This window comes from Faecalibacterium taiwanense, assembly GCF_036632915.2.
Lineage (GTDB): Bacteria > Bacillota > Clostridia > Oscillospirales > Ruminococcaceae > Faecalibacterium > Faecalibacterium taiwanense.
Genome location: NZ_CP155552.1, coordinates 1833866 through 1891536 on the forward strand (window position 1 = coordinate 1833866; position 57671 = coordinate 1891536).

General features: G+C 56.2%; 47 protein-coding genes, 3 rRNA genes, 1 pseudogene and 1 other annotated feature (2 of these 52 running past the window's edge). Of the genes and pseudogenes, 17 read left to right on the top strand and 34 right to left on the bottom strand.

Features of this window, described 5'->3' with window-relative positions:
* From PXT33_RS09165 to PXT33_RS09245, 17 genes and pseudogenes are all read right to left on the bottom strand, one after another.
* On the bottom strand, nt 1-530 hold the beginning of the coding sequence (locus tag PXT33_RS09165) for a U32 family peptidase (RefSeq protein WP_097782215.1). It extends 694 nt beyond the left edge of the window; only the first 530 of its 1224 coding nucleotides appear in the window; the start codon lies at nt 528-530; its stop codon lies beyond the left edge, outside the window.
* A gap of 14 nt (nt 531-544) precedes the next feature.
* A complete protein-coding gene (gene mltG, locus PXT33_RS09170) occupies nt 545-1684 on the bottom strand; it encodes an endolytic transglycosylase MltG (RefSeq protein WP_332376390.1) in 1140 nt (379 codons plus the stop codon).
* A gap of 18 nt (nt 1685-1702) precedes the next feature.
* Nucleotides 1703-2518, bottom strand: coding sequence for a hypothetical protein (locus PXT33_RS09175; protein ID WP_097775434.1), 816 nt, complete (start codon nt 2516-2518; stop codon nt 1703-1705).
* A 28-nt stretch (nt 2519-2546) separates the two neighbouring features.
* A complete protein-coding gene (locus PXT33_RS09180; RefSeq protein ID WP_332376392.1) occupies nt 2547-3218 on the bottom strand; it encodes a thymidylate kinase in 672 nt (223 codons plus the stop codon).
* Nucleotides 3215-3993: pseudogene (gene thyX / locus PXT33_RS09185) on the bottom strand (FAD-dependent thymidylate synthase). Before thyX ends, PXT33_RS09180 begins: the two are co-directional and overlap by 4 nt.
* 7 nt (nt 3994-4000) lie before the next feature.
* Nucleotides 4001-6679: a UvrD-helicase domain-containing protein gene (locus PXT33_RS09190; protein ID WP_332376394.1), complete on the bottom strand. Its 2679-nt coding sequence runs from the start codon at nt 6677-6679 to the stop codon at nt 4001-4003.
* Between the two features lie 403 nt (nt 6680-7082).
* Nucleotides 7083-8291, bottom strand: coding sequence for a sodium ion-translocating decarboxylase subunit beta (locus tag PXT33_RS09195; RefSeq protein WP_154256136.1), 1209 nt, complete (start codon nt 8289-8291; stop codon nt 7083-7085).
* A 15-nt stretch (nt 8292-8306) separates the two neighbouring features.
* Complete coding sequence (locus tag PXT33_RS09200; protein ID WP_332376395.1) at nt 8307-8666, bottom strand: OadG family transporter subunit; 360 nt, start codon at nt 8664-8666, stop codon at nt 8307-8309.
* A 163-nt stretch (nt 8667-8829) separates the two neighbouring features.
* Complete coding sequence (locus PXT33_RS09205) at nt 8830-9855, bottom strand: rod shape-determining protein (RefSeq protein ID WP_005941460.1); 1026 nt, start codon at nt 9853-9855, stop codon at nt 8830-8832.
* Between the two features lie 402 nt (nt 9856-10257).
* Entirely contained in the window at nt 10258-12480 is a 2223-nt protein-coding gene (locus tag PXT33_RS09210; RefSeq protein ID WP_332376398.1) for an ATP-dependent RecD-like DNA helicase, read from the bottom strand.
* A 499-nt stretch (nt 12481-12979) separates the two neighbouring features.
* Nucleotides 12980-14353, bottom strand: a complete 1374-nt coding sequence (locus tag PXT33_RS09215) for an MATE family efflux transporter (protein ID WP_097775428.1) — start codon at nt 14351-14353, stop codon at nt 12980-12982.
* A 192-nt stretch (nt 14354-14545) separates the two neighbouring features.
* The gene (locus tag PXT33_RS09220) at nt 14546-15328 is read right to left on the bottom strand and encodes an amino acid ABC transporter ATP-binding protein (RefSeq protein WP_005938624.1); all 783 of its coding nucleotides are present in this window, start codon (nt 15326-15328) and stop codon (nt 14546-14548) included.
* A gap of 21 nt (nt 15329-15349) precedes the next feature.
* Nucleotides 15350-15994, bottom strand: coding sequence for an amino acid ABC transporter permease (locus tag PXT33_RS09225; RefSeq protein ID WP_005938622.1), 645 nt, complete (start codon nt 15992-15994; stop codon nt 15350-15352).
* Between the two features lie 170 nt (nt 15995-16164).
* Nucleotides 16165-17004, bottom strand: a complete 840-nt coding sequence (locus PXT33_RS09230) for a transporter substrate-binding domain-containing protein (protein WP_332376400.1) — start codon at nt 17002-17004, stop codon at nt 16165-16167.
* A 230-nt stretch (nt 17005-17234) separates the two neighbouring features.
* Nucleotides 17235-18269 carry a hypothetical protein gene (locus PXT33_RS09235; protein ID WP_332376401.1) on the bottom strand — a complete coding sequence of 345 codons (1035 nt, stop codon included), beginning with the start codon at nt 18267-18269 and terminating at the stop codon, nt 17235-17237.
* Nucleotides 18270-18345: 76 nt separating this feature from the next.
* The gene (cls, locus tag PXT33_RS09240) at nt 18346-19887 is read right to left on the bottom strand and encodes a cardiolipin synthase (RefSeq protein ID WP_332376402.1); all 1542 of its coding nucleotides are present in this window, start codon (nt 19885-19887) and stop codon (nt 18346-18348) included.
* Between the two features lie 134 nt (nt 19888-20021).
* Nucleotides 20022-20864 (bottom strand): DegV family protein, encoded by an 843-nt coding sequence (locus tag PXT33_RS09245; protein WP_294648565.1) that lies wholly within the window; start codon nt 20862-20864, stop codon nt 20022-20024.
* Nucleotides 20865-21131: 267 nt separating this feature from the next.
* Here PXT33_RS09245 and PXT33_RS09250 point away from each other — a divergent pair, with 267 nt between their 5' ends.
* The gene (locus tag PXT33_RS09250; protein ID WP_005938962.1) at nt 21132-21680 is read left to right on the top strand and encodes a DUF1836 domain-containing protein; all 549 of its coding nucleotides are present in this window, start codon (nt 21132-21134) and stop codon (nt 21678-21680) included.
* A gap of 64 nt (nt 21681-21744) precedes the next feature.
* Here the strand turns inward: PXT33_RS09250 and prfB are convergent, their stop codons facing one another.
* The gene (gene prfB / locus PXT33_RS09255; RefSeq protein ID WP_097775423.1) at nt 21745-22866 is read right to left on the bottom strand and encodes a peptide chain release factor 2; all 1122 of its coding nucleotides are present in this window, start codon (nt 22864-22866) and stop codon (nt 21745-21747) included.
* A gap of 216 nt (nt 22867-23082) precedes the next feature.
* Between prfB and PXT33_RS09260 the strand changes: the two genes are divergently transcribed.
* Nucleotides 23083-24057, top strand: coding sequence for an RING finger protein (locus PXT33_RS09260; RefSeq protein WP_082210830.1), 975 nt, complete (start codon nt 23083-23085; stop codon nt 24055-24057).
* 68 nt (nt 24058-24125) lie between these two features.
* Nucleotides 24126-25001, top strand: a complete 876-nt coding sequence (locus tag PXT33_RS09265; RefSeq protein WP_044953362.1) for a UTP--glucose-1-phosphate uridylyltransferase — start codon at nt 24126-24128, stop codon at nt 24999-25001.
* Nucleotides 25002-25058: 57 nt separating this feature from the next.
* Here PXT33_RS09265 and PXT33_RS09270 read toward each other — a convergent pair whose 3' ends face one another.
* Nucleotides 25059-26255, bottom strand: coding sequence for a cation:proton antiporter (locus tag PXT33_RS09270; protein WP_291016428.1), 1197 nt, complete (start codon nt 26253-26255; stop codon nt 25059-25061).
* Nucleotides 26256-26584: 329 nt separating this feature from the next.
* Here PXT33_RS09270 and rpsF point away from each other — a divergent pair, with 329 nt between their 5' ends.
* The 11 genes from rpsF (at nt 26585) to PXT33_RS09325 (ending at nt 35893) form a co-directional block, all read left to right on the top strand.
* Nucleotides 26585-26869, top strand: a complete 285-nt coding sequence (gene rpsF, locus PXT33_RS09275) for a 30S ribosomal protein S6 (RefSeq protein ID WP_005938979.1) — start codon at nt 26585-26587, stop codon at nt 26867-26869.
* Nucleotides 26870-26899: 30 nt separating this feature from the next.
* Nucleotides 26900-27382 carry a single-stranded DNA-binding protein gene (locus PXT33_RS09280; protein WP_120081442.1) on the top strand — a complete coding sequence of 161 codons (483 nt, stop codon included), beginning with the start codon at nt 26900-26902 and terminating at the stop codon, nt 27380-27382.
* Between the two features lie 46 nt (nt 27383-27428).
* Nucleotides 27429-27686 (top strand): 30S ribosomal protein S18, encoded by a 258-nt coding sequence (rpsR, locus tag PXT33_RS09285; protein ID WP_015538096.1) that lies wholly within the window; start codon nt 27429-27431, stop codon nt 27684-27686.
* A 154-nt stretch (nt 27687-27840) separates the two neighbouring features.
* Complete coding sequence (locus tag PXT33_RS09290) at nt 27841-28557, top strand: hypothetical protein (protein ID WP_145945650.1); 717 nt, start codon at nt 27841-27843, stop codon at nt 28555-28557.
* A 354-nt stretch (nt 28558-28911) separates the two neighbouring features.
* Nucleotides 28912-29919, top strand: coding sequence for a LacI family DNA-binding transcriptional regulator (locus PXT33_RS09295; RefSeq protein ID WP_154261037.1), 1008 nt, complete (start codon nt 28912-28914; stop codon nt 29917-29919).
* A gap of 210 nt (nt 29920-30129) precedes the next feature.
* Nucleotides 30130-31470: an ABC transporter substrate-binding protein gene (locus tag PXT33_RS09300; RefSeq protein WP_097775421.1), complete on the top strand. Its 1341-nt coding sequence runs from the start codon at nt 30130-30132 to the stop codon at nt 31468-31470.
* A 103-nt stretch (nt 31471-31573) separates the two neighbouring features.
* On the top strand, nt 31574-32425 hold the full coding sequence (locus PXT33_RS09305) for a carbohydrate ABC transporter permease (RefSeq protein WP_005938991.1): 852 nt from the start codon (nt 31574-31576) through the stop codon (nt 32423-32425).
* On the top strand, nt 32425-33267 hold the full coding sequence (locus tag PXT33_RS09310) for a carbohydrate ABC transporter permease (protein WP_332376405.1): 843 nt from the start codon (nt 32425-32427) through the stop codon (nt 33265-33267). Before PXT33_RS09305 ends, PXT33_RS09310 begins: the two co-directional genes overlap by 1 nt.
* Before the next feature lie 15 nt (nt 33268-33282).
* The gene (gene malQ, locus PXT33_RS09315; RefSeq protein WP_347070300.1) at nt 33283-34746 is read left to right on the top strand and encodes a 4-alpha-glucanotransferase; all 1464 of its coding nucleotides are present in this window, start codon (nt 33283-33285) and stop codon (nt 34744-34746) included.
* A 281-nt stretch (nt 34747-35027) separates the two neighbouring features.
* Nucleotides 35028-35486 carry a hypothetical protein gene (locus PXT33_RS09320; protein WP_097777666.1) on the top strand — a complete coding sequence of 153 codons (459 nt, stop codon included), beginning with the start codon at nt 35028-35030 and terminating at the stop codon, nt 35484-35486.
* A gap of 47 nt (nt 35487-35533) precedes the next feature.
* Complete coding sequence (locus PXT33_RS09325) at nt 35534-35893, top strand: hypothetical protein (RefSeq protein WP_332376406.1); 360 nt, start codon at nt 35534-35536, stop codon at nt 35891-35893.
* 67 nt (nt 35894-35960) lie between these two features.
* Here PXT33_RS09325 and PXT33_RS09330 read toward each other — a convergent pair whose 3' ends face one another.
* The gene (locus PXT33_RS09330) at nt 35961-37253 is read right to left on the bottom strand and encodes a galactokinase family protein (RefSeq protein ID WP_332376408.1); all 1293 of its coding nucleotides are present in this window, start codon (nt 37251-37253) and stop codon (nt 35961-35963) included.
* 230 nt (nt 37254-37483) lie between these two features.
* Here PXT33_RS09330 and PXT33_RS09335 point away from each other — a divergent pair, with 230 nt between their 5' ends.
* From PXT33_RS09335 to PXT33_RS09345, 3 genes are read left to right on the top strand one after another with little or no spacing between them, the layout of a single operon-like run.
* A complete protein-coding gene (locus PXT33_RS09335) occupies nt 37484-38344 on the top strand; it encodes an AraC family transcriptional regulator (protein ID WP_005939008.1) in 861 nt (286 codons plus the stop codon).
* A 12-nt stretch (nt 38345-38356) separates the two neighbouring features.
* On the top strand, nt 38357-39727 hold the full coding sequence (gene rlmD / locus PXT33_RS09340; protein WP_154256148.1) for a 23S rRNA (uracil(1939)-C(5))-methyltransferase RlmD: 1371 nt from the start codon (nt 38357-38359) through the stop codon (nt 39725-39727).
* An 11-nt stretch (nt 39728-39738) separates the two neighbouring features.
* Nucleotides 39739-39876: a hypothetical protein gene (locus PXT33_RS09345; protein WP_154261047.1), complete on the top strand. Its 138-nt coding sequence runs from the start codon at nt 39739-39741 to the stop codon at nt 39874-39876.
* A gap of 68 nt (nt 39877-39944) precedes the next feature.
* Here PXT33_RS09345 and PXT33_RS09350 read toward each other — a convergent pair whose 3' ends face one another.
* From PXT33_RS09350 to PXT33_RS09415, 14 genes are all read right to left on the bottom strand, one after another.
* The gene (locus PXT33_RS09350; protein ID WP_005939014.1) at nt 39945-40739 is read right to left on the bottom strand and encodes an ABC transporter ATP-binding protein; all 795 of its coding nucleotides are present in this window, start codon (nt 40737-40739) and stop codon (nt 39945-39947) included.
* Complete coding sequence (locus PXT33_RS09355; RefSeq protein ID WP_097775413.1) at nt 40732-41673, bottom strand: ABC transporter permease; 942 nt, start codon at nt 41671-41673, stop codon at nt 40732-40734. The genes PXT33_RS09350 and PXT33_RS09355 overlap by 8 nt, the downstream gene beginning before the upstream one ends.
* A 112-nt stretch (nt 41674-41785) precedes the next feature.
* On the bottom strand, nt 41786-42817 hold the full coding sequence (locus PXT33_RS09360) for an ABC transporter substrate-binding protein (protein WP_097775412.1): 1032 nt from the start codon (nt 42815-42817) through the stop codon (nt 41786-41788).
* Nucleotides 42818-43006: 189 nt separating this feature from the next.
* Complete coding sequence (locus PXT33_RS09365) at nt 43007-43732, bottom strand: YkgJ family cysteine cluster protein (protein ID WP_332376409.1); 726 nt, start codon at nt 43730-43732, stop codon at nt 43007-43009.
* A 98-nt stretch (nt 43733-43830) separates the two neighbouring features.
* Nucleotides 43831-44598 carry a helix-turn-helix domain-containing protein gene (locus PXT33_RS09370; protein WP_332376410.1) on the bottom strand — a complete coding sequence of 256 codons (768 nt, stop codon included), beginning with the start codon at nt 44596-44598 and terminating at the stop codon, nt 43831-43833.
* Nucleotides 44599-44700: 102 nt separating this feature from the next.
* Nucleotides 44701-45354 carry an MATE family efflux transporter gene (locus PXT33_RS09375; RefSeq protein WP_097775409.1) on the bottom strand — a complete coding sequence of 218 codons (654 nt, stop codon included), beginning with the start codon at nt 45352-45354 and terminating at the stop codon, nt 44701-44703.
* 395 nt (nt 45355-45749) lie between these two features.
* Nucleotides 45750-45866, bottom strand: a 5S ribosomal RNA gene (gene rrf / locus PXT33_RS09380).
* 127 nt (nt 45867-45993) lie between these two features.
* A 23S ribosomal RNA gene (locus PXT33_RS09385) occupies nt 45994-48828 on the bottom strand.
* A gap of 265 nt (nt 48829-49093) precedes the next feature.
* Nucleotides 49094-50604, bottom strand: a 16S ribosomal RNA gene (locus PXT33_RS09390).
* Together the 16S, 23S and 5S rRNA genes form the textbook arrangement of a ribosomal RNA operon.
* Before the next feature lie 543 nt (nt 50605-51147).
* Nucleotides 51148-53559 (bottom strand): phenylalanine--tRNA ligase subunit beta, encoded by a 2412-nt coding sequence (pheT, locus tag PXT33_RS09395; protein ID WP_332376411.1) that lies wholly within the window; start codon nt 53557-53559, stop codon nt 51148-51150.
* An 18-nt stretch (nt 53560-53577) separates the two neighbouring features.
* Complete coding sequence (gene pheS / locus PXT33_RS09400) at nt 53578-54600, bottom strand: phenylalanine--tRNA ligase subunit alpha (RefSeq protein WP_097775388.1); 1023 nt, start codon at nt 54598-54600, stop codon at nt 53578-53580.
* Nucleotides 54601-54679: 79 nt separating this feature from the next.
* Nucleotides 54680-54918 (bottom strand) — a binding site (T-box leader).
* 122 nt (nt 54919-55040) lie between these two features.
* The gene (locus tag PXT33_RS09405) at nt 55041-56711 is read right to left on the bottom strand and encodes a glucosyltransferase domain-containing protein (protein ID WP_332376412.1); all 1671 of its coding nucleotides are present in this window, start codon (nt 56709-56711) and stop codon (nt 55041-55043) included.
* A 46-nt stretch (nt 56712-56757) separates the two neighbouring features.
* Complete coding sequence (locus PXT33_RS09410; protein ID WP_347070301.1) at nt 56758-57189, bottom strand: hypothetical protein; 432 nt, start codon at nt 57187-57189, stop codon at nt 56758-56760.
* 41 nt (nt 57190-57230) lie between these two features.
* Nucleotides 57231-57671: the 3' portion of a glucosyltransferase domain-containing protein gene (locus tag PXT33_RS09415; protein WP_347070302.1), read on the bottom strand. 726 nt of this gene lie beyond the right edge of the window; only the last 441 of its 1167 coding nucleotides appear in the window; its start codon lies off the right edge, out of view — the gene reads right to left on this strand; the stop codon is at nt 57231-57233.

Consider the following 57671-nt stretch of genomic DNA (forward strand, 5'->3'; position numbering starts at 1 on the left):
CCCGAAACGCTCATGCACATAGCACCGTGCACAAAGGCTTCAATCTCCAGCTCCGGCGGTGTTTTATCGCGCAGGATCGCAATATCCTGCAGGGACATCTCACGGGCCAGCACCACGCGCTTTGCGCCCATGTTGTAGGCGGCGCGGGCCGCAGCCCAGTTGGTGATGCCTGTCTGGGTGGACATGTGCACATCGATGTCCGGTGCAAAGGTCTTGCAGGCATCCAGCACACCAAGGTCTGCCACGATAAAGGCATCCACACCGGCCTTGGCTGCTTCCTTGATGGCCTCGGGCAGGCGGTCGGCTTCCTCGTTGGTGGGCAGGGTGTTCATGGTCAGGTAGACCTTGCGGCCGCGGGCGTGAGCGTAGATGACACCCTCGGCCAGCTGTTCCGGCGTAAAGTTGGCCGGAGCAGACCGCATTCCAAATTCAGGCAGGCCGCAGTAAACGGCATCGGCACCGTAGTTGATGGCATAGCGCAGGCGTTCCAGATCGCCTGCCGGGGCCAGCAGTTCCGGGATTTGCAGCATAGTTCAAATTCCTCTCATTTTTCCGTATTCACAGTTTTGTTCACTTGTGCTGCCTTCTGGCAGTTTGCGCTGTGTTCGCTCAGGGTGCGGGCATAATAATAGCTGCCCTTGAGGTCGGTCACAAAGAAATAGGCATCCTTGGCCTCCTCATTGGGCTGGGGGGCCAGCGCTGCCTTGATAGCCGCAATGCCGGGGTTCGAGATCGGCCCGGCAGGCAGGCCCTTGCAGCTGTAGGTATCATACGCAGCCACGATATTTTCCGGGATATTATCCCAGCCGCCATAGTAGGGTGCCACCCAGTTCCAGAGGTAATTGTTGTCACTGTCGCTCTGGATATAGCTGGAGGTGTTGCTCTGCAGGCGCGGGTAGGGTGAATCCGCAGCCAGACGGTTGCGGAACACCTGTGCCACGTTCGAGTCCTGACTGTTGCCTGCTTCCTCCTGCACAAAGGATGCCAATGTGATCAGCTGGGGCAGGGTCATATCCTGCTTTTTAAGTTCTGCATACATCTCATCGGTGATCTGTGCATCGAACTGGGCATAGAAGGTGGCTACATAGTTGTGCACGGTGTCGTCCTTTAAGAATTCGTAGGTCTCCGGGAAGAGATAGCCCTCGCACTTCATAAAGCGATCCGGCGCGTCGGCATCGTCCGGCACGTACTGCCAGAAGGTGTATTCGCTGAAATCGCCCTCGTTGGCTTCCTTCAGGAAATCCTCGGCGCTGCACAGCCCGGCGGCTTCCATCTTCTGGGCAATGGCAATGGCCGTGGTTCCCTCTGGGATGGTCACGCGCACCGTTTCGGCCTTGGCGTAGGTGGACAGGACCGCAATAATGGCATCGTAAGAACAGGCGCTCTTCTGCAGGGTAAAATCGCCATACTGCAGCTTTGATGCCGCACCCTTTTGCCCCACATACCAGCGGAACAGATAGGCCGAGCGGATCACACCTGCATCCTTGAGCTTTTGCGCAATGACGGAAACGCCGCTGCCCTGCGGGATGCTCACCGTTACCTCCGTGCCGGGTCTGCCATTGCCGCTGATCTCGTTGTGCGCAAACAGCAGCGCCCCGCCAACGGCCAGCGCCAGCAGTGCCACCAGCACCAGCAGGATCTTCCCTACACCGCCTTTTTTGCGGGTGTTTTTTTCGTGTGCCATAAGCACCTTCCTTTTATCTTAGTTTTCCAGCATCAGGCGCATGTAGCTTTCGGCTACATCAAAGGGTTCGGCATCAAAGCGGATCATGCCGTAGTCCTGCCGGGTGCCCTCGCCGAGGAACAGCGGCTGGGATGCGCCCACGGTAATGACCGCCTTTTCCACGATGACTTCCTTTTCGCGGGCGGCTTCCATCAGTACTTCGGCGGCGCGGTCATTGTCGGCCTGCAGCTCCACAAAGTAAAGCGTATCCTCCTTGCGGAAATAAATACCATAGCCGTGGGCGCTGGAAACGATGGTGGCACCGGAGGAGTACAGATCTCCCAGCACCACGGCCATGCGCTCCGGGGTCAGCTGCACGGTATCGGGCCAGAAGCGCTCCCGCAGCTCACACAGCTTTTTGGCGGTGACGGAATCAAACTCCGCCTGGCTCCACAGGTTGCGCTCCACCTCGCGGGGAAGACAGCGCAGGGCGAAGGCCCATGCAAAGCCCTTATCCTGCAGCAGTGCGGCCTGCTCCGGGCTGGTGGGCACCGCCACCGTAAAGCCCGCGCCGCGCAGCTTCTGCTGGGCACACAGATAGTCCACAAGGCCCGCCAGGATCAGGCTGCCCTCGCCGCACAGACCGTACAGGTAGGTGCCGCTGCGGCCCTGCAGCGTGACCGGCACAGCCAGCGCCACCGCAGCGATCTCATCATTTTCCTCGGCCACATAGACGTTCTGCTCGCCTGCAAACTGCTCAATGGCCTTTTTGGCAAATTCTTCTGATTCATTACGCTGGCTCTGCCACAAAGCCAGCACTGCCGGTTTATCTTCCGGCTGCATCAAACGATACATCTGTCAGGATGCCCCCTCTTATCGAAAATTATGTCAGCTGCTTCAACACGATCTCCTGCACTTCGGCCTGAATGTCTTCGATGCTGCGCATGTTGTCCCCGCTGGTGCAATGCACGACGGCCCAGCCAAGGTGCGCGGCACAATACTCGGCGGCGCAGCGGCTGCGGGCAAGATACTCGGTATCCTTCTCGTGCACATCCTTCCTGCTCTCATCGCCGTGGTAACGCTGGGTCATAAGCTTCTGGCTCACGGCGGGGTCCACCTGTAAGTAGATCACCTCATCCGGCGCAGGCAGGCCCAGCAGATGGAACTCAAAATCAAACAGCCAGCCGAGAAAACTCTCCCACTGCTCCGGCGGAAGCTTGGAGCACTGGTGCACCGCGTTGGAGGTGGTGTAGCGGTCGGCAATGATGATGCCGCCATTCTCGTAAAAACTGCCCCAGTCCTTTTTGTAGCTGGCATAGCGGTCCACCGCATAAAAGCTGGAGGCTGCATAGGCGTTTACATCGTCCGGGTGCTGGCCGAACTGCCCGGCCAGATACATTTTTACAAGGGCGCTGGAGTCACTGCCGTAGTCCGGGAAGCTCACCTCGCGCACCGCAAGGCCCTGTGCAACCAGATACCCGGCCAGCAGCTTTGCCTGCGTGGCCTTGCCGCTGCCGTCCAGTCCTTCAATGGCGATCAGTTTTCCCTTGCTCATACGCCTGCAGCCTCCTTGATGGATGCATATTTTGCGCGCACCTCAGCGGTTTTGCCGCAGCACATTTTCCCTCCGGGCAGGGGCCGCTCACACAGGCCGGGCCGGACTTTGCAAAGATATGCGGTGCCACCGGGTACACCAGCTCAAACATTTTTTCGGCCAGCTCCCGGATCTCCCACTGGGCGCGGTTGCAGCAGCGCAGGTGGAAAAAGTTCTGCAGGCTGCGGGCATTCATGGTGACCACCATCTTGGTCTCGCAGGCGTTGGGCAGTACAAAGCGGGCATCCTCGTTGGCCTGCTTGCTGGCCTTGGCGCGGGCCTGCTTTTCCGGCATTCCTTCAGCCATCAGGCGGGCGGTGTGGCCTTCTTCCAGCTTGTGGGCAAGGTCGAGGTAGCGCTTTGCGTCCTCTTCCATGCTGGCAAGGAAAGCTTCCTTTGCTTCCGGGATGGCTTCGATCTCAGGCGGTACCACATAGCGGAAATCGTCCAGCCGCACATAGCGCTGGCTCTGCACACTGAAGGATGCAATGCGGTGGCGGGTGATCTGCGCCAGCAAAGTGCGGCTGACCCCCTCGATGCCAAAGGTGAAGCTGGCATGTTCAATGGGGCTGGCATGGCCCAGATCGCTGAGCATGGTCAGGAACTTCGCGGTCTTTTCCTCGGTCAGGCCGTCCAGCAGGTCGGTGATGTGCGCATCGGAATAGCAGAGCTTTGCCGCTGCAGCCACCACCTTTTCCGGTTCCGGGGTATGTGCAATCAAACGAACAGTCATCATAAGTGTGTTATTCCTCCGCAGTGATTTTGGTCAGGGGCGCAAAATTGGCCATGGTCTTTTTGATGCCCACCTTTTCAAAGTTGATCTCCACGATCTGATCTCCGGCGGCAGGCTTCACAGCCACTACCTGACCGCGTCCGAACACCTTGTGCTCCACAAGATCGCCCGGCTCATAGTGTTTTGCGCCTTTTGCATCGGTTTTTGCTGCCGGTGTGCCTGTAAAGGAGATTTGCTTTTCAGGTTTTTTCTGCGTTGTTCCGTCAGAATATGCAGGACTGTAGCCAGAACCATATCCAGTACCTGCGCCGCTGCGGCCATAGCCGGAACCATATCCGCTCTGGCTCTGGCCCCGGTTTGCATAGGCCGAGCCAAAGCCGCGGCCCTCGCCCGCGTTGTATTCGCGGTTCAGGTAGCCGCTGCGATTGCTATAGCCGCTTCCGTAACCGCCCGAACCGTACCCACTGGCGCTGCGGCCCCATCCGGACGGCCCGGAGTAACCGGACGCACCACCGGGCACCGTATCACGATAGCTGTCGCCCCAGCCGCCAAAGCGGGAGCGCTGTTCCAGTACCGGGCTGCGGGTCTCCTCGATATACTCCGGCTCGATCTCCCGCAAAAAGCGGCTCGGCTCGTTGCGCTGGGTGCGGCCATACAGCATCCGGGAAACGCTGTTGGAGATGTACAGCTCCTTCTTGGCGCGGGTGATGCCCACGTAGGCAAGGCGGCGCTCCTCTTCCAGATCGGCCTCGGAATACTTGCTCATCTCGCTGGGGAACACGCCCTCCTCCATGCCAATCAGGAACACATACGGAAACTCCAGACCCTTGGCGGAGTGGATGGTCATGAGCACCACCTGATCGGCGCTCTCGTTATAGCTGTCGATATCGCTGATGAGGGCGATATCTTCCAGATAGCCTTCCAGCGTGGCTTCCTCACCGTGCTGGTCGCAGTAGTTCTTGACGTTGTTCACCAGCTGACCAAGGTTCTGCAGGCGGTCAGCCGCATCCTCGTGGCCCTTGGCTGCATCGGCTTCCAGCATGGCCTTATAGCCGGTCAGCTCGATCACATCGGCTGCAAACTCGTCCAGCGTGCGGGTCTCCAGAGAGTCCTGTAGGCGCTGATAGATCTGCCAGAACTTGAGCAGCGGCATTACGGCGCGGCTGAGCTTTGCATATTGGTCGGCATGGCCGATGATGTCCAGCATGCTCACGCCCTCCTGCGCGGCCAGATCGGCAATGACCTCCACGGTGGTGGCACCGATCTTGCGGGCAGGCTCGTTGATGATGCGGCGCAGGCGCACATCATCGCGGGGGTTCGCCACGATGGACATGTAGGAATGGATATCCTTGACCTCTTTGCGGTCGTTGAAGCGCTGGCCGCCCACGATCTTGTGGGGGATGCCTGCACGGGTAAAGTAGCTTTCGATGGGGGCCGATTGGGCGTTCATGCGGTAGAGGATGGCGTGGTCGGCCAGATGTCCGCCCTCTTTCAGGTGCTGGCCGATCACATCCGCGATGTGGCTGGCCTCGTCCTGCTCGTTCTCGGCGGTGTACACCTGCACCTTGTCGCCCTCGCCATTGCTGGTCCACAGGGTTTTGCCCTTGCGCTCGGTGTTGTGCTGAATGACACAGTTCGCAGCGTTCAGGATATTGGACGTAGAGCGGTAGTTTTGTTCCAGACGGATGGTCTTGGTGCCCGGGTAAATACGCTCGAAATTAAGGATGTTCTCAATGGTAGCGCCGCGGAAGCGGTAGATGCTCTGGTCATCATCGCCCACCACGCAGATGTTCTTTTCCGGGCCGGTGAGGAGGCTCACCAGACGGAACTGCGCCACACTGGTGTCCTGATACTCGTCCACCAGCAGATAGCGGTATTTGTTCTGGTAAAAATCCCGCACATCCTTGTGCTCGGCCAGCAGCTGCACAGTCTGGTAGATCAGGTCGTCAAAGTCGAATGCTCCGGCTTCCTTCAGGCGCTTTTCGTAGGCCGCGTAGATGCGGGCCGTCAGCGCGCCTTTGGTATCTTTTGCGGGGTTGGCAAGGGCCTGTTCCGGGCTGACAAGCTGATCCTTCCATCGGCTCATCTGGTTGATCGCAGCCTTGATGGGCAGGAACTTATCGTCCACATTCAGGTCTTTGTAGACAGCCTTCATCACGCGCTGGGAATCATCGGTATCGTAGATGGTAAAGCTGCGCGGATAGCCGATCTCCTCCGCCCAGCGGCGCAGGATGCGCACACAGGCCGAGTGGAAGGTGGAAGCGAACACTTCGTCGCCCTCCTCGCCGCCCAGCATCCGGCGCAGACGTTCCTTCAGCTCCCCTGCTGCCTTGTTGGTAAAGGTGATGGCCATCACGTTCCAGCTGCGCACAGCGTTCTGGCGCAGCATCCCGTCCAGCCAGCTGGGGGCGGCAGTGCCGGTCATGATGGCGTTGCGCAGAGCCTTGATATCGTCCTCCGTGGCCGGGCGCGGTGTCTGTTTGGAGCCGTGGGCCGAGCCGAACCGGATGAGGTTTGCAATGCGGTTTACCAGCACGGTGGTCTTGCCGCTGCCTGCACCAGCAAGGATGAGCAGCGGGCCATCGGTGGTAAACACTGCCTGCCGCTGCATATCGTTCAGGCGACCAAACTGTTTTTCGATATAGGTATCGCGCAGAGCGCAGAATTCCTGTGTGAGATCTGTTGCCATGGTTTCCCCTGTTCCTTTTATGTTTATACTATCAAAATACAGTATACCACATTTCAAAACGATTGAGAATAGCCGCCGCGTTCGCTCTGGCTATTTTCAGCGGAAAAAATATTTTTATAATTTATAACTCCGAAAAGCCTGCGGGCTTTTCGGAGTTACTTTTTCACGAAAGAGGTCGTAGAGAAAAATTGCATCTGATAAAACAGCAGCCGTTTTTCGTTACGGCCTTTTTGTGAAAATGTGTTTGGAGCAGCCCGCAGGCTGCGACAAACACGAAATAAATAATATAATTTCCTTATTTTATGCCCAAAGCAAACGCGGCGGGCATTTCAAATCGTAAAACAAAAACCGCCCGGCAGCTCTTGCGAACCGACGGGCGGAAAAAATGCTTTTCAGAAAGCGCTTAGCTGAAAATGTTGATCAGGATACCAGCAGCAACGGCAGAGCCGATAACACCGGCCACGTTGGGGCCCATTGCGTGCATCAGCAGGAAGTTGGAGGGATTCTCGCTCTGGCCAACCTTCTGGGAAACGCGAGCGGCCATAGGCACAGCGGAAACGCCTGCGGAACCGATCAGCGGGTTCACCTGACCGCCGGTCAGCACATACATCAGCTTGCCGAACAGCACACCTGCGGCAGTGCCGAAGGAGAATGCGATCAGGCCCAGCACGATGATGAACAGGGTGCGGGTGTTCAGGAAGGTGTTTGCAGAGGTGGTGCAGCCAACGGACAGTGCCAGGAAGATGGTGATGATGTTCATCAGCTCATTGCCGGCAGTCTTCTGGATGCGATCCACCACGCCGCACTCCTTCATCAGGTTGCCCAGCATCAGCATACCCACCAGAACGGCGGCATCCGGAACGATCAGGGAAACGATGATGGTGACCATGATGGGGAAGATGACCCTCTCGGTCTTGGAGACGGTGCGCAGCTGCTTCATCACGACGGTACGTTCCTTCTTGGTGGTCAGTGCCTTCATGATGGGCGGCTGGATCACGGGCACCAGCGCCATGTAACTGTAGGCCGCCACAGCGATGGAGCCCAGCAGCTCAGGTGCCAGACGGGAGGTAACGAAGATAGCGGTAGGACCGTCTGCACCGCCGATGATGGCGATAGCAGCGGACTGCTTCTGGGTGAAGTCCACCAGACCGGTAGCGGTCAGCAGACGAGCGCCCATGTAAGTACCGAAGATGCCGAACTGAGCGGCAGCGCCCAGCAGCAGGCTCTTGGGGTTGGAGATCAGGGGTGCGAAGTCGGTCATGGTGCCGATGCCCAGGAAGATCAGCGGCGGGTAGATGCCCAGCTTAACGCCCATGTAGAGCATATCGGCCAGACCACCGTTGTTCAGGATCTCCACCCACATGGGGTGTTCCAGACCGTCACCGACGAAATATTGCATGTGGATAACGCCGCTGCCGGGCAGGTTTGCCAGGATCATGCCGAATGCCATGGGCAGCAGGATCAGCGGCTCAAACTCTTTGACGATGGCCAGGTACAGCAAAAAGCAGCCCACGCAGATCATAACTGCGTACAGGTAGCCGCCCGGCTCGCCAAACTTCGCAAAGCCGGAGCTTTGGAAAATACCGACCAGAGTATCAATAAACTGTGTCATGCTCTTCCTCCTCTGTTAAAACGGTGCGGTGGTGTCGTTTACACCCGCATTGCCCCAGCCGTTCTTGCTGCGGCGCACAGCCTTGAGGGTGTACTTGCCGTTGCCCATTGCATGGATTGCTGCCATAATGGCGGCGATCACATCACCGCGAATGCCCTCTTCCACCTGAGGAGCGGGAGCAGCTGCGGCCTGCTGCACGGGTGCAGCGGGCTGTACAGCGGGAGCCTTGGCGGCTTCCTTGGCAGCCTTCTTCTTTGCGTTCATCGAATCGAAGATCTTGCCTTCCAGCGTGATAATCGCCATCAGCAGGATAAGGATCAAGAACACCAGTACGATGCCGGTAATGGTAACGACCACGTCAAAACCTAAATCCATGGTTTTCCTCCTGTTTCTTGTATACTGCGTCCGATACAAGATCGTCAGCAGAAAATCAATTTGGGTACATTATACCTTATTTTCCAATTTATTTCAACAAAAATAGATATTTTTTCTTTTTGGCGCTTTTGTTCAGATTCATGGATAAATGGTGCAGCTTTGGTCATCTGCGGCCAATGCGGGGCGTTGCATCCAAAAAGCCGGTTTCCAGCTTGTCGTTCAGGCCAAGGCTCATGGCAGTGCCCAGTGCCACACAGTTGACGGGATCGGGCGAAACCGTCACCTCCACCTTCAGCTCTTCGCTCAGGTATTCGGTAAGGCCGTGCAGCTGTGCACCGCCGCCGGTCAGCATGACACCATTGCGGAAGATATCGCCTGCCAGTTCCGGAGGGGTCTTTTCCAGCACCTGATGGGCTGCGGTGCCGATCTGCTCGCTGAGCATCATGACCGGGTCGTACAGGTCGTCAGTGGAAACATTCACACGCACCGGCAGGCCGGTGAGCAGGCTGCGGCCCTTGATCTCCATGGTCTCGTGGAAATCAGTCTTCTGGGGGCAGCAGGCCACGTTCTTTTTCAGCTCTTCGGCGGTGCGCTGGCCAATGGCAACGCTGTACTTGTTGCGCACGAACTTGAGGATCTCTTCGTCGTAGTGGTTGCCGGCCACGCGCACGCTGGTGGCCTTGACCTTGCCGCCCAGAGAAAGCACTGCAATATCGGTGGTGCCGCCGCCGATATCAATGATCATGCGGCCCTCCGGCTGGGTGATGTCGATGCCGGAGCCAAGGGCAGCGGCAATGGGTTCGTCGATCAGGTACACCTGACGGGCACCGGCGGCCACCACAGCCTCCACCACGGCATCGCTTTCAATGCCGGTAATGGCGGCGGGCACACAGACGGCCACACGGGGCTTGACCATGTGGGAGCTGTACACCTGCTTGACAAAACGGCAGATCAGCTCACGGGTCATGGTATGGTCACTGATCACACCGTCCTTCAGCGGGAAGATGGCAGAAATATAGTTCGGGGTGCGGCCCACCATAGCAAGGGCCTTATCGCCTGCTTCCAGCACGGTCTTCTTGCGGGTATCCATTGCCACAACGCTGGGCTGGTTGAGCACAACGCCCTTGCCCTCCTGCGCAATGATAATGGTAGTGGTACCAAGATCGATACCGATATCGTTCTGTGCCATAAGTTCTCTTTTTCCTTTCTTTGGTTCCTCTATCGAAACAACGGCCTGTTGATGCAGGCCGGAAATCATACCAGTCTACAGTATAGCATAGTTGCCGTAAAAAGTATACCGGTTTTGACGCAATGCAGCATTGGCACCGTTCACTCCGTCCCGCCTGCGCTCGCCAGACCACCAGCGTGAGAAGTCCTCGCACTTCCCGTCGGGCTTTTCTGTCGATTTTAGTCGCAGCCTACACTTTAGACATGGCTTCGCGCATCTTGCCGGAGCGAACGGTGCCGATGCCATCAGGACGGCAGATAGTTTCTCCAGCGAATGACCGGGAAGTGGGGCCCCGATACGAAGTATTGGGGCGGAACCGTGGGTTCCGGGCTGTTCGCGGAGAAAGCTATCTGCTGGCCTGCCCTATTCTGCTTCCGTCTGTTCCGGCGGCAGCTCTGCCTGCAAAAGATAGGCAAGGCCGCTGTAGCGCAGGTTCTGGCGGATGTTGCCCATCATGCGGTTCACAACGTCCCTGCGGCCCGCCACGATGCACAGCTTCCGTGCACGGGTAACGCCGGTGTAGAACAGGTTGCGGTAGCACAGCCGCGGCGGCACCTGCGCCACCGGCAGGATCACCGCCGGGAACTCGCTGCCCTGACTTTTGTGTACCGTGATGGCATAGGCGATCTCCAGCTCGCCCAGGTTCTCTGCCGGGTAGACCAGCCGCTTGTCATCCATGCGCACCACCATGGAGCGATCCCGCGTGTTGATGCTCTCCACAATGCCGATGTCGCCATTGTAGGCACCCACGCCCTGCTCCCCGCCAATGCGGTTCCAGATGATCTCGTAATTATTGCGCACCTGCATCACCTTATCGCCCACGCGGAACACCCGGGCGGCGCTTTGCAGCTGGGGCTTGCCCGTCTGTTCCGGATTCAGCAGGTTCTGCAGTTCCACATTCAGTGCCTGTGTGCCGGTAGGGCCAAGCTTGGTGGGGCACAGCACCTGAATGTCCCGGATCGGATCGAAGCCGTAGCTGCGCGGCAGGCGGGTGGTGACCAGATCACACACCAACCGCTGGGCCGCATCGCCGTCCGATTCCAAAAAGAAGAAGTCGTCGGTCTTACCGCCCTTCTGCAGCGGTTCACCTGAGATGATGTGGTGGGCGTTCTCCACGATCAGGCTGCGCTTTGCCTGCCGGAAGATCTCGTTCAGGCACACGGTGGGCACCAGCCCGGAGCGGATGATCTCGCCCAGAATATTGCCGGGGCCGACGCTGGGCAGCTGGTCGGCATCACCTACCATGATAATGCGGCAGCTGTAGCGCAGCGCTGCGATCAGGGCCTGAAACAGCTTCACATCCACCATGCTCATTTCGTCCAGAATGACCACATCGCACTTGAGCAGGTTCTTGTCGTTGTGGATAAAGCTGACCACGCCGCCGGTGTAGTCCACCTCCAAAAGACGGTGGATGGTGCTGGCCTTGCGGCCGGTCAGCTCACTCAGCCGTTTAGCCGCGCGGCCGGTGGGCGCACACAGGGCCACCCGTTCCGCCTGATCTTCCAGCAGCTGCAGAATGGCGTTGACGGTGGTGGTCTTGCCGGTGCCGGGGCCGCCGGTGAGCACAAGGCAGTTCTCGGTCATGGCTTTGCGGATGGCTTCCTTCTGCAGGGGCGCATAGGCAAAGCCCTGCGTCAGTTCCAGAATTTGAATGTTTTTATCCAGCCCGTGGGCGGTATTCTTGCCCCGTTTTGTCAGCATGGCAAGCCGGGCAGCAATGTCCTCCTCGGCTTCCAGCAGGTCGGGCAGATAAATATACGGTGTGCCGTCAAACAGCTTCACCCGCAGTTCTTCGGTGCGGATGCACTCGTCCAGCGCAGCAGCCAGCTTTTCCGGCGGCTGATGGATAAAATTGGATGCCGTTTCCAGCAGCTGGGTGCGCGGCAGGCAGGTGTGGCCGTTGCCCGCGTTGTGGCGCAGGGTGCGCAGCAGGGCCGCTTCCAGCCGCTGGGCGCAGTCGCCTTCCATGTGGTAATACTGGGCAATGCTGTCCGCGTGGCGGAAATCCAGCTGCAGCGGTTCGCCGCAGAGCAGATAGGGATTTGCCGCAATGGCCTGCATGGCCCCTGGGCCGAAGGTGCGGAACACCTCCATCGCGCGGCGCGGGCTGATCTCGAACTGCGCCAGATAGGCGATCAGCTCCCGCATCCCAAACATCCGCTTGAACTCCTGCTGGATGCGGTCGGCCTTGTCCGCCGAGATGCCGGGCACCTGCGTGAGCCGGGCCGGGTCGTTGGCGATCACCTCAAGCGCCTGGGCACCGAACAGGTCGATGATCTTATCCGCCGTCTTGGCCCCGATGTACGGCAGTGACCGGCTGGCAAGGAAGGCGTACACCGCTTCCAGATCCTTGGGCATGTCGGTCTCGCACTCCTGTGCGTGGAACTGGCGGCCATAGGTGGCGTGGTTCTCGTAGCGGCCGCGGCAGACCACGCTTTCGCCCGCGTGCAGTTCACCCACAATGCCGCACACCACTGTGACCACACCGCCGCCGGACACCTCGAACACCATATAGCCGTTGTCGGTGTTCTCGTAGATGATGTCCTCCACGGTGCCCTCGATCTGTTCCAGCTGCTGCTCTGCCATGCGCTCACCTCCTGCCAAATTACACAATCATAAGTAGTATAACGCTTTTGGCGGGATTTGTAAATCATCCGGGCAGACTGCAGTGCAGCCCTACCGTGGAGAAATATGTGCGCAAGTTTAAAATTATAAGCATACATACGTTCTATTTTGATTGTTTATCAGGTTGCGCAAGTTCCTCTTCGTGCGCAAGTTCAAACTTATGCAGCCTTTGGAACTTACGCAGCTTGATAAAGTTCGTTTTCAATCGATGGTTCGTTTAAAAGTTTAAACTTGCTCAGATAACGCTCCTACAGTAGCACCTGATAAAGTTCCCTGAAACCAAGGGCTGTGGGCTGGGAGTTTCTCCAGCGAATGTCCGGGAAGTGGGGCCCCGTGCGTAAGCACAGGGGCGGAACCGTGGGTTCCGGGCTGTTCGCGGAGAAAGCTCCCAGCACGCGGCCTACTCTACAGCCCGAACAGCAAAAAAGCTCCCCTTTGCAGGAGAGCTTGCGAACATTCTTTAAGCGTTTGCGGTGCGGGCATCGTGTTCCTTCTCGACGTCCTTTTCCTTCTGCAGGCGTTTGCGCACCACAAAGTAGGCCGGAATGAGGAAGAAGCAGGCAAAGAACCATGCCACCGGGCTTGCGATGCAGGCCGCAAAGTAGCCCCACAGCGGCACGAACCAGAAGCCCACCATGGCGCGGGCGATCATCTCGGCCACACCGGCAAACATGGCAAGGCCGGAGAAGCCCAGACCCTGAATGGTGTAGCGGTAGATAATGAGCACCGCCAGCGGGATGTAGAATACGCTGTTCCAGAAGATAAAGCTCTGGGCATTGGCCATGATGGCGGTCTCGCTGGCATCCAGGAACAGGCCGATGAGCAGCTTATCCGTCACGCGCAGGATGAGGAAGGACGCAATGCTGTATACGCAGCCGATGCCGAGGGCGGTGTACACACCCCGGTCCACACGGTCCAGGTCCTTTGCGCCCATATTCTGGCTGGCATAGGTGGTCATCGCTGTGCCGATACTCTCCAGCGGCACGCAGAGGAACTGCGCAGCCTTGCCGCCGGCGGTCTGCGCGGCCACGATGTCGCTGCCCAGACCGTTCACCGCACCCTGCAGCACCACGCTGCCAATGGCCGTAATGCTGCACTGCAGGCCCATGGGAATGCCCATGCTGCACAGCTTTGCGCAGTGGGTCAGGCTGAAACAGCCCTCTTCCCTGCTCCAGCGCAGCTCCGGGTAGTGGCGCAGGATGTACAAAAGACTGCCCAGACCCGCCACAGCCTGACTGACCACAGTGGCAAATGCCGCACCGAATGCCCCCATCTGGAACACGATGATGCACACCAGATCCAGCCCGATGTTCAAAAAGCTTGCCACCAGCAGGAAATACAGCGGGCGCTTGCTGTCGCCCAGTGCACGCATCAGGGCGCTGGTCACATTATAAAGCAGAGTGAAGGGGATGCCTGCAAAAATGGTGCGGATGTAGATATCCGCAAGGTCGATGATGTTTTCCGGGGTGTTCGTCCACACCAGCACCGAGCGGGTCAGCGCCACAGTGACAATGGTCAGCACCACCGCAAAGAAGATGGACAGCCACACGGTATTGGCGGTGTAGCGGCGCATCTCCTTGTAGTCCTTTGCGCCGAAAGTCCACGAGATGGGGATGGAAAAGCCGCAGGCGATGCCGTTCACAAAGCCCAGCACCAGATAGTTCAAACCGCCCACGCTGCCCACAGCGGCCAGCGCTTCCACGCCCACAAAGCGGCCCACGATGATGGTATCGGCCAGATTGTAGAACTGCTGGAACAGGCTGCCCAGCATCAGCGGCACCGCAAACGCAAGGATCAGCTTGAGCGGACTGCCTTGGGTCATATCCTTTGTCATAGTATAAAATCCTCCTGCCACACTGGGAACCGGCTTGATGTCGTGATTTTTGCCGTGAAAAACGCCCTGCCGGAAAGGGGCAGGACGTCGTGTACATTCATGAATGATATTATAGTGGAGTGACGCAGGATTTACAAGATTTGCATTGCATCAACATTTACGAATTTTTGCCGCAAGAATTGGTGATTTTGCTTATTCCGAGTAATGCGCAAGGAACTGTTTGGTGCGCTCCTCCTGTGGGTGCTCAATGAGCTGCTTGGCAGGGCCTTCCTCCACCACCACGCCGCCATCCATGAACATGATGCGGTCGGCCACGTCACGGGCAAAGTGCATCTCGTGGGTGACGATGATCATGGTGGTCTTGCGGTCGGCAAGGTCGCGCAGGACGCGCAGCACCTCGCCGGTCAGCTCCGGGTCGAGGGCCGAGGTCGGCTCGTCGAAGCAGAGAATGTCCGGGTGCAGAGCCAGTGCGCGGGCAATGGCCACGCGCTGCTGCTGACCGCCGGAAAGCTGGTGCGGGTAGTGGCCTGCCCGGGCAGAAAGGCCCATCTGGGCCAGAAGTTCCTGTGCCTGCTGTTCCAGCTCGGCATGGATGGCCTTTTTGTTGGCCTTGTAGTCCGGGCGCTCCTTCGCCAGCAGTTCACCCGCCAGCATTACGTTCTGCAGGGCGGTGTACTGCGGGAAGAGGTTGAAGTTCTGGAATACCAGACCAAAGTGAAGCCGCTTTTTGCGGATCTCGCTCTCGCGCTGGGTGGCGGGGTCGGCAGCGTCCCACATGGTCTCGCCGTTCACCTTGATGATGCCGGTGTCCGGCCGTTCCAGAAAGTTCAGGCAGCGCAGCAGGGTGGTCTTACCGGAGCCGGACGAGCCGATGATCGCCAGCGCTTCGCCCTGTTCCAGCGTGAGTGAGATATCCTTGAGTACTTTGGTATCGCCAAAGTTTTTGCCAATGCCGGAGGCTTCAAGCAGTGCCATGATCCAATTTCCTCCCTTTCATCAGCGGAAATAATCCAGTTTCTTTTCGGCCCAGCCAAACAGCAGGGTGAGTGCGCCCACGAACACCAGGAAGAAGATGGCAGTGGAGAACAGCGGCCAGATCAAGCCCTTTGCACTGTACTCCTTGGCCATCATGATGATTTCCTTGTTGGCAATGGTGTTTGCCAGCGAGGTATCCTTGACGAGGGTGATCACCTCATTGCCCATGGGGGCCAGAATGCGCTTGACCACCTGCAGCAGCGTCACCTTGAAGAAGATCTGGGTCTTGGTCATGCCCAGCACCTGACCGGCCTCGGTCTGGCCCTTGGGAACGGCTTCGATGCCGCCGCGGTAGATCTCGGAGAAGTAGCAGGCGTAATTGATGGCAAAAGCCACCACCGCCGCCACCATGCGTCCGCCGGAGCCGGAGGGCCACGGGTTATTCATGCCCAGCAGGCCGGGGCCAAGGTAGATCACGATGATCTGCAGCATCAGCGGCGTGCCGCGGATGACCCATACAAAGGTCTTTACCGCGCCGGAAAGCGGCTTGCACCGGCTCATGGAGCCGAAAGCCACCACCAGACCCAGCGGCAGCGCAAACAGCAGGGTCAGAGCGAACAGCTCACAGTTGAGCAGAAACGCGCCGGAAAGGCGACTCAGAATCACAGACACAAGAACACACCCATCAATCCGTTTTTTGAACTCCTCCCGTCACCTTCGGTGACAGCTCCCTCAATGAGGGAGCCTCACGCATATCGGCAACAAAAAGCCTCCCTCACCGAGGGAGGTGGCATCGCGCAGCGATGCCGGAAGGAGTAATTACATTCTTATAGAACTCAGTCGGCCAGAGCCAGATCGTACTTGTCGGCCAGAGCCTGCATGGTGCCGTCAGCCTTCAGCTCGTCAAAGGCGGCATCCACAGCTGCGGCGGCATCGCTGCCCTTGCGGAAGGCCACGCCGTACTCTTCAGCGTTCAGCTCGTCCACGATCTTCAGGCTTGCATAGTCGGTGCCCTCACCGATCATGGCGTTGGCCAGAGTCAGATCCAGCACAGCGGCATCAGCAGTGCCTGCGGCAACTTCCATCAGGCAGTCGGTCTGCACGCTCTTGGAGACGTAATCGGCCTGTGCAAGGTTCTCGTCGCCCTCAATGGCGGCTTCACCGGCAGAACCAGCCTCGGCAACCACGGTCTTGCCCGCCAGATCCGCAGTGGAGCTGTAGTCGGTGCCGTCCTTCACGACCACGACCTGTGCGTTCTTGGCGTAGGCCTTGGTGGTTGCGGCGTTGGCCATGATGTCATCGGTCAGGGTCATACCGTTCCAGATGCAGTCGATGCTCTTGGCATCCAGCTCCACCACCTTGGTATCCCAGTTGATCTCCACGAACTCCGGCTCGACCCCCAGCTTTTCGCACACGGCAGTTGCCAGCTCGGTATCAAAACCGGTAAAGTTGCCGTCGGCATCGGTGTAGTTCATCGGCTCATAGACGGTGTAGCCAATGACCATCTTGCCCTTTTCCTTGATGTAGTCCAGATCGCTGGCTGCGGTCTCGGAGGCGGCTGCGCTCCCGGATGCAGAGGCAGAAGATGCCACGGTGGAAGTGGATGCGGCACCGCCGCAGGCGGCAAGGCTCAGTGCCATGGCACCAGCCAGAAAAGCAGAGACAAGACGTTTCATAAAAGGTTCCTCCCTTTTTGTTTCCCCAATGTGTTCCCTCTCGGTTTAGTATTTTATCATGCTAAAGTGTTAAACTGTGACTATAGAATAGCGCGTTTGCAGCCATTTGGCAAGAGGAAATGCAAAAGTTAGTGCAGTTCGTCTTTTTCAAGGCTTTTCTGCGCCAATTCTTTGGTCTGGTTGCACAAAGAAAAGAGGAAAAGCTTTGCGCCTTTCCTCTTTTCTCCGCTTTACTCTTCCGCAAACGCCGCCAGCGCAGCCTTCTGCAGCTCCGTCACCGAGATGGTGCACAGTGCCGCAAGGTCGGCATCCGAACCATCGTCCGGGATGCCTGCGATCTCAGTACGGGTCTTGCCCTTCAGGTAATCGCACCAGCCCTCGCTGTGCTCGTACCATTCCTTGTCCAGACTGGATGCCCCGCGCATCCCGTAGCTGTCGCCCAGTTCCACCTTGGTTTTGACCATTTCCGGTGCCGACACCGTACCATCCGCGCCCACGGTAAGGGCAGGCTCTGCCACATCCGCCACTGCACCGGTCACACGGCCGTCAGCATCCAGCGTCAGGGCTGCCACTGTGATGTCCACCTGCGCGGTCACATCGTGGTCATCGTCGGCGGTCAGTTCCTTGGTGTCATTGCGCACTGACACGCCCAGCACAGCGCGGTCGCCGCGGGCCGAGCCGACTGCCTTTGCATTCTCGCAGGCGCGCACCACAGCATCCCGATAGCCGTCCACCGCAATGGTGCAGGTGGAGAGCAGGTCAGCATCCTTCGGCTTGCCGTCATCGTCGGTGGCAAGCTTCTTCACCTCATCCGGGGTTTTGCCGGTAAGATAATTGCCAAAGGCATCCGCCTGCTCTGCCCAGCCCTTTTTCAGCGAGGACACCGCCGCCAGCGGGTAATCGTCGCCCTTCTGGCGCTTGGTGCGATTGTCGGTGGGCATCGTCACCTTGCCGGTGCTGTCCCCCGTGACCGAGATCTCCACCTCGTCCAGCATCACATCTGCCACCCTGCCCTCGGCATCCAGCAGAACGGCAGCTGCGATGGTATCGATCTTGCCCGCGCGTTCCTGATCAGACGCTTCGGTCAGGATGCCAAGGCCGGTGCGGTATGCAGCGTTCTGGCCCGCCTGCCCCGTCTGCGATGAACTGCCGCCCATGTTCGTGCTCATGCTGCCGGAGGGACCGGAATCGCTTCGGCTGCAGGCGGTCAGGGCCAGAGCTGCCGCCAGCGTGCAGCCCAGGATCATGCGAGGTATCTTTTTCATTATAATAAAACGCTCCCTTTCCTGCCCCCATCGTAAAGGGGCTTTTGGGCTAGTTTACCCGGAAAGGGAGTTTTTATCACATCAAGGGGCTCAGCAGCCGCAGCACACTGTCCAGCACCGTGCCGGGCAGGCTGGTGCGGCATTCCGTCACCTGTATCTCGCGGCACTGCGGCAGCGTGGCCCGTACATCGTCCCGCAGAACTGCCACCTGACTGTTCTTTTGCAGCAGTACACCGCACTCAAAGTGTAGGAACAGGCTGCGGTAGTCCATGTTGATGCTGCCCACTACGGCAGTTACATCGTCGCTTACCCAGCACTTGGCATGCAGAAAGCCGGGCGTATATTCGTAAATGCGTACACCTGCCCTCAAAAGCGGCAGATAGTACGACCGGCTCAGCCGGAACACCAGCTTTTTGTCCGGGATGCCCGGCAGCACCAGCCGGATGTCCACCCCGCGCTTGGCCGCGTTTTTCAGTGCGTCCAGCATTTCCTCGCCCACGGCAAGGTAGGGCGTGTAGATATAAACATACCGCTGTGCCTGCGCAAGAATGTTCAGGTACACCGTCTCGGCCATCGGTTCCTCGTCCAGCGGGCTGTCCGCGTAGGGCTGCACGATGCCGTCCGATACCGGCGACACCAGCGGCATGGGACGAAATGCATCATAATCCGTCTCGCTGGGGCGGAAGGCGTTCCAGAAGTTGAGGAACATCACCGTAAAGTTCCACGCGGCATCGCCTTCCACACGCAGGGCTGCATCCTTCCAGTAGCCAAAGCGCTGCTCCGCATTGATATACTCATCTGCCAGATTCACGCCGCCGGTGTAGGCCACCGTACCGTCAATGACTACGATCTTGCGGTGGTCGCGGTGGTTCATCACCAGCGAGAGCAGCGGCACCACCGGGTTGAACGGGATGCAGCGGATGTGCGCCCGCTCCATGCGCACGATGAAATCGGCGGGCAGACCCAGCAGACTGCCAAAATCATCGTAGATCAGGCGCACATCCACGCCCTGCGCAGCCTTGCGGCGCAGGATCTTTTCAATGCCGTTCCACATGCAGCCGTGGCTCACGATGAAAAATTCCAGAAAGATGCTCTTTTCAGCCTTTTCCAGATCGGCCAGCAGCTGCGGATACATGGCTTCGCCGCAGGCAAAATACTGCGTGCGAGTGTTCTGCCACGCCGGATAGGGGCCGTACTTTGCCACATATCGGCTCTGCCCCTGCTCGCGGGCATCCAGACCTTCCAGCACACCCGGCTCCTGTACAAGGTCTTTTTTGTGGGCATCCTCCACCGCCTGCATTTTCAGGCGCAGACGCTTGGCCGGGCGTTTGTTGCCAAAGGCCAGATACAGCGCACCGCCCAGCAGCGGCAGAATGCCGATCAGCGCGATCCAGCCCACCTTGTAGGCGCTGTTCTCATCCTTGCGCACAAGGTACAGGACGATGAGCAGGCTCAGTGCGTTGAGCAGGCCGTTCACCCACACGCGGCCCGTGCCGGTGGTGATGGCAAACGCCACCCAGCACAGCCACAGCAGCTGCAATGCCACCAACACCACCGTGATGGTGATGCGGTTCAGAATGCGGCTGAAAAAGCGCACGATCGGTGAACGAAAAAGCATGGGCCTGCCCTCCTTTCCCATTTATAATTATGTGTAAGTATAGCGCGGTTTTACAACTTTTTCAAGTTTTGCGCTGTTCAAAAAAAGCAAGCCAGACCCGCAGGCCCGGCTTGCTTGCAATATCAAAAACTCTTTTACTCTGTTTTTCCGTCCTCATAGCCCACCATCAGGCCGCCCTGTTCAGCGTAGTAGCTGCACAGGCCGCCGCACTCGGCCACATCCACCTGCGCCCCTGCAAACACCGCGTGGATCATCAGCTTCAGGCGCTTGGCCGCTTCCGGGTTATCACAGTGGGCAATGTGCACTTTGCCATCGGTAAAGCCGTGATCCTTCAATTCCAGCACGATGCGCTCCAGTGCACCGTGCTCGCCGCGGGTCTTGCACAGCACCTCCAGCTCGCCGCTCTCACTGGCCTGACCAATGACCCGGATGCCCAGCATCCGTGCCACAGCGGCAACAGCAGGCTTCACACGGCCATTGCGGGCCAGATTGGCCAGCGATTCCAACGAAAACAGCAGATGTGTGTGCTTGTGGTAAGCCAGGATTGCCTCGCAGATCTCGTCAAACTCCATCCCGATCCGGACGAGATCCCGCAGACGCTCTGCCAGCAGACGCAGCTCCGGCCCGGCGGACAGACTGTCCAGAACAAAAACACGGGCCTCCGGGTGCGTTTCCTTGTATTCTTCCGCTGCCAGCAGTGCAGCATTGTAGCTGCCGGACAGTGTGCCCGTGATGGTGGCAACAAAGATCTGCTCCGCACCCTCATAAGCAGCCAACCAGTCTGCCACATTGGGGCAGGAGGTGCTGGTCTTGCCCTTGTAAGTACGCAGAGACCGGGCCATGCCCACAGCATCCAGAGTACCGTCATCCAGATATTCCTGTTCATCCGTGATGATCTTCAACGGCACACAGGCAAAATCCACGCCCGGCAGGGCATACAGGCTGGACGAAGAATCCACAACGATCTTGGTTTTCATAAAATGCACGCTCCAAATCTATTTTGTGATAGCAGGTCATTTTTTTATTTTCCGTGCCTTACACGCACTTCCGCCTGCATGGTTTTTCGGTTCACTGCAGACATCATAACAGTTTTTCAAAAACCTGTCAAGGGATTTTATAATTTCTTTTAAAAGTTTTAAAAATCCGTTGACCAGAGAACAGATTTGCGCTATAATACCGCCATAAAACCATTTTCTGTATCCCGCGCAGCCCAGCTGCGCCAACCTTAGAAAACTGCTTACGATATGAAAACTGAAACCAAATGCCGCGTTGCGGCCTGCGCCGCCGGGTTTGCCCTGCCCCGGTACGCCGATCTCCCGCAGATGGGGCTTTATCTTGACCAGACCGTGCAGTACGTCAACAGCTATTTTCGCACCTTCTGCGGCGTGGAGCTCACCTCTTCCATGGTCAGCAACTACGTTAAAAAGGGCATTTTGTCCCACCCGGTGCGCAAGAAGTACGCCCGCGATCAGATCGCATCCCTGATGTACATTGCAGTCTCCAAAACGGTGCTCTCAATGGAAAACATCGATGCCCTGTTTAAAATGCAGCGGGCGCACTGTTCCGCCGGGGCAGCTTACGACTACTTCTGCGACGAGATGGAAAACTGCCTGCCGTTTGTATTCGGCTGCACCAGGGAAATCCGCGACCTTGCCGTGGATGCCGCAGATGAAAAGCTGCTTCTGCGCAGCACGATCCTTGCAGCGGCAAACAAAATGTACTTGGACTGCTGCTTCAACGCCCTGCGGCAGGAGGAAAATCTCTGGGATACCATTCTGCCCGATCTGGCGTAAGAACACAAAAAAGGCCGTGCCTCCATAAAAGGAAGCACGGCCTTTGCATTTTATACGTTCAAGATCAGGTATCCTGCAGTTCCCCGCGGCTTGCAGCCTTGAGGTATGCGAAGATGAAACCGTCCAGATCGCCGTCCATCACGGCATCCACATTGCCGGTCTCGTAGTTGGTGCGATGATCCTTGACCATGGTGTAGGGCATGAACACATAGCTGCGGATCTGGTGACCCCATGCGATCTCGTTCTGCACGCCCTTGATGTCGTCGATCTTATCCATGTGCTGCTGCTTTGCGATCTGATACAGCTTTGCCTTCAGCATTTCCATGGCGTAGTCACGGTTCTGGAACTGGCTGCGCTGGGTCTGGCAGCTGACCACGACGCCGGTGGGCTTGTGGATCAGACGCACAGCGGAAGAAGTCTTGTTGATGTGCTGGCCGCCGGCACCGGAGGAACGGTACACCTGCATCTCAATGTCCTCGGGGCGGATATCCACCTGAATGGTGTTATCCAGCTCGGGCATCACTTCCAGCGAAGCAAAGCTGGTCTGACGGCGGGCGTTGGCGTCAAAGGGCGACACGCGCACCAGACGGTGCACACCGTTCTCACTCTTGAGCAGGCCGTAGGCGTTGGCACCCTTCACCATCATGGAGGCGCTCTTCATGCCGGCTTCATCACCGTCCTGATAATCCAGAACCTCCACGGTCATGCCGTGGTTGGAAGCCCACTTGTTGTACATGCGGTACAGCATTTCGGCCCAGTCCTGTGCCTCGGTGCCGCCGGTACCGGCATGGAAGGTCAGGATGGCGTTGCTGTGGTCGTACTCACCGTTCAGCATGGTCATCAGCTGCAGCTCATCCACTGCCTTGCCCACAGCGTTCACAGACTCCTCTGCTTCGGGGATCATGGCGGGGTCGTATTCTTCATCCAGCATTTCCAGCATGGTCTCGGCATCATCGTACAGGCCCTGCAGCTTTTCAAAACGGCTCAGCTTGCCCTTCAGGTCGCCCACTTCGTCAAAGACCTTCTTGCTCAGGTCTGCATCATCATAAAAGCCGGGGCGGCTCATGGTGTGCTCCAGCTCCTGCACGCGCTTGCGGGAGGCATCAATGGCAAGGGCTTCTTCCAAGTCCTTGACCGCCTTGCCGTAATCGGCAAGCTGCACCTTCAGTTCGTCAATCGTGATCATTCTCTAAATCCCTCTCGAAATGATAAATAAGATAAAGTCCTTTGTACTTGCCAAAAGATACAGTTTATACACAGATACTTCATTAGTATACCGAGAATCTATGCTAAAGTAAAGGGGTAAATGGATTATCCTGCTGGAATTTTGAAGATTTTCACCTTTTCTTTTCTCTTTCAGGGGAGTATAATACCAGTATGAACCATACAACAGGAGGAAATCATGCCGAAATATTATGGCTGTCCCTGTGAAGGCTGCGGCAGACCGCTGGCGCTGACCGATGATATCGTGGTCTGCCCGGACTGCGGCGCACCCTATCACCGCGAGTGCTACGAAAAGCTTGGCCGCTGCATCCACACCCCCGCCCATGGCGCGGGCTATGAATGGACGTTCCCGTACAAAGACGATGCTCTGCGCACCTGCCCCAGCTGCGGTGAGCGCACCCTGCGCACCGAAGAGCGCTGCCGCTGCTGCGGTGCCGTTCTTCCGCCGGAGAGCCAGTGCCCGGAGCCGCCCACCCAGAGCCAGCCCGGCACCGACGCAGACGGACGCTTTGATTACAACGACCTTTACCGCCAGTATCAGCAGACGGTGGAGGAGCCCACCCGCCGCAACGTGCAGGCGGCCTTTGGCAAAGAAGAGCTGATTGACGGCATCCCCTACAGCGACTGGAACGATTATATTGGCAAGGCCGCGCCCGTCTACCTGAACGATTACAGCCGGATGCAGCTTCAGCACACCAAAATTTCCATGTGCTTCTCGGCGCTGGTGTTCGGCCCGTTCTATTTCTTCTACCGCAAAGCGTGGAAGCCGGCCTTTGGTTTTCTGGCCGCAGAGCTGGTGGTGGCCCTGCCCACCCTGCTGAGCATGATGCAGGCCACCGGCAGTCCGCTCACTGCGGGCATCAGCAGCACTGCCATCGTCGTGCTTTCCCGCATTATGACAGTGTTCAGCTTTGCACTGGTGATGCTGCGCACCCTGTACGCCAAGTGGCTGTACCGCAAAAGCGCAGCCGAGCGCATCCGCCGCATCCGTGCTGAGTTCCCGGACGCTGCCCAGCGCCGTGCGGTCCTGTCTGCGCAGGGCGGCGTGAGCATCGCCGGTGTGATCGGTGCCTTTGTACTGCTGATGGTGCTGGGTGCCTGCGCTACCGTGCTGATGGGTCCGAATCTGGACGCTTTGGCCGGGATGCTCTGATCTGCAATGCCGCCTGCAAAGGCTGGCATTGCGGATTTCAAAATAGTAATAGGAGAATATGGATCATGATGAAGAAAGTCACCAAAGCCGTCATCCCTGCCGCCGGTCTTGGCACCCGCGTGCTGCCCGCCACCAAAGCCATGCCCAAGGGCATGCTGCCCATCGTGGACAAGCCCGCCATCCAGTATCTGGTGGAAGAAGCTGTGCGTTCCGGCATCACCGATATCCTCATCATTCTGGGCCGCAACCAGAGCATCATTGAGGACCACTTTGACCGCAGCCCTGAGCTGGAAGAAAAGCTGGCAAAGCCCGGCAAGGAAAAGGCGCTGGAAGAGTGCCTTGGCATCGCCAACATGGCAAACATCCTCTTTGTGCGCCAGAAGCAAACGCTGGGTCTGGGCCATGCCGTAAATACTGCCAAGGCTTTCACCGGCGACGATCCCTTCGTTGTCATCTACGGCGATGACGTGATCTGGGGCGAGGACCCGGTCTGCGCTCAGCTGATCCGCGCCTACGAGGAGTTCGGCCGCCCGGTGGCAGGCGTTTCCGCAGTGCCATGGGAAGATGTGAGCCGGTACTGCAGCCTGAAGACCACCCCCATCCACGACAACTATTTCTTTGTGGACGACATGATCGAGAAGCCCAAGAAGGGACAGGAGTTCAGCAACTACTCCATTCTGGGACGCGTACTGCTGACCCCGGAGATCTACGAGATCCTTGCCCACACCAAGCCCGGCGCAGGCGGCGAGATCCAGCTGACCGATGCCATGGCCGAGTATGCCCGCACCCGCGGCGGCATGACGGCCGTAGAGTTCACCGGCAAGCACTACGACATGGGCAACAAGCTCAAGGTGGTGGAAGCTCAGGTGGAGCTGGCCCTGCAGCATCCGGAGATCGGCGAAGAATTCCGCGCTTACCTGAAGGAGTTCTGCAAGACACTGTAACTTATCCTGAAAATAAAAGATCCTCCGGCAGACCTGTCGGAGGATCTTTTTTATTGTTTACCCATTTACCTGACTGGGGTGCTTCTGCGGCGGCATCTTGGTAAAGAGCGCCTTCAGCACCAGCGGCGTTGCCACACTGGACACCACGATCAGCAGGATCACAGCGGTAAAGTAGACCGAGTCCACCACGCCGACATCCAGGCCCTTCTGGGCCACGATCAGTGCCACCTCGCCGCGGGTCATCATGCCAACGCCGATCTTGAGGGAGTCGCCCCAGTTAAAGCGGCAGATCTTGGCCGCAAGGCCGCAGCCGATGATCTTGGTAATGAGGGCCACAATGACGAAGCAGACACAGAACAGGAAAATTTCCGGCGTCAGGCCGCTGATGTCGGTCTTCAAGCCGATGGATGCAAAGAAGATGGGCGCAAAAATGATATAATTGCTGATATCCACGCGGCGCTCCACGTAGGAGGCATCGTCCATGGTGCACAGAACGATACCGGCGATATAGGCACCGGTGATATCTGCAATGCCGAAGTATTCCTCGGCGATGTAGGCCATGGCAAAGCAGAACGCCATGCTCACGATGGTGATGCGCTGGGTGTGGGGATTGCGCTTGTCCAGCCATGTCATAGCAAAGTGAGCCACAACGCCCACGCCCACGGCAGTGGCAAAGAACAGCACCGTATTGATGAGCACCTTGCCCAGACCCGTGCCGGTGCCGGAGCTGGCACCCAGCACGCAGGTGAGGACTACGATGCCGATGACATCATCAATGACGGCGGCACTGACGATGGTAGTGCCGAGAAAGCTCTTCAGGTGGCCCAGCTCCTGCAGGGTCGCCACCGTAATGGACACGCTGGTGGCGGTCATGATCGTGCCGATGAACAGGGCACGATAGAACTCAGGGCTGCCCACGGCAGAGAAGCCGTAGAACGCACTGTACAGCAGGGTGCCGCCCACCAGCGGAACGGCTACGCCCACGCAGGCGACCAGGGTGGCGATGGGGCCGGCCTTGATAAGTTCCTTCAGATTGGTGCCAAGGCCCGTGGTGAACATCAGCATCACCACGCCGATCTCTGCAAAGGTGGAGATGGCATCACTGGTCTGCACCAGATTCAGCACACAGGGGCCGATGATCAAACCGGCAAGGATCTCACCCACCACCTGCGGGGCCTTGCACTTGCGGGCCACCAGGCCAAAGAACTTTGCGCTGAGGATGATGATTGCCAGGTTACGGAAAACCGAATACACAAAGAATCCTTCCTTTACTATAAAATTCCCAGAACCATATATACATTCCTTCCGAAGATGGATAACAGAGAGCAGAGAGACGGCCGTTTCCCGGCTGCCCTGCCGTTCATCCTCTGAAAGCCACTATATTATATTCCTCTTTCACAAAAAAATCAAAATATTTTTTATTATATCTTTTTTCGGAAAAAGCTTGACAGAATCCACACAGCTTGCTATAATAAATTGCTGTCTGAACAGACACGCCGCACACAAGGCGCGATGCCGCGTTTTGTGTGTACCCTTGGTCCTGTGATTGCAGGACCCTTAAGTCCAAAAGGAGGTGCTACAAAATGGCAAAGTACGAAACCATGCTGATTACCAGCGCCGCTCTCGACGAGGAGGCTACCGCCGCTCTGGTTGGTAAGTTCAAGTCCCTGATCGAGGCTAACGGTACGATCGATTCCATCGACGAGTGGGGCAAGCGCCGTCTGGCCTACCCCATCAACGACGAGGAGGAAGGCGTTTACACCGTGATCGACTTCACCAGCGAGCCCAGCTTCCCTGCTGAGCTGGACCGTGTGTACAAGATCACTGAAGGTGTTATGCGCAGCCTGATCATTGCTCACGAGGAGTAATTCTTCTGTGACAGAAAGGGAGACCGTAAAATGTTGAATGTTGTTGCCATCATGGGCCGTCTTGTGGCGGATCCCGAACTGCGCACCACCCCGCAGGGTACCAATGTGTGCAGCTTCCGCATTGCCTGTGACCGCAATTTTGCGCGTCAGGGCGAGCAGCGTCAGGCCGATTTCATCGATATCGTTGCATGGCGTCAGCAGGCCGAGTTTGTTAGCAAGTATTTCCAGAAGGGCAGTCTGATTGCCATTGAAGGCAGTCTTCAGACCCGCCAGTATCAGGATAAGAACGGCAACAACCGCACCGCTGTGGAAGTGGTAGCCAACAATATCAACTTTGCAGGCTCCAAAAACAGCAATGCAGGCGGCGGAGCAAATTATCAGAATCATTCTGCTCCCGCCTACCAGAACGCAGCGCCTGCCCGCCCGGCCGCTGTGGAGGCAGCTCCCAGCTACTCTGCCGGCAATGCAGACGACTTCGCCGTCATCGACGACAGCGACGACCTGCCGTTCTGACACGAAACGGTCAATCCGTTAAAAATCCAATAGGAGGTAATAAGCAATGGCTTTTGAAAGAACCGAAGGCTCTCGCCCCGCACGCCCCATGCGTCGCGGCCGCAAGAAGGTTTGCAGCTTCTGTGTCGATCGTATCGACACCATCGATTACAAGGACGTGCCCCGTCTGCGTAAGTACGTCTCTGAGCGTGCAAAGATCATTCCCCGCCGTGTGACCGGCACCTGCGCTTATCATCAGCGCGCACTGACCATCGCCATCAAGCGTGCTCGTCACGTTGCTCTGATGCCCTACGTCAGTGACTAATCTTTAAAGAATCAACTCAATCAAAATAATCAGCAATCAGCAAAGCGCTCTCACCGATGACAAGGTGGGAGCGCTTTTTTGTCTTTTCCTCCGGCCCGGATGTGCTATACTGACCTCAGGAGGCGTTTTATTCTTTTTTGAGGAGGTTTTTGTCATGAAAAAACGGTATCTTAGACTTGCGGCGCTGACGGCCGGTGTGCTACTGGCCGCACAGACCGGTCTTTCCGCTGCTGCGCTTTCTACCTTTGATGCCGCATACTACGCTGCACAGTATCCGGATGTTGCGGCCGTATGCGGCAATGACGAGGGTGCACTGCTGCGTCATTATCTGGATCACGGCATTGACGAAGGCCGCAAGCCTTCTGCGGACGGCATTGCCGGTGATGACGAGCTTTCTTTGACCGAAGCGCAGTTTTCTTCCGTCTGGTCGCCGGTGGCCATCAACAAGCTGGCCCACTACAAGTCTCTCAAGCGCAAATGCACCGATGAGGAGTTTGCGCAGGCATATCAGGAAGCGCTGAAAGTGGTCACACCGCTGGCGCTCATGAGCCGGGAAGACCAGCTTTACGGCATTGCCTCTGCCCTGCGTGCGGTGGTGGATGATGGCTCCATGGCTTACTCTATGGAAGCCAACCATTACAACGACCCCTACGGTTATTTTGTACTGCGCACAGCATCCTGTGCCGGGTGTGCCCGGGCCACCGCTCTGTGTCTGGACATTCTGGGCATCCCATATGAGCATGTGAACGAGAACCAGTACAGCCACCAGTGGTGCCGCGTGCCCATGGAGGACGGCAGCTACTGGATCTGCGATGCGTTTGGCCTGTACTGCGGCCCGGAACCCGAACCCTATCAGCACCCGTATTTTTGAAAAAGCGGATAAACCATTTCAAAACCATGCAATGTCCGGCAGGCTGTGTTATCTGCCGGGCATTGCTTTTTTCTTTCTCCTTTTATAAAACCACTGCTCTATGTTGAAAAGTTACAAATTGGTACGGTTTTACCGGTTGTTTCTGATTTGTACCGGGAATTTGCGGAACTGTCGGCACATTTTGATTCGCACGCAATTCAATCTGCACAAAAGCAGCTCAGAATGCTATGCAATTTTCACGAAAACACTTTTGGGTTATTGATTTTTTATACAAATTATGCCATACTATAGTCACTGAAAACGTTCCCGACAACGTTCCCGAATCTATTACCGAAAGTGAGGTACTCCGACAAAATGCCGAATCTGACCATTAAGGACATTGCCCGGATCAGCGGCTGCTCGGTAAGCACCATTTCTCGTGTCATCAACGACCGGCCCGATGTCCGGCCCGAGACCAAGGAGCATGTACTCAAGGTAATGCGGGAGGCCGGGTTCGTGCCCAACACCAATGCACGACAGCTGAAGATCCAGCAGTCCCGCAGTCTGGTGTTCGTGGTCAAAGGCACCCGCAATCTCTTCTTCTCGGACTTCTTAGTCCAGCTGCAGCGGGCCGCCACCCTGTATGGCTACAATGGCATCGTTTCCTATTTGGATGAAAACGCCAACGAGGTCGATGCCGCCGAAAAGATCCTGCGGGAGATCAAGCCCAAAGGTATGATCTTTCTAGGCGGCAGCGTAGCCAACTTCAAAAAAGGCTTTGCCAACATCACAGTCCCCTCGGTGCTGACCACACTGGTCTCCGACGAGCTGGACTTTCCCAATCTTTCCATGGTGGGCGTGGATGACCGCGCTGCAGCCTACACTGCTGTGGACTACCTCATCCAGCAAGGGCATCGTAAGATCGCAGTGCTGGGTGGTCCGGTCACCAGTTATCCCAGCGTGATGCGCCGCGAGGGTGCACAGCAGGCGATGCAGGACGCGGGCATCCTGTTCAGCGACAAGCTGTACGGCCTGTCCAACTACGATTTTGAGTCTGCCTATCACGCCGTGAACAGCCTGCTGGCCCGCCGGGCCGACTTCACCGCCCTGTTCGCCATGAGCGATGTGATTGCCTTAGGTGCCATCCGCGCGCTGGCGAGCGCCGGGCTGCGGGTGCCGGAGGATGTTTCGGTGATCGGCTTTGACGGCATCACGATGTCCCGTTACTGTGTGCCTGTTCTGACTACCGTTGTGCAGCCCAGTGAACAGATCTCGCTGCAGAGCATTGAGTTGCTGGTGCGGCAGATCGAGCACGGTGCCCCGGCCCAGACCATCACCTTGCAGCCGGAGTTGCAGCAGGGCGAAAGCGTAAGAGCCATCTGAAAAACTCCTTCCACCGCTGACGCGGTCCCCCTCCCTCACGGAGGGAGGCTTTGGCAGTACGGTAGGTTTCACCTCTTCGCCAGAGGCTCCCTCTTTGAGGGAGCTGGCACGACGCAAGTCGTGACTGAAGGAGTTTCCTAATTTGTTTTCCCTCCGTCAGGGGACGGAGATTTTGAAATAGTTTATTTTTAATAAGAAGGAGAACTTATTATGAAGAAAATGATTACTCGTCGTAACTTCCTGAAGGCCGCTGGCGTTTCCGCCGCTGCTCTGGGTCTGGCTGCCTGCGGCGGCTCCTCCAGCAGCACCGCTTCCTCTGCTGCCAGCTCTACCGCTGCTTCCAGCACCGCTGCAAAGGCAGACGGCAAGGTCTACTACCTGAACTTCAAGCCCGAGCAGGATCAGGATTGGCAGGATCTGGCCGCTGAGTACACCAAGGAGACCGGCGTGCCTGTGACCGTTGTCACCGCCGCTTCTGGCCAGTACGAGACCACCCTGATGAGCGAGATGGAGAAGAGCGAGGCTCCCACCCTGTTCCAGGTGAACGGCCCTGTTGGTCTGGCAAACTGGAAGGATTACTGCTACGATCTGTCCGGCAGCCAGCTGTACGGTGAGCTGACCAGCGACTCTTTCGCACTGAAGGATGGCGACGCTGTGGCTGCCATCGCCTACGTCCTCGAGACCTACGGCATCATCTACAACAAGGAACTGCTGACCGCCGCTGGCTATACCCAGGACGACATCAAGGGCTTTGCCGATCTGAAGAAGGTCGCTGACGATATTCAGGCACGCAAGGCTGAGCTGGGCGTGGACGGTGCTTTCACTTCTGCCGGCATGGACAGTTCTTCTGACTGGCGCTTCAAGACCCATCTGGCAAACCTGCCCATCTACTACGAGTACAAGGCAGACGGCATCAGCTCTACCGACGCCATCAAGGGCACCTATCTGGACAACTACAAGCAGATCTGGGATCTGTACATCACCGATTCCACCTGTGACCCCACCCTGCTGGCTTCCAAGACCGGCAACGACGCTGTGGCTGAGTTTGTGGGCAAGAAGGCTGTGTTCTACCAGAACGGCACTTGGGCTTACAATGACGTGAAGGATCTGGGCGACGACAACCTGGGTATGCTGCCCATCTACATCGGCGTGGATGGCGAGGAGAATCAGGGCCTGTGCACCGGTTCCGAGAACTTCTGGTGCGTGAACAACAACTCTTCTGATGCCGATATTCAGGCTACTCTGGACTTCCTGTACTGGTGCGTCACCTCTGAGGCCGGCACCAGCGCGATGGCTGACAAGATGGGCTTCGTCATCCCCTTCAAGAAGGCTAAGGACTCCACCAACCCCCTGATCACCATTGCAAACCAGTATGTGGCCGACGGCAAGACCAGTGTGGACTGGTGCTTCTCCACCATGCCTTCCGAGGAGTGGAAGAACGGCGTGGGCAGCGCTCTGACCGCTTACGCAGCAGGCACCGGCGACTGGGACGGCGTTGTGACCGCCTTCGTTGATGGCTGGGCTAAGGAATACAAGCTGGCAAACGGCTAAGCTCCTGATCGGTCTATAAAAAAGAACTGAACAGGGAGGCGGGCGAAGAAGTTCGCCCCGCCTCCCCTTTTTTGTTAACCACTCCGCATATAGGAGGTACATCATGCAAAAAGCCATCAGCAAATATTGGCCGGTGTTCGTGCTGCCCACGCTGCTCGCGTTCATCATCGGCTTTATCTGGCCCTTCATCTGGGGCATTTACCTTTCGTTCCAGCGGTTCACTACTGTTAGCAAGACCACCTTTGTGGGCATCCAGAACTACATCAACGTATTTCAGGATTCCACCTTCCTGCACGCCTTCGGCTTTACCGCAGCGTTCACTGTAGTATCCACCGTGCTCATCAACGTCTGCGCCTTTGCCATTGCGCTGGTGCTCACCCGCGGCATCCGCGGCACCAACATCTTCCGTACCGTCTACTTCATGCCCAACCTGATCGGCGGCATCCTGCTGGGCTACATCTGGCAGATCCTGCTCAACGGTGTGCTGGCCAACCTGCAGAAACCTCTGCTGGCGCTGGATGCCAAGGCCGGTTTCGTCGGTCTGGTCATCCTGATGTGCTGGCAGCAGATCGGCTACATGATGATCATTTACGTTGCCGGCCTGCAGAGCGTGCCCGGCGACCTGATCGAAGCCGCCAAGATCGACGGTGCCAACGACCGCGAGATCCTGTTCAAGATCAAAATTCCCATGGTCATGCCCAGCGTGACCATCTGCACCTTCCTGACCCTGACCAACAGCTTCAAACTGTTCGACCAGAACGTTGCCCTGACCGCAGGCGAACCCGCCAACGCCAGTGAAATGCTGGCCCTGAACATCTACAACACCTTCTATGGCCGTTCCGGTGCCCAGTGGAAGGGCATTGGTCAGGCGAAGGCTGTGGTGTTCTTCCTGATTGTCGTGGTCATTTCTCTGATCCAGCTCCACTTTACCCGTTCCAAGGAGGTGCAGCAGTAATGCCTAAACAGAAAAAAATGTGGGATAACATCCTCACCGTCATCATGACGCTGCTGAGTCTGCTGTGGATCTACCCCATCGTGCTGATCCTGCTGAACAGCTTGAAGATCGAGGGCAGCTTTACCACCTCCACCGTGTTCAAGCTGCCCACCGCCGAGACCTTTGCGGGCCTGAGCAACTACGTTTACGGTGTCACCAAGATGGGCTTCCTTTCCAGCCTTGGCTACAGCCTTGTCATCACCGTTACCAGTGTGGCGCTGATCCTGCTGTGCTGCTCCATGACCGGTTGGTACCTCACCCGCGTGAACAATAAGCTGAGCAAGTTCATGAACCTGCTGATCGTGTTCTCCATGGTCGTGCCCTTCCAGATGGTCATGTTCACCCTGTCCAAGACCGCTGACCAGCTCAAGCTGAACACCCCGTGGGACATCTGCATTATCTATCTGGGCTTCGGTGCCGGTCTGGCCGTGTTCATGTTCACCGGCTTCATGAAGAGCGTGCCCATGGAAATTGAGGAAGCGGCCATGATCGACGGCTGCAACCCCATTCAGATCTTCTTCAAGGTCGTATTCCCCATCCTCAAGCCTACCATGATCTCCACCGCCATCCTCGAGACCATGTGGGTGTGGAATGACTACCTGCTGCCCACTCTGGTGCTGGACATCAAGAAATACCGCACCATTCCCATGGCCATCCAGTACTTCCGCGGCGGCTACGGCCGTGTGGAGCTGGCTCCCATGATGGCCTGCATCATCATTGCCATTATCCCCATCATCATCCTGTACATGACCTGCCAGAAGTACATCATTGAGGGCGTTGTGGCAGGTGCTGTCAAGGGCTAAGGAGGTGCGCACACTATGCGTGCAAGCGGCATTTTGATGCCCGTTTTCAGTCTGCCGGGGCCTTTTGGCATCGGTACGCTGGGAAAAGAGGCCTTTGCATTCGTGGATTTTCTGGCCGATGCAAAGCAGACCTACTGGCAGATCCTGCCCATCGGCCCCACCGGCTACGGCGACAGCCCTTATCAGAGCTTTTCCGCCTTTGCCGGTAACCCCTACTTCATTGACTACCGCCTGCTGGCCGACGTCGGTCTGCTGACGGCCGATGAAGTGCCCGCCGCACGGCCTGTAGGCCCCATCGACTACGGCGCACTGTACAACGAGCGGCCTGTGATCCTGAAAAAGGCAGCCGACCGCCTGCTGGCAGCCCCCTTCCCCTCCTATGAAGCCTTCTGCGAGGCGCAGAGCTTCTGGCTGGAGGATTACGCCCTGTTTATGGCTGTCAAGGCCGAACAGGGGCAGGCCGGCCTTGCCGACTGGCCGGATGACCTGCGCTGCCGCAAACCGGAAGCCATTGCTGCCGCAAAACAGCGTCTCGCCGGTGCGGTGGATTACTACAAGGCGGTGCAATTCTTCTTCTACACCCAGTGGAACGCCCTGAAGGCTTACGCCAACGGCAAGGGCGTCCGTCTGGTGGGCGATATTCCCATCTATGTCAGCCCGGATTCCAGCGATCTGTGGACCCACCCGGAGCTGTTCCAGACCGACGGAGAAATGCATCTGACCCAGGTGGCCGGATGCCCGCCGGACGCCTTTGCAGCAGACGGCCAGCTGTGGGGCAACCCCCTGTATGACTGGCCCACGCACAAAGCCACCGGCTTTGCGTGGTGGAAGCAGCGCATGAAGCACGCCACCTCCATTTACGATGTGGTGCGCATCGACCACTTCCGCGGCTTCGAGAGCTATTACTCCATTCCCGCCGGGAACAAAACGGCGACGGGCGGCCACTGGGAAAAAGGCCCTGACCGCGATTTTATCAACGCCATGCACGAAAACCTTGGCGAGGGCGGCATCATTGCCGAGGATCTTGGCTACCTGACCCCGGAGGTCAAGGCCATGCTTTCTGCCAGCGGCTACCCGGGCATGAAGATCATGCAGTTTGCCTTTGACAGCCGGGAATCCGGCAATTATCTGCCCCACACCTACCACCGCAACAGCGTGGTGTACACCGGCACCCACGACAATGTGACCACCGAAGGCTGGCGTACCAACGCCAGTGCCGAGGATGTGGCCTATGCCTGCCGCTACCTGCGCTGCCAGCCGGAAGAGCTGACCGAGGCCATGATCTGTGCCTGCCTTGCCAGTGTATCGGATACCGCTGTGATCCCTCTGGCGGACTGGCTGCATCTGGGCAGTGAGGCCCGCATCAACACTCCCAGCACCCAAGGCTCCAACTGGCAGTGGCGGCTCACCTGTCCCTTGCCGGAAGCACTGGCCGGACACATTGCGCAGCTGACCGTGCTCTACGAACGGGCACAGTAATTCCCCGATCATTTTCTCCTCGTAAAAGCGTCTGCACCCGGAATGTGCAGGCGCTTTTGTTTTTTCTACAGAACATTTTTTCAGGACCAGATTCTGGACATATTGCGCATTTTTGGGCTGACATCCGTGATTTTGCCGCCTTTCTGTAACAGTTTATTCACAAGTGTATCATGATTTTGCGCATCTCTGCTCTTGTTATTTGGACACAGTTATGTTACAATTCAGATAGTATTATTGTCTGCCTTTGTGCAGATTCCACTACGGAAAGGAGTTCTTCCACCATGGATCATCCCAATCAGAATACCATGCTTTTACCGGCTTCCTATGCCGTTATCTCCGAAGAGGAAATGACCTATCTGGATGGCGGTCAGTCCATCTACCTTGGCTCAGCCTTTAATCACGATATTTATTTCAACACCGATCAGTTTGCTACATTCTGCCAGAATGCAGCGATCAACCTGTTCGTGCTGATGACCAACTATTCCTTCCGGTACATCGCAGGCCGTGTGCAGTCCGGTCTGTCGAATGGTCTGAGCCTTTCCGGCACCTTCTATCACACCTGGGATAAGATGAACACCTGGAGCCGTATCGCTTCTGTGGGCGTTGCCGGTCTGGCCGGTGTCTATGTCTATTCGCAGGTCATGAACGTCATTCGTACCGTTACAAGCATCTACGATCAGATCGTGAACCCCATGCCGAGCTTTGATGCCGCTCAGGCCGAGGGAACCGCTGCCGCCTGAGTTTGATTCCATTCCCGGAACGATCTTGTCAGAAAGGAGCTTTCTCCATGAAAAACCTTCAGATGCCGCATTCATACATTTCTGTTTCCGAAGAAGAGCTGCGCAGTATTTCCGGCGGCGGGCCGCTGGGCGATGCGCTGGATCTTTTCTTCAGCAATCTGCGTCTGGACGATCTTTTCTTTAGCGGCGGATTGATCTCACTTTCTTTCACCTTTGTGCCCATGCTGCTGTTCAATGTGGTAAAGACAGGCTTCAACTTCGTGGTGAGCGCCTACGATACCATCGCAGACCTGTTCCATTTTTCCCACGAGGAGCGGGAGATGGTGCAGTATATCTCGGATCAGCAGCGCCGGGAAGAAGAGAAAGAGCAGGCTCAGCCCGCTCCCGGCCCGAAACCGGTTTTCTGAACTTTCCCAGCCGTATAAAGCATAGCAAAAAACGCATCTGCAAAATCTTGCAGATGCGTTTTTGTTTTCAGATCACTTTCACTGCCCCCTGCTCCCGCAGACGCAGAATATAGCAGCTGCCCTTGCCGAATACCCGCTCGATCTCGCTGTGATAGCGTTCCAGCAGGCTCTGGGGAACATACGCCTGAATGGTGCCTGCAAAGCCGCCGCCCTGCATCCGCCAGGCTCCCGTGCTGCCCTGCAGGATACTCTGGCTCAGCGCCAGTGCCACCGAAAGCCCCTGATGCCGCACATCGGTGCTGCAGTAGACATTCTGGCATAGCGCAAAGGATGCGCGTCCGCTTTCCAGCACCAGCGCTGCAAAGGCATCAAACTGTCCGGCCTGCAGCGCGTCCCTCTGGGCAAGGGTGCGAGCGTTTTCTTCAAAATAGTGGATGGCACGCAGCACCGCGCGGTCGCCGCAGGCTTTGCGCAGCGCAGGCAGTGCTGCCCAGAATGCGCTCTCCGTCACCTGTCCCAGCACCTTTTTGCCAAGAAACGCTGCGATCTGCTCCATTTCCTGCCGGATGGCTGCAAACTCACCGGTCAATTCGCTGTGGCTGCCGCGCGTATCGGTAACGCACAGGCTCATGCCCGGCGGCAGCAGGCCGTCGGCGTGGATCTTTTCCAGAACCGGCTGCTGGGGGTCTGCAAAATCCGCAAAGATAATGCCGCCCACTGCGCTGGTCAGCTGATCCAGCAGGCCGCTTGGCTTGCCAAAATAGGTATTCTCCGCATACTGACAGATCTTTGCCAGCTCCGCCGGGGCCAGACCGCAGCCATATTCTCCGTTCCAGATGGCAGCCATGCCCATTTCAAAGGCAGCAGAACTGGAAAGGCCGCTGCCGCGCAGCACATCACTGGCCGTGTATGCATCAAAGCCGCCCACCGCTTTGCCTGCCGCGCGGAAACTCTCGGCAATGCCGCGGATCAGGCTGGCCGAGTGGGTGCTCTCCCCTTCCTGCGGCCCCTCCACGGTCAGGTCGATCACATCCAGCTTGTTGAACCCGCGGGATTTGACCCGCACGTAGCCATCTGTATTGTGCGCAGCCACGGCCACAAGATCCAGCGTGACAGCCGCCGCAAGGCCATAACCGTGCTGGTGATCGGTGTGGTTGCCGCCCAGCTCTGCGCGGCCCGGTGCCGAATAAACCTGCACCTGCCTGCCCGGCCCAAAGTACAGCTCAAACTGTTCCAGCGCAGCACAGTAGCGTGCCCGCTGCCGACAGATCTCCTGCGCCGCATCGCCATACAGTGCCCGGAGCTTATCGTCCCATTTGCCCGCCGCGATCTCATTTCGGAGCTGCGCACTGTTTGCCATAACGATTCCTCCCTCAATATGCTGCTTTGGGATAGATGGGTTTGTTACGTCTATTGTAATGCATCCAACCGCTTTTTTCAATTTCCAACGCTGAAAAAACGCGAATTTTGGCACCCAGTTCAAAGAATAAGATGTACTTTTGTTGAATTTGCGGGCAGATGTGTGGTATACTATACCAAAGATCGGGCACAAAGCTGCCCGCAACGTGACAGAGCGGAGGAAACGCGGCTATGGCAGATGTATATAAGCAATCCTTCAAACAAAATTATACCAATAATATTGAGCTTTCCATCTTCAATTGCGGCATCGAACGCTGTGCTCCGGGCCAAACATGGGGGCCGGGTATCCGCGACCATTACCTGATTCATCTGGTACTTTCCGGCAAGGGCGTATTCGAGGTGGGCGGACGCACCTGGGAAGTGAGCCAGGGTCAGCTGTTTTTTGCCCGGCCAAGCCAGCTGATCCGGTATACTGCCGATGAGCAGCAGCCTTGGGAGTACAGCTGGGTAGGCTTCAACGGTGCGTGTGCCCACAAACTGGCCGCGCAGCTCCCCTTCACCGACGACTCGCCGGTGCATCACACCCACGACCCCGATGGGATGCGTGCCGCTCTTGCCAACATTTATTCCTCCCGCGGGTTGCAGCCGCAGGATGAAGCCGCCATGGTGGGCTACCTTTATCTCTTCATCGCTTCTCTGATGAAGGAGACCAGCGCTGGCAAACCGCACACGGCTTCCTCTTCCAGCCAGTATGTGCTCAACGCCATCAAGTACATCCAGTTCAATTATTCACACGATATTTCCATTGATGATGTGGCAAAAAGCGTAGGTGTCTCCCGCAGTCACCTGTACCGCGTGTTCATGCTGAACGTAGGCAAAAGCCCCATCGATTATCTTACCGAATACCGCATCAACGAAGCCTGCAAGCTGCTGCGCGCAGGCAACCTTTCCATTGCCGAGGTCGCGGTGTCGGTAGGCTTCTTTGACCAGTTCTATTTCTCGCGGGTATTCAAGCGCGCCAAGGGCGTGCCGCCCAGCAAGTATTTTGCGGCGCAGGCTGATGCTCCCGCCGACGGCCCCGACCACCAGTAAAGGAGACCCTTCATGCCCTTACAGAAAAATCAAGTTCTCACCCTGCGCGTAGAGCGTCTTTCCAGCGATGGCAGCGGCGTAGCACACAGCCCAGACGGTGAGACCGTGTTTATTCCCGGTGCCGCCCCCGGCGACGAAGCCCGGGTGCGCATCGTTAAGGACTGCAAGCGCTACGCCTTCGGTATTCTGGACGAGGTGCTCACTCCTTCGCCGGACCGTATCCCGGTGGATTGTGCCGTGGCAGGCCCCTGCGGCGGATGCAGCCTGCGGCATCTGGACTATGCTGCCGAGCTGCGCGCCAAGCAGGAGAATGTTGCCGATGCCTTTGCCCGCATCGGAGGATTGGATGTGCCTGTTCTGCCCATTGTGGGTTCGCCGGAAGTGAACCGCTACCGCAATAAGGTGCAGTTCCCGGTGGGCGTGGACAAAAGCGGTAAGCCCTGTATCGGCTTCTACGCCGGGCGCACCCATCGTATCGTCCCCTGCCCGGACTGCCGCCTGCAGCCCGGTGTGCTGAATGAGATCGGCAACGCATTGTGCGCTTTTTTTGCAGAAAAGGGCATCCAGCCGTACAGCGAGGAGACCGGCAGGGGCCTTGTGCGTCATATCTTTCTGCGGCGCGGCGCTCACAGTGGCCAGATCATGGTCTGCCTTGTCTGCACCCGTGCCAAGCTGCCCTCCGCTGAAGAGCTTTGCACCCGGCTGAAAGCTCAATTTGCAGAGATCACCACGATCCTGCTGAACGTAAATGCTAAAAACACCAACGTGATCCTTGGCACCGAGACCCACACCCTGTATGGGCAGGGGTATATTGAAGACACCCTGTGCGGTGTTCCGGTGCAGCTTGGCCCGCTTTCCTTCTATCAGGTCAATACCCTTGCCGCTGAGCAGCTTTACGGCATTGCCGCCCAGTATGCTCAGCTTACCCCGGACGACCTGCTGCTGGACCTCTACTGCGGCATGGGCACCATTGGTCTTTCCATGGCAGCGCACTGCCGTGAGCTGATCGGTGTGGAGATCGTACCGGAAGCCATTGAAAGTGCCAAGGCTAACGCTGCCCGCATGGGTGCAGATGTGGCCGCAAAGAGCCGATTTTTCTGCGCAGATGCCGGTCAGGCCGCCACCCGCCTTGCCGCTGAGGGCCTTCACCCGGACATCGTAATGCTGGACCCTCCCCGCAAGGGCTGCGACGAAGCCACACTTTCCGCTGTCGTGCGCATGTCTCCCCGCCGGGTGGTCTACGTCAGCTGCAACCCCGCCACCGCCGCAAGAGATGCTGCATGGCTGGAACAAAATGGATATCACGCAGAGAAGGTGCAGCCGGTGGATCTGTTTCCAAGAACACGGCATTGCGAGTGTGTGCTGAGCCTTTCCAAGGTGTGAGGTTTGAAAAAATGGCTATTCCAAAATATAATGAACTTTACTCGCTGTTCCTCTTTGCAATTCAGGACGGTGCCCCGCATTCTTCAAAAGATGTAAAGAAAATCATCTCTCAAAAGCTCCAGTTAACCGCCTTGCTCTTGAATTGGTAAACATACATAAAAAGCGCCCGTCCCGGTTTTTCCGGGACAGGCGCTTTGCATTTTAACCTTGTAATTTATCAGGACAGAATCATGCGGTCATTTGCAAACTCGCCGCCGCTGGCGATCTGGAACTTTGCCAGCAGGTCAGAGACGTGCAGGTTCTTCTTTTCCTCACCGGAAACATCATAGATGATATGGCCTTCGTACATCATGATCAGGCGGTTGCCATACTTAATGGCATCCTTCATGTTGTGGGTGATCATCATGGTGGTGAGATGGTTTTCCTCCACGATTTTGGCCGAGAGGGTCAGCACCTTGAGCGCGGTCTTGGGGTCCAGCGCAGCGGTGTGCTCGTCCAGCAGCAGGAGCTTGGGCTTGTTCATGGTAGCCATCAGCAGGGTCAGTGCCTGACGCTGGCCGCCGGAAAGCAGGCCCACACGGGCCGTCAGACGGTCTTCCAAACCCAGATCCAGCGTCTTGAGCAGTTCACGGTACTGCTCGCGCTCTGCCTTGGTAATGCCAATGCGCAGGGTGCGGGGCTTGCCGCGGCGTGCAGCCAGGGCAAGGTTCTCTTCGATCTGCATGGTGGCAGCAGTGCCGGTCATGGGGTCCTGAAACACGCGGCCGATGTAAGCGGCACGCTGATGCTCGCTCAGGCGGGTCACATCCACACCGTCAATAATGATCTTGCCTTCGTCCACCGGCCACACACCGGCAACTGCGTTCAGCATGGTGGATTTGCCTGCACCGTTGCCGCCGATCACGGTAACGAAATCGCCCTCGTTCAGCTTCAGGTTCAGGCCGTTCAGGGCAGTTTTCTGGTTGACCGTGCCAGCGTTAAAGGTCTTGGAAACATTCTGGATCTCAAGCATTTTTTGCATCCTCCTTTGCCTTCTTCACCGGCTTCGAGAAGTACTTGCCCTTCCAGTACGGCACGGCAAGGAAAACAGCCACCACAGAAGCACTCAGCAGCTTGAGCAGGTTGGCATCGAAACCCAGAGTCAGCACCAGCTGGATGACAATGTAGTAGATGATGGCACCCAGAGAGACAGAAACCATCTTGAGTGCAAAGTTGTGGAAGATGCGGCTGAACAGAGCCTCGCCAATGATGACAGCAGCCAGACCAATGACGATCGCGCCACGGCCCATGCCGACATCTGCAAAGCCCTGATACTGGCTCAGCAGAGCGCCAGACAGCGCCACCAGACCGTTGGACACAGCCAGACCCAGCACGATATTGAAGTTGGTGTTGATGCCCTGCGCACGGGACATGGCGGGGTTAGAGCCGGTGGCACGGATGGCACAGCCCAGCTCGGTGCCGAAGAACCAGTACAGAATGCCGATCAGCACCGCTGTGACAATGATGATCATAACGATAGGGTTGTGGAGAGCGAACTCCTTGACCCAGCGCAGGGAGATCAACAGGTTGTACTTGTCCACGTTGATGGCCTGATTGGCCTTGCCCATGATTTTGAGGTTAATGGAATACAGCGAAAGCTGGGTCAGGATGCCGGCAAGGATGGCCGGAATGCCCATAAATGTGTGCAGGACACCGGTGACGAAGCCGGACAGCAGGCCTGCCAGCAGCGCCATGAGCAGGGAAACCCAGACGTTCTGGCCGGACAGCAGGCACATGACGCACACTGCACCGCCGGTGCCAAAGGAGCCGTCCACGGTCAGATCGGCCACATCCAGAATACGGTAGGTCAGGTACACGCCAATGGCCATGATACCCCAGATAAGGCCCTGTGCACAGGCACCCGGCAAAGCGCCCGGCAGGTTTGCCAGTCTTGCAATGATTTCCAAAACAATTCCTCCTAAACGTTACACTTTTTTACTTCCCGTTTGATACGGGAAAGCGGAGAAGAGCACTTTTTACCCTTCTCCGCTGATTTTCTGTTTGGTTTCCCGGAGTATTTTAGCCCTCGATCTCTTCGTAGCCGTCGGGAACGGTCAGGCCCAAATCGTCGCAGATAGTCTTGTTATACTTCTTGGTCACATCGGTGTACTCGATGGGCATGGTGGAGATATCAGCCTCGCCGTTCAGGATCTTCACTGCCATCTCACCAGTGGTGTAGCCCAGATCGTAGTAGCTGATGGAAAGGGTAGCCACGCCGCAGCCGGCGCAGATGCCCTCTTCGCCAGCGAACACGGGCTTCTTGGCCGGGCGGCAGATGCCGTCCACAATGCCGGTGTTTGCAGCAACAGTGTTATCGGTGGGCACATACAGTGCGTCGTTCTCGTCGGCAGCCTTCTGGCAGACAGAGGACAGGTCGTTGGAATCAGAGAAAGCGTACTGGGTAACGGTGACACCCTTTTCCTCCAGATACTTCTGGACCTCATCCACCTGATACTGGCTGTTTGCCTCAGCAGAGCAGTACAGCAGGCCAACCTTCTTGGCCTCCGGCATCCACTCCACGATCATCTCGGCCTGCTGATCCAGCGGGGCCAAATCAGAGGTGCCGGAAATGTTGCCGCCCACGGTGCCGTCGAAATCGGTCAGGCCCAGAGCCACACCGTACTCGGTAACAGAGGTGCCCAGCACCGGAATGCTGTCGGTAGCAGACTGTGCAGCCTGCAGAGCGGGCGTAGCATTGGCCATGATCAGATCCACACCAGAGGAAACGAAGCCGTTGGTGATGGTAGCGCAGGTAGCGGAATCGCCCTGTGCATTCTGGAAATCGAAGGTGACGTTCTCGCCGAAGGAAGCAGTCAGAGCATCCTCAAAGCCCTGCGTAGCGGCATCCAGAGCGGCATGCTGCACCAACTGGCAGATGCCGATCGTGAACTTCTGGCCATCGGCTGCAGCAGAAGCAGCAGCGGAGGATGCAGGCGCAGCGGAAGAAGCAGCTGCAGAAGATGCAGAAGAACCGCCGCAGGCAGTCAGGGCAGCAGCTGCGCCGCAGGCAGCGGCAGCAGCCAGAAACGAACGACGAGTGATTTTACGCATAATGTTTATCTCCTCTATCTCTTTGCGTGTGCGGCCTACAGGTACCGCACCGGAAAGCTATGTTTTGTATGCAAGGCTCGTACAGTCTCGCTTTATACTCGTGAAGTATATCACACATTTCACGGTAAAACAACTCACTTTTGCCCTAAAACGGCCTTTATTATCGATTGTATCAAATGCATCGATCGATTATTTTGATGCATTATTTCGTTTTTTCTGATATTCCGTCAGTTTTGCAAATTCAGCATCCAGCCAGTGCAGGTTTTTCTCCAGCTGCGGCAAGAACGGTGCGGCATAGTCGTAGCCAAAATACAGCGCCTGCCAGAGCTTGTCCTGCATCCGGCGCACCAGCACCGGGCTGAGCTGTGCACCCAGCTGTTCCACCGTGTCTTCCAGTGTCATGCAGGTCTGCGCCCAGCGCACATCGGTCTGTTCCCGGGCCGGGACATCGTAACGAGCAAGATAGTCCTCCACCCTTGCCTCGATCACCTGCCCGCCGCAGCCGGTTGGCTGCAGAAAATAGCTCACCTGTCCTTTCCTGCTGATCTCCTGCGCCAGCGGGTATAGAGCACACACCAGCGGTTCGGCATCGTGGATGGCGCAGTGGTCTCCCGTAAGGAAGGGACAGTTGTTCCGGTTCTCCTTCACCGGGGCCAGCCGCAGCACCGGCAAATGGCTCACCGTGCCAATGCTGGCCCGGCAATATCCCCGCGCCACAATCTGCGGCGGCAGGCGCAGCCTGGCTGCAATGCGCCACAGGTCAAAGCCTGAAAGTACAATGTCCTCTCTGCCACGGCAGCAGTCGCCGCAGCCATTGCACGCAAAGCTGAAATGTGCATCCCGCGCCAGCAGGGGCATTGCCTCGGTACGGGTAAAATCGATCTGGCCGCACAGGTCGATATGGTGGTCACGCATGGATGATCTTCCTTCTTCCTGAATGATATTGATTTTTATTGTATCACATTGCCATCAAAAGCAAAAGGGAGCGTTTCCGCTCCCCTTGCGCTATCCTGTCATTGATACTTCTTTGCCGGGATGACGATTGCGCCAAACAGCGATGCAATGTATCCGATAAGCACTGCACACCACACCTGCCATCCGGTGGCCTGTTCAAACACGACCGCCGCTGCCGTGCAGAGCGGTGTCAGGAGCATACTTACCACGCACCACACCCGCATTGCTTTGAGCACATGGAGCCAGTTGCGGTTGTTGTAGTACACACCCGGAATATGCATGTGGAACGCGCCCTGTGCAAAATTGCAGACATGGTTTTCGTCATAATAGCGCGGCAATGTTTCCGGCATCCAGAACAAGGTGTAGGCCCCATATACGATGCCGAAGATCACGTTTATAATCAGCAGCATCATTGCGCCCTCGGTCCCGGCCAGCCCCACGGCCCAGACAGCTGCGGTCTCTACAAGGCCAAGCACCACGCTGACCCCATACAGCGGCAGAAACTTCTGCGTGCGGGCCTGGCGGCGTTCCGGCGGTTCTGCCGAAAAAGTCAGTGCCTTGCGGATCAGTTCCTCTGTTTCCTCGCGGGTAAAGCGCTGCTCCTCCTCCACGCGGCAGCCATGTAACAGCTCGGCCACGGTCACATTCAGCTGTTCGGCCAGCGGCACCAGCAGGGAGATATCCGGCACGCTCAAGCCGCGCTCCCATTTGCTGACGGCTTTATCCGAAACATACAGGCAGGCGGCAAGCTCCTTCTGGGTCATGCCCTTTTCCCTGCGCAGCTGTGCCAGAAAACTCCCAAAAGCGGTCTTGTTCAGTTCGTACATCGTTTTGTCCTCCTTGTGAGCCAGCAGTTCTGTTTGTGGCTCCATTGTACCGGACCGGACATTCCCGCACAACCGACTGGCGGTAGAATTGGCGCAAAACAGTCATTTTTTCTTTTCCAGTCTGCGGTACACCTGCACAGCATCCATGATGTTGGTCTGCTCCGTCGCGTGGTTTCCGGGTGCCCCCAGCGTGACCAGAATGTACTCCTTTTCGTTCACCACGGCAAGGCTGGCAAGGCACAGACCGGCCGCAATAAAGTACATCGGGCTTCTGGAATCGCCCAGCCCGCGGAAGATTGATGCCATGATATTATACGCCGTGATGCATGGAACGCCGATAAAGCAGATGATCAGGTAGGTACGAGTGCCCGCCACGGCCTGCTCCGGTGTGGAGACAATGCGTACGATCGGATCCACAAGCCCTACTAGCACAGCTGCCAGTACCACAGATCCTGCCATAAACAGTGTGACTGTGTTGCCAATGAGCCGCGCCGCACGAGGTTTGTTCTCTGCGCCCACGGCCCGGCCAATAGTGACCGTTGCTCCCATGGCAAGGCCCACGATCATCACAGTGATCATATGCATCACCTGACTGCCAATGGACACCGCCGTTGTGCTGGCCACACCTTCAAACTGCCCGATGATGAACAGATCCGCCATGCCGTACAGCGTCTGCAAAAAGTACGAAAGCAGATAGGGCAGTGAAAAAAACAAAATGCTTTTCAGCACACTGCCGCTGGTCAGATTTTTTTCCATAATGTTTTCTGCCCGGGTTCCCTCTTCTCTGCCGAATGTGCAGAGCTTACACTGCCAGACCGGGCAGCTCCTTTCCGTTATAGATAGTAAACCCTACAACGACTGAAGAGTCAAGGTTTTATTACAATAAAGCGGCCCGGTCGTGACAAAAGGTCAGCACAGCCGAACCACCATGAATTTATTTAAGGTTTTTGTTTGTTCAATAGATAAGGCACAAACACATCATAAAACTTTTCACTTCACTCTGCATGAAATTGTGCCCTTCTCTTCCAGTTTGTTTCATCTTCAATGCTCACATCATTTTCAAAGCATACCTGCCTTTCTGTTTTCTCCTAAAACAGTTTCAAGACAAAAGAAAAACGCTTCAGAATTTCTTCTGAAGCGTTTTTTGTTCAAGTCGGCGACTACCTATTTTCACGCGCCGTTTCCAGCGAACTATCTTCGGCACAAGTGAGCTTAACTTCTGTGTTCGGAATGGGAACAGGTGGAACCTCACCGTCATCGACACCGACCGATCTGACTGAACCAGTATAACATGTTTGTCGTACTTTGTCCAGTATTTCTTAGAAGGACGTGCCTTCAAAACTGAATAATCACTGCTTACATTTTTTCGTTGACTCTAAAAGTCTCAAGCGAATTGTGGTCAAGCCCTCGACCTATTAGTACACGCTTGCTGAATGGATCACTCCACTTACACATCGTGCCTATCAACCTTGTAGTCTTCAAGGGGTCTTACTTGTTTGAAACAATGGGATATCTTATCTTTGGGTCGGCTTCACGCTTAGATGCTTTCAGCGTTTATCCGATCCGTACATAGTTGCCCAGCTATGCTCTTGGCAGAACAACTGGTGCGCCAGAGGTACGTCCGCTCCGGTCCTCTCGTACTAGGAACAGCTCCCATCAAATATCCTGCGCCCACGACAGATAGGGACCGAACTGTCTCACGACGTTCTGAACCCAGCTCGCGTACCGCTTTAATTGGCGAACAGCCAAACCCTTGGGACCGAATACAGCCCCAGGATGCGATGAGCCGACATCGAGGTGCCAAACCTCCCCGTCGATGTGGACTCTTGGGGGAGATCAGCCTGTTATCCCCAGGGTAACTTTTATCCGTTGAGCGATGGCATTTCCACTCACATACCACCGGATCACTAACTCCAACTTTCGTTACTGCTCGACCCGTCAGTCTCGCAGTTAGGCTCGCTTCTGCGTTTGCACTCTTTTGCTTGATTTCCGTTCAAGCTGAGCGAACCTTTGAACGCCTCCGTTACTCTTTAGGAGGCGACCGCCCCAGTCAAACTGCCCACCTAACAATGTCCCCCGCCTTGATTCAAAGGCGCAGGTTAGAATTCCAATATCGCAAGGATGGTATCCCAACGGCCACTCCACAAGCGCCAAAGCACCTGCTTCCCAGTGTCCCATCTATCCTGTGCATGCAACATCGAAACCCAATATTAGGCTACAGTAAAGCTCCATGGGGTCTTTCCGTCTTGTCGCGGGTAACCGGCATCTTCACCGGTACTACAATTTCGCCGGGCGGGCTGTTGAGACAGTGCCCAAATCATTACGCCTTTCATGCGGGTCAGAACTTACCTGACAAGGAATTTCGCTACCTTAGGACCGTTATAGTTACGGCCGCCGTTCACTGGGGCTTCGATTCAATGCTTGCACATCTCCTCTTAACCTTCCAGCACCGGGCAGGCGTCAGCTCGTATACGTCATCTTTCGATTTAGCACAAACCTGTGTTTTTGGTAAACAGTTGCTTGGGCCGATTCTCTGCGGCTGCATTGCTGCAGCACCCCTTCTCCCGAAGTTACGGGGTCAATTTGCCGAGTTCCTTAACAACCCTTCTCCCGTTGGCCTTAGAATCTTCTTCCTACCTACCTGTGTCGGTTTGCGGTACGGGCACCGCAGAAATACACACAGCTTTTCTCGCCATCTTCCATCCCGGACTTCGGTACTAATTTCCCTCGATCGCTACCGGAACCAACACCCGGCTCCGAGACTTCATATGTGTCCCTGTGCTTAACTCTTTTGGTGGTGACGGAATCTCTACCGTCTGTGCATCGGCTACGCCGTTAGGCCTCACCTTAGCTCCCGACTGACCTGGAGCGGACGAACCTTCCTCCAGAAACCTGAGGCTTTCGGCCATGCAGATTCTCACTGCATTCGCGCTACTCATTCCGGCATTCTCACTTCTATACACTCCACAGCCGCTTGCGCTACTGTTTCACCGCGTATACAACGCTCCCCTACCCAGCATGTAAACATGCTGCCTAAGCTTCGGTGTCAGGTTTAGCCCCGTTAAATTCTCCGCGCAAAGACGCTCGACCAGTGAGCTATTACGCACTCTTTGAATGAGTGGCTGCTTCTGAGCCAACATCCTGGTTGTCTACGTATCTTCACATCGTTTTCCACTTAACCTGACTTTGGGACCTTAGCTGTAGATCTGGGCTGTTTCCCTTTTGACAATGACATTTATCTGACACTGTCTGACTCCCAAGCATCAATACTCTGGCATTCTGAGTTTGATAAGCTTCGCTAACCTCTCGGCCGCTAGGCTATTCAGTGCTTTACCTCCAGGTATCTAACTTGAGGCTAGTCCTAAAACTATTTCGGGGAGAACCAGCTATCTCCGGGTTCGATTGGAATTTCTCCGCTACCCACAGTTCATCCGCCGCCTTTTCAACGGAGGTCGGTTCGGTCCTCCATGGAATTTTACTTCCACTTCAACCTGACCATGGGTAGGTCACCCGGTTTCGGGCCCATTATATGCAACTTAACGCCCTTTTCAAACTCGCTTTCGCTTCGGCTCCAGACCTTAAGTCCTTAACCTTGCTGCATACAATCGCTCGCCGGACCGTTCTACAAAAAGTACCCTATCACGCATTGACGCGCTCTAGGTGCTTGTAGGCACAGGGTTTCAGGTTCTTTTTCACTCCCCTCCCGGGGTGCTTTTCACCTTTCCTTCACAGTACTATACGCTATCGGTCACTGGGTAGTATTTAGGGTTGGAGGGTGGTCCCCCCATATTCCGACCAGGTTTCACGTGTCTGGCCGTACTCTGGATTCTGCGCAGCTCTCTCCGTTTTCACCTACGTGGTTCTCACACTCTCTGACCGGCCTTCCCATGCCGTTCGGTTAACAGATTAAGTCCTAAAAGCAGTCCGTACCCCGAAAGTATTTCTACTCTCGGTTTGCCCTCTTCCGCGTTCGCTCGCCACTACTTACGGAATCTCGTTTGATGTCTCTTCCTCGCCCTACTTAGATGTTTCAGTTCAGGCGGTTCCCTCGATATACCTATTTTGAAGTTCAGTATAACGTACCTGAGTATGAACCCAGGTGAGTTTCCTCATTCAGAAATCTCCGGATCAATGCTTATTTGCAGCTCCCCGAAGCTTATCGCAGCTTATCACGTCTTTCATCGGCTCCCAGTGCCAAGGCATTCGCCCTGCGCCCTTGTTCGCTTGACCTTTCAAACGTTCTCTTGGAACATTTGGTATCCTCTTGATTCTCTCTTGCCAACGAAGATTATTGTTACCCTTCCTTTTGAAATTGTAATATTTCTTAAAAAGAACTTACTATAATCTTTGTTTCGCAGTTATTATTCAGTTTTCAAGGTACGTCTTTGAGTGTCCTTTTCAGGGCCCTCAAAATCGAACAATATCTACTCTTCTCGTTTGTTACCTGTCCGAAAGATCTCCATCTTCGATGTCGCTCTTTCGCCTGACTCCTTAGAAAGGAGGTGATCCAGCCGCAGGTTCTCCTACGGCTACCTTGTTACGACTTCACCCCAATCACCAGTTTTACCTTCGGCGGCGTCCTCCTTGCGGTTAGACTACCGACTTCGGGTCCCCCCGGCTCTCATGGTGTGACGGGCGGTGTGTACAAGGCCCGGGAACGTATTCACCGTGGCATGCTGATCCACGATTACTAGCAATTCCGACTTCGTGCAGGCGAGTTGCAGCCTGCAGTCCGAACTGGGACGTTGTTTCTGAGTTTTGCTCCACCTCGCGGTCTTGCTTCTCTTTGTTTAACGCCATTGTAGTACGTGTGTAGCCCAAGTCATAAAGGGCATGATGATTTGACGTCATCCCCACCTTCCTCCGTTTTGTCAACGGCAGTCTGGCCAGAGTCCTCTTGCGTAGTAACTGACCATAAGGGTTGCGCTCGTTGCGGGACTTAACCCAACATCTCACGACACGAGCTGACGACAACCATGCACCACCTGTCTCCTTGCTCCGAAGAGAAAACATATTTCTATGCCTGTCAAGGGATGTCAAGACTTGGTAAGGTTCTTCGCGTTGCGTCGAATTAAACCACATACTCCACTGCTTGTGCGGGCCCCCGTCAATTCCTTTGAGTTTCAACCTTGCGGTCGTACTCCCCAGGTGGATTACTTATTGTGTTAACTGCGGCACTGAAGGGGTCAATCCTCCAACACCTAGTAATCATCGTTTACGGTGTGGACTACCAGGGTATCTAATCCTGTTTGCTACCCACACTTTCGAGCCTCAGCGTCAGTTGGTGCCCAGTAGGCCGCCTTCGCCACTGGTGTTCCTCCCGATATCTACGCATTCCACCGCTACACCGGGAATTCCGCCTACCTCTGCACTACTCAAGAAAAACAGTTTTGAAAGCAGTTTATGGGTTGAGCCCATAGATTTCACTTCCAACTTGTCTTCCCGCCTGCGCTCCCTTTACACCCAGTAATTCCGGACAACGCTTGTGACCTACGTTTTACCGCGGCTGCTGGCACGTAGTTAGCCGTCACTTCCTTGTTGGGTACCGTCATTATCTTCCCCAACAACAGGAGTTTACAATCCGAAGACCTTCTTCCTCCACGCGGCGTCGCTGCATCAGGGTTTCCCCCATTGTGCAATATTCCCCACTGCTGCCTCCCGTAGGAGTCTGGGCCGTGTCTCAGTCCCAATGTGGCCGTTCAACCTCTCAGTCCGGCTACCGATCGTCGCCTTGGTGGGCCGTTACCTCACCAACTAGCTAATCGGACGCGAGGCCATCTCAAAGCGGATTACTCCTTTTCCCTCTGTGCCATGCGGCACCGTGGGCTTATGCGGTATTAGCAGTCGTTTCCAACTGTTGTCCCCCTCTTTGAGGCAGGTTCCTCACGCGTTACTCACCCGTTCGCCACTCGCTCGAGAAAGCAAGCTCTCTCTCGCTCGTTCGACTTGCATGTGTTAGGCGCGCCGCCAGCGTTCGTCCTGAGCCAGGATCAAACTCTTTATAAATGATATTTATCACTTCTAAAGTGTTAAATCTTGTTCGCTCAGCACGCAATCGCTTGCGTCCTGTGTGAATTACTTTTGGAATTGTTTTTAGTGTTTTTCCAAACACTTAAAAGGTTCCTTACAAGTTTTTCGATATTGTTCAATTTTCAAGGTCCTGTAGCGCCTCAGCCTTGCGGCTGACGACCTGTTCATTTTACCACCGAAGTGGTTTTTTGTCAAGCCTTATTTTTAGAAGCTTTTGAACTTTCTGAACTTGGAGCACTTCAAACATCTCAGTGTCAACTGGTGTTTTCAGCGTCTATTGGTTCTTTTCAAGGGCTTCCTGCTGAGGTTTTGGAAGTCATTCTTTTGCCTCAGCGCTTGGCGCTCAAGTATAATACCACACCCCCGCCTCCTTGTCAACACTTTTTGACAACTTTTTTCATCTTTTTTCTTGCGCTGCTGAAAAACGTTCATTTTCTTGTATTCAACGTTCTCTTTTTACGCAAAAAAGCCGCCTGCACATTCCTGCACAGACGGCCTTATATTACTTCTATAATAGAGTTAGCGGATCTCGATGCCCAGCTTGAACTTCAGGTTGCCGAGGATCTTCTTGACCACGCGCTCCACTTCCTCAGTGGAAACTTCCTTTTTCGGATCGGACAGAGACAGGGTGAACGCCATGCTCTTTTTGCCCTCGCCGAGATTTGCGCCGCGGTAGATATCGAACAGCTTGATCTCACCCACCAGAGGGCTGGCCTTCTTGATGGTCTCTTCGATCTCGCCGCAGGTGGTCTTTTCATCGCAGACCAGTGCCAGATCACGCTTGACAGCAGCGTAGGGACTGAGCGGCTGATAGCGCAGCTCGCCGTCCACGCAGGACATCAGAGCCTCGTAATCCAGCTCGCCCAGATAAATATTCTGGCTATCCTTCTGATCCTTTGCAATTTCCAGCTCGCCGTTGATCTCGTTGGACAGCTTGCCAAACACACCCAGACGCTTGTCACCACAGTAAACAGCGGCGCTGATGCCGGGGTGCAGCCACGGGGTGGTCTCGCGCTTGTAGTCAAAGCTCAGGCCAAAGCCAGCTGCCAGTGCTTCCAGTGCACCCTTAACGGTGAAGAAATCTTCTTCAGGGCCGAATGCGCCGATGCACAGGGTCTGGCGCTCGTGCGGATGCTCGTTGATGGGCAGTTCCTTGGCAAGATACACCGGTGCCATCTCGAACAGACGGCCTTCTGTGTTGCCCTTCTTGAGATTGTCCACAATGACATTCAGCATGGAGGGAGCCAGCAGGGTGCGCATGATGGACAAATTCTCGCTGATGGGGTTCAGGATGCGGATGGCCTTGCGGGCTTCATCATCCGCCGGGATGTGCAGCATATCCAGTTCTGCGTTGGAGTAGAAGGCCAGCGTGGAGGCCTCATAGAAGCCCTGTGCGGCCAGCAGACGCTTGGTCTTGAGCTGCTGCTTCTGGTCATAGTTCAGACCGCCGTTTGTAACGGAGGCAGTGTTCAGGAAGGTGGGCACAATGTGGTCGTAGCCGTACTCACGGATGACCTCCTCGGCCAGATCCGGGAAGCCCTCCACGTCCTCGCGGTACAGGGGTGCGGACACATCCCAGCTGCCATCGGCCTGTACATCCACCGTGAACTCCAGACGCTGCAGAATGTCGATCATGGTCTGATCCGGCACGGTGATACCCAGCACGCCGCAGATCTTAGCCGGAGTGGTAACGATGTGCTTGCGCTCCATCGGGCGGCCATCGGTCAGGTCATATTCCAGTGTGGTGATGTCGCCGCAGTCCAGCTCCTGGATCAGGTGCAGGGCACGGGCAAGGCCCAGTTCAGGAGAGTGACGGTCCACGCCCTTCTCGTAGCGGGCAGAAGAGTCGCTGTTCTGGCCCAATGCGCGGCTGGTCTTACGCACACAGTCGCGGGCGAAGGTGGCACACTCAAACAGCAGGCTGGTGGTGTTCTCATCCATGCCGGAGTTTGCGCCGCCCATGATGCCGGCAAGTGCCACCGGCTTTTCGGCATCGCAGATGACCAGATTGTTGGGGTTCAGAGTGAACTCCTTCTCATCCAGCGTGACGATCTTTTCGCCCGCATGGGCGCGGCGCACATCGATAGTGCGGCCGGCGACCTTGTTCAGGTCAAAGGCGTGCATGGGCTGACCCATTTCCAGCAGGGTGTGGTTGGTAATATCCACCACATTGCTGATGGAGCGCAGGCCGCACAGAGCCAGATGGCGCTTCATCCAGCGGGGAGACTCGCCCATGCGGATGTTGCGCACATAGTGTGCCATATAGCGGGGGCACAGGTCCGGAGCCTCCACCTTGACGGTGATGGGCGCATCCGGCTCGCAGACAGTCTTGTAGTCCATGGCGGGCATGTGCAGGGGCTTGCCCAGAACGGCAGCCACCTCACGGGCGATGCCCAGAACGGACTGGCAGTCCGGGCGGTTCGCGGTGATGGAGATATCAAAGATATAGTCGTCCAGACCCACCACGGGGGCAATGTCGGTGCCGGGGACAGAATCCTCGGGCAGGATGAGCAGGCCGTAGACCTCAGAGCCCGGGAACAGATCGTCGTTCAGGCCCAGCTCTTCGCCGGAGCACAGCATACCGTTGGACTCCACGCCCTGCATCTTGCGGGCCTTGATCTTGATGCCGCCGGGCAGGGTGGAGCCATCCAGAGCAGCGGGCACGCAGTCGCCCAGCTTCATGTTGGTGGCACCGGTGCTGATGCGGATGTCGTGGCCGTAGTCGCCGCAGTCCACCACACACTTGGTCAGGTGGGTGCCCTCCTGCTTTTCCATCTCCACGATCTTGCCGACGACCACCTTGCTGATGCCTGCATCCAGCGGGATCAGCTCTTCGACCTCAAAGCCGCAGGAGAAGAGCTGATCCTCCAGTTCCTGCGCAGTAACGTCGATATCTACAAATTCTTTTAACCAGCTGAAAGGTACTTTCATTGTCTCTTCTCTCCCCTCTTATTCGTGGAACTGCTTGAGGAACTGCAGGTTGTTCTCGAACATCAGGCCGATGTTGTTGATGCCATACTTCAGCATGGCGATACGCTCGATGCCGATGCCGAAGGCGAAGCCGGAATACTCGTCCGGGTCGATATTGCAGTTCTCCAGCACCTTGCGGTTGACGACACCGCCGCCCAGCACCTCGATCCAGCCGGTGTGCTTGCACAGCGGGCAGCCCTTGCCGTGGCACTCAAAGCAGCTCACGTCCACCTCCACGCTGGGCTCGGTGAACGGGAAGTAGGAGGGACGCAGGCGGGTGCGAGTGTCAGCGCCGAACAGCTTCTGCACGAAGGTATTCAGTGCGCCCTGCAGGTCGCCCAGCGTGATGCCCTTATCCACCACCAGACCTTCCATCTGGTGGAACATGGGGCTGTGGGTAGCGTCCGAGTCGGAGCGGAACACACGGCCGGGCATCAGGATCTTGATGGGCGGCTTCTGAACGTCCATGGTGCGGATCTGGCCGCCGGAAGTCTGGGTACGCAGCAGGAACTCATCGGACAGGTAGAAGGTGTCCTGCATGTCGCGTGCCGGGTGATCCTTGGGCACGTTCAGGCGGGTAAAGTTGTGGTCATCGTCCTCGATCTCCGGGAAGGTACCCACCGAAAAGCCCATGCCGGAGAACACGTCGATGATCTGGTTGGTGATCAGGGTCAGCGGGTGCAGGCCGCCCACAGAGCGGGTCTTGGCGGGCAGGGTGATATCCACCGTCTCCGCAGCATTGCGGGCAGCAAGCTCTGCCTGCTTCACCTGTTCTGCAGCAGCGTCGTAATCTGCCTGAACCTTTGCCTTGAGTTCATTGATGATCTTGCCCATAGCGGGGCGCTCTTCCGGCGCAACGGTGCGCAGGTTCTTCATCAGGGCAGGGATCTTGCCGTTTTTGCTGAGGTACTCCTGCCAGAAGGAGGCCAGCGTTTCCTTGCCGGACACCTGACCAAGGCTTTCAGCGGCCTGTTTTGCCAGCTCGTCGATCATTGCTTGCATGGATGTTCTCTCCTTTATTCTTCGTGTTGATGAGCGGAGTGCAACAAAAAAGCTCCGTCCCCTGCCCGATTTCTCAGGCAAAAGGGACGAAGCTGTTGATTCTTAGCTCCGCGGTACCACCCGGTTTCCACCCGTGCACAGATGCCGGGCGGCTCTCAGAACGCCGTAACGGGGCGTGGCCGTTCTGTACTACTGCTGTTTCGCACAGACCGCTCAGGAGCGAACTTCAGCACAGATACACCCGGAAGCCCTCTCAGCCGGTGAAGCTTCTCTCTTTGCCGTGTACGCCATACCTACTCTCTCCGTCGCTGCGTTTGGGAGTATTCAGGTTTTATAACCAAGAGCTATGTTACCACATTTCGGGACAGTTTGCAAGGGCTGTGCAGTCACTTTCCGCAAAAGTCGCGTTCGTTGGAGGTTTTTTCACAAAGCCGCAGCCATTATGAATCGTTTATGTCATCCATTATGAGCTGAAACAATTCTCCCAGGTCAATTAGTGGCGCAAACTCTTTATCAACTTTGTAATCATCTGAAATTTTTACCACGACCACACCGTCGATCTGCTGGATATATCCTTCCTGCGGATAGACTGGCATCTGTTCCAGCTCTGTTCTGCTGTACAGTTCCCCGTACTGTTCCACCGAGCAATGCTTGAGTTTTGCCGGAGTAATATCCCTGAAAACCGCTTTCCAAGACGCTCTGGCCGAGTAATCGTTCAGCCAGAAGCGGCCCATCTGCGCATACGGATTTGCATAGAGGTAATACTCCCTCTTCATAAAACTGGAGTTCGAGCTGGGTCTGCCCACAAACAGTACCGGCAGCTGCTCGTTATCGTCAAAATATCCGCTGCTCATCAGGTCGTCCGCGATGTGATTCGACATGCTCTTGAGTGTTTTCCTTCCCTCATACATAGCTTCCTGATCGATCACGGCAGAGCAGATATTGCCATAGACGACCAAAACCGCAAGTACTACAGCCCCTGTCCGGGCAGCACGTACATACTTTTTTACCATAGGCTGATTTGTGCGCGTCCCTTCAAGCAGCAGCAGACATACCGGCACGAACAGATTCAATCCTTCGCCCATCTGCAAAAGCCAGACCGCCTCGCTTGTGATCAGCATGATGGCATTGCACATGATGGGCAAAACGATCAGCGTTGCCACTCCCAGAAGGATATATTCCCAATTTTTCCGGTGAAGCATTTTTCTGAAGCGGTTCAGCAGTCCGATGCTCAGCGCCAGAAATACCAAAACGAAAAAGCCCACCGGCTGCAGAATGTTATGCCGATAGTAATTCTGAAAAAAGTAAGCTCCAAACAGTTGGTAGGTCTCTGCAATGGCATTGGGCAGATTTTTCAGTATAGAAAGTACCGAAACATCCGCTCCTCCATTATAACTTGCCATCTGCCATCCACATGCCCATACGATCAGCTTTGTGAGCAGGAAATACAAAACCATTCCTGCAGCTGCGCTGCAAAGACTTCTTCCAATGTGGGCATGGACCTTTTCTCTGTCCACATTGCGGAACAGAAGCAGCAGAAGATATGTCAGCAGGAGCAGACAAAAGTTATCAAGGCTCGTCTGATAGCACGCAAGGCTCATGACCAGAAGCAGTGCTCCCTGTACGACCGCTTTTCTAAAATCTGCGGCACGAACCACACGCTCTGCCGCCAGAACGGAAAACAAAAATGAGCAGCCAAACACCGGCGACTGAAACCGATATGACAGCTGTATTCCAGTGACCGTGCTGGCCAGAACAGCCATACCCGCCAGATAGGTCACGACAGAATCCTTCTCTGTAAAAAACTTCCGAAGCAGGGTAACAGCCAGCGCCGACATGGAAAGCATCAGCAATGAATTGAAAGGTTCCGTCTGGATGCCAAACCGCAGCGCATCGATCACCGGCCAGAGCCATCGGCCCGTGACTACCTGCCAATAGCCGCCGAAGAACCATGTATTGTTCCACAATCCGTCAAATGTATTGGTCAGCCGCTGGCTGATCAGCAGGAAAAACACTACCGCCGAAAACAGCAGCATCACCAGAAAATATCTTAGATCCGATATATCCAGCCCAAGGTCGTCCGGTTTCTGTACATCGATTTTTTCTTTCATCGTTATTTTCTCCATCTGTCCCGTTTTATGTTCTCAGGCTCATTTGTTATTCATCGATCAGATAATCCTCTGAAATTTTGATCACATATACGCCGTCCATTTCCTGCATGGAGCCTTTCTCAGGGAATGTCGGCATTCGTTTGATTTCTTCTGTCCGGATCAGTTCGTCATATACCTCATCACTGCACAGCTCCAGCTGCATCGGTGTGAGGTCACGAAACACCGCATTCCATGAGTAGCGCATTGTGGCGGCATTTTCTTTTTCGAAAAGGCCCACCTGTGCGTAGTCGTTTGCATCCCAGTAGATAACATGTGTCCGGAACAGTGGGCTTGCACTGGGGCGGCCTACCAGCATCACTGGCAGTTTTTCCGGCAAATCATAATAGCCCTCTGCCACCAGCTCACCGGCCACAAGGTCCGCGATTTGTTTTGTTGCCTTGCGTCCCTCATACATCGCCTGCTGATCGACCGCCGACATGAATACGCTCCCGTAAACGACAGCAGCCGCCGTAAGCAGGATCAGTGCTTTTTCTGCTTTATTCCAGCATTTGCGGAACGCATCACAGGCTGTTTTTCCTCCCGGCTGCTGTCCAATAGCCAGAAACAGACCGGCAGGAACAAGGCCAGACCTCCGGACATGGGAATATAAAACGACGCCTGCGAGGTTGCCACCATAAATACCGTGCACATCATGGGCAGCACCAGCAGCGCTGCTGTGCCATAGAAAGTGTTTTCCCAATCTTTCCGGCGTATGAGCCGAACCAGTCTGCACGCAAGCGCGGCACCCACCACACAAAAAATCAAAGCAAATACAACTGCAGTTTCCTGCAGCATATTGTGTTTTACAAGGGTACCAAAGAAATACCGATAAAAAAGCTCATAGCACTTTTCAACGCTGGAAGGAAGATTTTTCAGAATTCCAGACACTGAAATATCTGCGCCACCCTGGTAATCGGCCAT

What these genes read in the sequence shown, in the direction of transcription:
- mltG (WP_332376390.1), bottom strand. Translation starts at nt 1,684, where the DNA reads ATGGCACACGAAAAAAACACCCGCAAAAAAGGCGGTGTAGGGAAGATC.
- PXT33_RS09175 (WP_097775434.1), bottom strand. Translation starts at nt 2,518, where the DNA reads ATGTATCGTTTGATGCAGCCGGAAGATAAACCGGCAGTGCTGGCTTTG.
- PXT33_RS09180 (WP_332376392.1), bottom strand. Translation starts at nt 3,218, where the DNA reads ATGAGCAAGGGAAAACTGATCGCCATTGAAGGACTGGACGGCAGCGGC.
- PXT33_RS09190 (WP_332376394.1), bottom strand. Translation starts at nt 6,679, where the DNA reads ATGGCAACAGATCTCACACAGGAATTCTGCGCTCTGCGCGATACCTAT.
- PXT33_RS09195 (WP_154256136.1), bottom strand. Translation starts at nt 8,291, where the DNA reads ATGACACAGTTTATTGATACTCTGGTCGGTATTTTCCAAAGCTCCGGC.
- PXT33_RS09200 (WP_332376395.1), bottom strand. Translation starts at nt 8,666, where the DNA reads ATGGATTTAGGTTTTGACGTGGTCGTTACCATTACCGGCATCGTACTG.
- PXT33_RS09205 (WP_005941460.1), bottom strand. Translation starts at nt 9,855, where the DNA reads ATGGCACAGAACGATATCGGTATCGATCTTGGTACCACTACCATTATC.
- PXT33_RS09210 (WP_332376398.1), bottom strand. Translation starts at nt 12,480, where the DNA reads ATGGCAGAGCAGCAGCTGGAACAGATCGAGGGCACCGTGGAGGACATC.
- PXT33_RS09215 (WP_097775428.1), bottom strand. Translation starts at nt 14,353, where the DNA reads ATGACAAAGGATATGACCCAAGGCAGTCCGCTCAAGCTGATCCTTGCG.
- PXT33_RS09220 (WP_005938624.1), bottom strand. Translation starts at nt 15,328, where the DNA reads ATGGCACTGCTTGAAGCCTCCGGCATTGGCAAAAACTTTGGCGATACC.
- PXT33_RS09230 (WP_332376400.1), bottom strand. Translation starts at nt 17,004, where the DNA reads ATGAAACGTCTTGTCTCTGCTTTTCTGGCTGGTGCCATGGCACTGAGC.
- PXT33_RS09235 (WP_332376401.1), bottom strand. Translation starts at nt 18,269, where the DNA reads ATGAAAAAGATACCTCGCATGATCCTGGGCTGCACGCTGGCGGCAGCT.
- cls (WP_332376402.1), bottom strand. Translation starts at nt 19,887, where the DNA reads ATGCTTTTTCGTTCACCGATCGTGCGCTTTTTCAGCCGCATTCTGAAC.
- PXT33_RS09245 (WP_294648565.1), bottom strand. Translation starts at nt 20,864, where the DNA reads ATGAAAACCAAGATCGTTGTGGATTCTTCGTCCAGCCTGTATGCCCTG.
- PXT33_RS09250 (WP_005938962.1), top strand. Translation starts at nt 21,132, where the DNA reads ATGAAAACTGAAACCAAATGCCGCGTTGCGGCCTGCGCCGCCGGGTTT.
- prfB (WP_097775423.1), bottom strand. Translation starts at nt 22,866, where the DNA reads ATGATCACGATTGACGAACTGAAGGTGCAGCTTGCCGATTACGGCAAG.
- PXT33_RS09260 (WP_082210830.1), top strand. Translation starts at nt 23,083, where the DNA reads ATGCCGAAATATTATGGCTGTCCCTGTGAAGGCTGCGGCAGACCGCTG.
- PXT33_RS09265 (WP_044953362.1), top strand. Translation starts at nt 24,126, where the DNA reads ATGAAGAAAGTCACCAAAGCCGTCATCCCTGCCGCCGGTCTTGGCACC.
- rpsF (WP_005938979.1), top strand. Translation starts at nt 26,585, where the DNA reads ATGGCAAAGTACGAAACCATGCTGATTACCAGCGCCGCTCTCGACGAG.
- PXT33_RS09280 (WP_120081442.1), top strand. Translation starts at nt 26,900, where the DNA reads ATGTTGAATGTTGTTGCCATCATGGGCCGTCTTGTGGCGGATCCCGAA.
- rpsR (WP_015538096.1), top strand. Translation starts at nt 27,429, where the DNA reads ATGGCTTTTGAAAGAACCGAAGGCTCTCGCCCCGCACGCCCCATGCGT.
- PXT33_RS09290 (WP_145945650.1), top strand. Translation starts at nt 27,841, where the DNA reads ATGAAAAAACGGTATCTTAGACTTGCGGCGCTGACGGCCGGTGTGCTA.
- PXT33_RS09295 (WP_154261037.1), top strand. Translation starts at nt 28,912, where the DNA reads ATGCCGAATCTGACCATTAAGGACATTGCCCGGATCAGCGGCTGCTCG.
- PXT33_RS09300 (WP_097775421.1), top strand. Translation starts at nt 30,130, where the DNA reads ATGAAGAAAATGATTACTCGTCGTAACTTCCTGAAGGCCGCTGGCGTT.
- PXT33_RS09305 (WP_005938991.1), top strand. Translation starts at nt 31,574, where the DNA reads ATGCAAAAAGCCATCAGCAAATATTGGCCGGTGTTCGTGCTGCCCACG.
- PXT33_RS09310 (WP_332376405.1), top strand. Translation starts at nt 32,425, where the DNA reads ATGCCTAAACAGAAAAAAATGTGGGATAACATCCTCACCGTCATCATG.
- malQ (WP_347070300.1), top strand. Translation starts at nt 33,283, where the DNA reads ATGCGTGCAAGCGGCATTTTGATGCCCGTTTTCAGTCTGCCGGGGCCT.
- PXT33_RS09320 (WP_097777666.1), top strand. Translation starts at nt 35,028, where the DNA reads ATGGATCATCCCAATCAGAATACCATGCTTTTACCGGCTTCCTATGCC.
- PXT33_RS09325 (WP_332376406.1), top strand. Translation starts at nt 35,534, where the DNA reads ATGAAAAACCTTCAGATGCCGCATTCATACATTTCTGTTTCCGAAGAA.
- PXT33_RS09330 (WP_332376408.1), bottom strand. Translation starts at nt 37,253, where the DNA reads ATGGCAAACAGTGCGCAGCTCCGAAATGAGATCGCGGCGGGCAAATGG.
- PXT33_RS09335 (WP_005939008.1), top strand. Translation starts at nt 37,484, where the DNA reads ATGGCAGATGTATATAAGCAATCCTTCAAACAAAATTATACCAATAAT.
- rlmD (WP_154256148.1), top strand. Translation starts at nt 38,357, where the DNA reads ATGCCCTTACAGAAAAATCAAGTTCTCACCCTGCGCGTAGAGCGTCTT.
- PXT33_RS09345 (WP_154261047.1), top strand. Translation starts at nt 39,739, where the DNA reads ATGGCTATTCCAAAATATAATGAACTTTACTCGCTGTTCCTCTTTGCA.
- PXT33_RS09350 (WP_005939014.1), bottom strand. Translation starts at nt 40,739, where the DNA reads ATGCTTGAGATCCAGAATGTTTCCAAGACCTTTAACGCTGGCACGGTC.
- PXT33_RS09360 (WP_097775412.1), bottom strand. Translation starts at nt 42,817, where the DNA reads ATGCGTAAAATCACTCGTCGTTCGTTTCTGGCTGCTGCCGCTGCCTGC.
- PXT33_RS09365 (WP_332376409.1), bottom strand. Translation starts at nt 43,732, where the DNA reads ATGCGTGACCACCATATCGACCTGTGCGGCCAGATCGATTTTACCCGT.
- PXT33_RS09370 (WP_332376410.1), bottom strand. Translation starts at nt 44,598, where the DNA reads ATGTACGAACTGAACAAGACCGCTTTTGGGAGTTTTCTGGCACAGCTG.
- PXT33_RS09375 (WP_097775409.1), bottom strand. Translation starts at nt 45,354, where the DNA reads ATGGAAAAAAATCTGACCAGCGGCAGTGTGCTGAAAAGCATTTTGTTT.
- pheT (WP_332376411.1), bottom strand. Translation starts at nt 53,559, where the DNA reads ATGAAAGTACCTTTCAGCTGGTTAAAAGAATTTGTAGATATCGACGTT.
- pheS (WP_097775388.1), bottom strand. Translation starts at nt 54,600, where the DNA reads ATGCAAGCAATGATCGACGAGCTGGCAAAACAGGCCGCTGAAAGCCTT.
- PXT33_RS09405 (WP_332376412.1), bottom strand. Translation starts at nt 56,711, where the DNA reads ATGAAAGAAAAAATCGATGTACAGAAACCGGACGACCTTGGGCTGGAT.
- PXT33_RS09410 (WP_347070301.1), bottom strand. Translation starts at nt 57,189, where the DNA reads ATGTCGGCGGTCGATCAGCAGGCGATGTATGAGGGACGCAAGGCAACA.